Origin of the sequence: Streptomyces sp. APSN-46.1, from assembly GCF_022815725.1 — a bacterium.
In the GTDB taxonomy this organism is placed as follows: Bacteria; Actinomycetota; Actinomycetes; order Streptomycetales; family Streptomycetaceae; genus Streptomyces.
The window spans coordinates 284,466-342,136 of sequence record NZ_JALGRF010000002.1 but is presented as its reverse complement, the minus strand read 5'-3'; the positions used below and the strand labels follow the sequence as shown (position 1 = coordinate 342,136).

Below are 57,671 nucleotides of genomic sequence, written 5' to 3'. Positions count from 1 at the left end.
CGGGTGAGGTCGGTGACGTTGAGTCCCACGTGCCCGGTGCGCAGCTTGCTGATGGCAGCCGACATGGCTGACCCCTTTCGACGTGCCCGCCGGCTGTCACCCGGCGAGGCGTTCTAACCTTCTAAATCAAAGTTAGCGGTTAGTGCGCCGGGCGTCAACCAGTCACATACCCTTGACGGGTTAGACGGATCAGACGCACCGCGAGAGGCACGGACATGACGGCACGAACGGCGGATCCGCGCCCGCTGACCGGGGAGCCGGTCTCCCTCGACCTGCTGAACACCCGCTGGGTCATGGACGGCGAGCCCCGGGACCTGTTCGCCGGAGCGGCCGGGCTGACCCGGGTCGAAGGGCTCGCCGTCTGGCTGGAGAGCACGGGGCTGGCCGGCCGGTTCCGCGCCGACCCCGCGACCCTCGTCCACCTGCTGACCGCCCGCGAGGCGCTGGCCCGCGCGGTCGCCGACCCGGGCGATGCCGGCGCGCGCGAACTGGTCGACGCCGTCCTCGAACACGGGCGGATCCGGCCCACCCTGACCGCCGACGGCCCGGGCGAGCGCGCCGAGTTCGCCGATCCCACCTGGGGGCCGGCCTGGATCGCGGCTCGCGACTACCTCGGCCTGCTGGAGTCCGCGCCCGACCGGATCCGCAAGTGCGCCTCGGACACCTGCGTCCTGCACTTCCACGACACCTCGCGCAACGGCACCCGGCGCTGGTGCTCGATGTCCGCCTGCGGAAACCGGGCGAAGGCCTCGCGCCACTACGCGCGCACGCGCGAGCGCTGAAGCACCCGAAGTTGTCACACCCGACCCCCGGCGGAACCCCGCCGGGGGTCTGACGTGTGGCCACCAAGTCGATAAACCGACTACGCAGACCCTGCGTTCCGTACCGTCCTGCCCCGATATGGGGCCACTGGCGTATTCCCCGCATTGGCGAATGTCCGCCATGGCAGGTCTCGGTCAATGACAACCCTCCCCAAAGAGCTGTCACTTGCGCAAAGCTGACCGGTCATCCGGCACCGAAATCCGGACCGTATCTTTCACTTAGCCAGGGATGCTGATGACCCTCGAATCCCCCAGCTCCATACCCGGGGCCAGACGTGTGGCCCGTGTCGCGGCAGCCGCGGGCCTCGTGGCCGCGCTGTGCACGGCCGGAGCCATGCCGGCCTTCGCCGCCGGCGCCGACGACCGATGGGGCGCCCCGCCGGTCAAGTCCGCCGATGAGAAGCTCGGTTCCGCCGATGCCGAGCTGCTGCAGGAGGCCAAGGCCAAGGGTGACAAGACCGTCACCGTCATGGTCGCGACCGCCCCGGGGCAGACCAAGCAGGTCGCGGAGCAGCTCGACGCCGTCCAGGGCGGCTCGGTGGGCCAGACGTACGACAAGCTCGGTTACGTACGCGCCACCCTGCCGACCGACAAGGCCGAGTCCGCGCTGAAGGCGGCCGCCAAGCTGTCCTCCGTGCACGGCATCGACCTGCGCCACGAGATCCAGCTGCCGGACCCGCGCCCGGACGCGAACCGCGAGGGCACGGTCAAGAGGACCGCTTCCGAGAGCTACGCGGCTCCGGACAAGAACACCCCGGCGAAGAACCCGTACAACCCGTCCTTCGAGACCGGCGCGGTGGACTTCGTCCAGCAGAACCCGCAGGCCGACGGCCGCGGCGTGACCATCGGCATCATGGACTCGGGCGTCGACCTCGGCCACCCGGCCCTGCAGAAGACCACGACCGGCGAGCGCAAGATCGTCGACTGGGTCACGGCGACCGACCCGATCACGGACGGCGACGCCACCTGGCGCGCCCAGATCACCCCGGTCACGGCCGCCGGCGGCACCTTCACGGCGGGCGGCCAGAGCTGGAAGGCCCCCGAGGGCAGCTTCCAGTGGAGCCGCTTCAGCGAGTCGATCACCGCCAACGGTGACATGAAGGGCGACGTCAACCGCGACGGTGACACCACCGACCGGTTCGGCATGCTCTACGACGCCGCCGCCGGCACCGTCCGCGTCGACACCGACCAGGACGGCGACTTCACGGACAACGAGCCGATGAAGCCGTACAAGGACGGCTACCAGATCGGCTACTTCGGCACGGACAACCCGGCGACCGACGTCGCCGAGCGCATCCCGTTCGTGATCGAGATCCGCAAGGACGTCCCGATGGACCCGCTCGGCGGGGACTGGGTCGGCAAGAAGGCCGACTTCGTCAACGTCGGCATCATCGAGTCCGAGCACGGTACGCACGTCGCCGGCATCACCGCCGCCAACAGCCTCTTCGGCGGCAAGATGAACGGTGAGGCGCCCGGCGCGAAGCTCGTCTCCTCCCGCGCCTGCTCCTGGTCCGGCGGCTGCACCAACATCGCGCTGACCGAGGGCATGATCGACCTCGTCGTCAACCGCGGCGTGGACATCGTCAACATGTCCATCGGCGGCCTGCCGGCGCTGAACGACGGCAACAACGCCCGCTCCGAGCTCTACAAGAACCTCATCGACACCTACGGTGTCCAGCTCGTCATCTCGGCGGGCAACGAGGGCCCCGGCATCAACACCATCGGCGACCCCGGCCTCGCCGACAAGGTCATCTCGGTGGGCGCCGCGGTCTCCAAGGAGACCTGGGCCGCCAACTACGGCTCCGGCGTGGCCAAGAAGTACAACATGTTCCCCTTCTCCTCGCGCGGTCCGCGTGAGGACGGTGGCTTCACGCCCACCATCACCGCCCCCGGCGCGTCCATCAACACCATCCAGACCTGGCTGCCCGGCGCGCCCGTGAAGGAGGCCGGCTACACCCTGCCGGCCGGTTACGGCATGCTCCAGGGCACCTCGATGTCCTCCCCGCAGGCGGCGGGCGCCAGCGCCCTGCTGCTCTCGGCCGCGAAGCAGCACAACATCGCGCTGAAGCCGGCCAACCTGCGCGTGGCGCTCACCAGCACCGCGAAGAAGATCGCCGACGTCCCGGCGCACGCCCAGGGCGCGGGCCTGATCAACATCGTCGACGCGTGGGAGTCCATCCAGCGCGACGCGAAGGCCAACGAGTTCACCGTCAAGGCGCCGGTCGACACCGCGATCGACCAGTTCCTGAAGACCCCGGGCTTCGGCACCGGCGTCTACGACCGCGAGGGCGGCCTCAAGGTCGGCCAGAAGAAGGTCTACGACGTCGTCGTCACCCGCACCACCGGCGTCAAGTACGGCACCCGGCACAACCTGAGCTGGCGCAACAACGACGGCACGTTCAAGATCCTCGGCGGCTACGACTACGTCACGCTGCCGCTGAACAAGCCCGTCACCATCAAGGTCGAGGCCAACGCCAAGTCGGGCGGCGTCCACAGCGGCATCCTGCAGCTGGACGACGAGACCACCGAGGGCATCGACAAGCAGATCCTGACCACGGTCGTCGCCGCCACCCCGCTGGCGAAGCCGTCGTTCACGCTGTCGGACACCTCCACGGTGCAGCGCAACAGCCACAAGTCGTACTTCGTCACCGTCCCGCAGGGCGCCAAGACCCTTGAGGTCGCCCTCGGCGGCCTGGCGGCCGGCAGCCAGACGCGCTTCATCTCGATCCACCCGTACGGTGTGGGCGTCGAGGACAGCGCGACGACCCAGTGCTACCCGAACTACGACAACCCGGCGAACAAGTGCCGCCCCGACCTGCGGTCGTACGCCGACCCGGCCCCGGGCGTCTGGGAGATCGAGGTCGAGTCGCGCCGTACGTCGCCGCTGCTCGACAACCCGTTCAAGCTGGACGTCAGCGTCCTGGGCGCGGCCTTCGACCCGGCGGTCAAGGTGCTGCCCGAGGTGAAGCAGGGCACCCCGGCCCCGGTCCAGTGGACCATCAAGAACGAGGCCGCGGCCATCTCCGGCGGCAAGCTCCAGGGCGGCGCGCTCGGTTCCGCGAAGGTCGCCAAGCCGACCATCGCCAACGGTGAGACGCAGACCAGCACCGTCACCATCGGCGAGGGCGTCTCCCGCCTCGACGTGGCCATCGGCGGTGTCTCCGACACCGGTGCCGACCTCGACCTCACCGTCCTGAAGGACGGCGTGCCGGTCGGCTCCTCCGCCGACGGCGACTCCGAGGAGGCCGTCAGCCTGGTCAACCCGGCCGCCGGCACCTACACCATCGAGGTGGTGGGCTACGCGGTTCCGGCCGGTACCACCACGTACAACTACCGCGACGTGTACTTCTCGGCTGCCCTGGGCTCCGTCCAGGTCGACGAGGCCGCCGCGGTGAACCTCGCCAACGGCGCCACCGCGTCCGTCTCGGCGAACGTCCTGGCCACCGCCCCGGCCCCCGAGGGCCGGCAGTTCTTCGGCGAGGTCAAGCTGCTCAACGGCCGCGGCACCGCCGCGGGCACCGGCAGTGTCCAGATCGAGAAGGTCCTGCCGTAGTACGAAACCCGTAGTACGAAACCGGAGGGCCGGTGCTCCAAGGAGCACCGGCCCTTCGGCCTTTCCCGGCGCTGACCTGGCAAAACGGTGGTTCGTGTCCGTTCCTCGGACAATGGATTGGACAAGGCTCGTGGGGTCGAACGCATGATGGCTTCACGCGCGCCCGCGTCGTACGTACCAAAAGGAGTCACCGTGAGGGTCGGAATCGTCGGAGCCACCGGACAGGTCGGCGGAGTCATGCGCGGCATCCTCGCCGAGCGGAAGTTCCCGGTGGACGAGCTGCGGCTGTTCGCCTCGGCCCGTTCGGCCGGCTCGACGCTGGAGTGGGAGGGCCGCGAGATCACCATCGAGGACGCCTCCACGGCCGACTACTCCGGCCTGGACATCGTGCTGTTCTCGGCGGGCGGCGCCACCTCCAGGGCCCTCGCGGAGAAGGTCGCCTCGCAGGGCGCGGTCGTGATCGACAACTCCTCGGCCTGGCGCGGCGACCCCGAGGTCCCGCTGGTCGTCTCCGAGGTCAACCCGCACGCGATCAAGAACCGCCCCAAGGGCATCATCGCGAACCCGAACTGCACGACGATGGCCGCGATGCCGGTGCTGCGCCCGCTGCACGACGAGGCCGGCATGACCGCGCTGATCGCCACCACCTACCAGGCCGTGTCCGGCTCCGGCCTGGCGGGCGTCGCCGAACTCAAGACGCAGGCGTGCGCTGTGGCCGAGGCCGCCGACCAGCTCACCTTCGACGGCGAGGCCGTCGCCTTCCCCGAGCCCGGCGTCTACCGTCGCCCCATCGCCTTCAACGTGGTCCCCCTGGCGGGCAACCTCGTCGACGACGGGTCGCACGAGACCGACGAGGAGCAGAAGCTCCGCAACGAGTCCCGCAAGATCCTGGAGATCCCGGAGCTCAAGGTCTCCGGCACCTGCGTGCGCGTGCCGGTCTTCGCCGGGCACTCCCTCCAGATCAACGCCCGCTTCGACCGCCCGATCAGCGTCGAGCGCGCGTACGAGCTGCTGAAGGACGCCCCGGGCGTGGAGCTGTCGGAGATCCCGACCCCGCTCCAGGCCGCCGGCAAGGACGCCTCGTACGTGGGCCGCATCCGCGCCGACGAGACGGTGGAGAACGGCCTCGCGCTGTTCCTCTCGAACGACAACCTCCGCAAGGGCGCGGCCCTGAACGCGATCCAGATCGCGGAGCTCGTCGCCGAGGAGCTCCGCCAGGCCTGACCCGGCCGCGCAACGAAGGGGAGGCAGCCAGGGGGCTGCCTCCCCTCCTCCGTGTCACGGCCCGCCGACCGAAGCGCCGCCTTCTCGATGGGCCTCGCCCAGTACCTGGTGGTCACGCCCACCAGCGTCGCCGCGTTCGGCGGCCAAGTCCGGCGACCTTCCGACGTCGCGTTCACGCAGCAGGCCGATGGCGATCCGGAGAACAGCGGAGCGCGACGGGATGCCTTCCCGCTCCGCGTACCGGTCCAGGAACTCGATGTCCTCAACGGGCAGGCTCAGACCGATCCTCATGGCTCATGGTAAGGCGCCGGTAGCTCACGGTATCCCCCAGCATGGTCCGGGTCCGCCATGGAAGGATGGGCCGGAACGTCACCATCAAAGGAGATGACCGCGTGCCTGGCACGAATCTCACCCGTGAAGAGGCTCAGCAGCGGGCGAAGCTGCTCACCGTCGACTCGTACGAGGTCGAACTCGATCTCAGCGCGGCGCAGGAGGGCGGCACCTTCCCGTCCGTGACCACCGTGCGCTTCCAGTCGGCCGAGGCGGGTGCCGCGACCTTCATCGACCTGGTCGCGCAGGCCGTGCACGAGGTCGTCCTGAACGGCGAGGCCCTCGACGCGGCCGCCGTCTTCCAGGACTCCCGGATCTCGCTCGGCCACCTCGCGGCCGGCGCCAACGAGCTCCGCGTCGTCGCGGACTGCGCGTACACCAACACCGGCGAGGGCCTGCACCGCTTCGTCGACCCGGTCGACCAGCAGGCGTACCTGTACACCCAGTTCGAGGTGCCGGACGCGCGGCGGGTCTTCGCCAGCTTCGAGCAGCCCGACCTGAAGGCGACGTTCCAGTTCACCGTGACGGCCCCCGAGGGCTGGAAGGTGATCTCGAACTCCCCGACCCCGCGCGCCGAGGACGTCAAGGACAACGTCTGGCGCTTCGAGCCGACCCCGCGCATCTCCACGTACATCACCGCGCTGATCGTCGGCCCGTACCACGAGGTGCACAGCTCGTACGAGGGCCCGGACGGGCAGTCCGTGCCGCTCGGCATCTACTGCCGGCCCTCGCTCGCCGAGTTCCTCGACGCGGACGCGATCTTCGACGTGACCCGGCAGGGCTTCGACTGGTTCCAGGAGAAGTTCGCGTACGCGTACCCGTTCGCGAAGTACGACCAGCTCTTCGTGCCGGAGTTCAACGCGGGCGCGATGGAGAACGCGGGCGCGGTCACCTTCCGGGACCAGTACGTCTTCCGCTCGAAGGTGACGGACGCCGCGTACGAGACGCGCGCCGAGACGATCCTGCACGAGCTCGCGCACATGTGGTTCGGCGACCTGGTCACCATGGAGTGGTGGAACGACCTGTGGCTGAACGAGTCGTTCGCGACCTACACCTCGATCGCCTGCCAGGCCTACGCCGAGGGCTCGAAGTGGCCGCACGCCTGGACCACGTTCGCCAACTCCATGAAGACCTGGGCGTACCGGCAGGACCAGCTGCCGTCCACGCACCCGATCATGGCGGACATCCGTGACCTCGAAGACGTCATGGTCAACTTCGACGGGATCACGTACGCCAAGGGCGCCTCGGTGCTCAAGCAGCTCGTCGCCTATGTCGGCATGGAAGCGTTCTTCAAGGGCGTGCAGGCGTACTTCAAGGCGCACGCGTACGGGAACACGCGCCTGTCCGACCTGCTGGGCGCCCTGGAGGAGACCTCGGGCCGCGACCTGGGCATCTGGTCGAAGGCGTGGCTGGAGACCGCCGGCATCAACGTCCTGCGCCCGCGCATCGAGACCGACGAGAACGGGGTCATCACCTCCTTCGCGGTCCGCCAGGAGGCCCCGGCGCTCCCGGCCGGCGCCAAGGGCGAGGCCGTCCTGCGCCCGCACCGCATCGCGGTGGGCTTCTACTCGCTGGACGCGGCGAGCGGGAAGCTGCTGCGCGAGCGGCGGGTGGAGCTGGACGTCGAAGCGGCCGAGCTGACGGACGTGCCCGAGCTGGCCGGCCTGCGCCGCCCGGACGTGGTGCTGCTGAACGACGACGACCTGTCGTACGCGAAGGTCCGCCTCGACGAGGAGTCCCTGGCGTTCGTCACCGGGCACCTGGGCGACTTCGCGGAATCCCTGCCGCGGGCGCTGTGCTGGGCCTCGGCCTGGGACATGACGCGCGACGGTGAGCTCGCGACCCGCGACTACCTCGCGCTGGTGCTGTCCGGCATCGGCAAGGAGTCCGACATCGGCGTGGTGCAGTCGCTGCACCGGCAGGTGAAGCTGGCCGTCGACCTGTACGCGGACCCGGCGTGGCGCGAGCAGGGGCTGGCGACCTGGACCGAGGCCACGCTGGAGCACCTGCGTGCGGCGGAGCCGGGCAGCGACCACCAGCTGGCGTGGGCCCGCGCCTTCGCGGCCACGGCCCGTACGGAGGGGCAGCTGACGTACCTGTCGGCGCTGCTGGACGGCTCGGCGGAGGTCGAGGGCCTGGTCGTGGACACCGAGCTGCGGTGGGCGTTCCTGGAGCGCCTGGCGGCGACCGGGGTCGCGGACGAGCCGGTCGTCGCGGCCGAGCTGGAGCGGGACAAGACGGCGGCGGGCGAGCGCCACGCGGCCACCGCCCGGGCGGCGTTCCCGACGGCGCAGGCGAAGGCCGCGGCGTGGGCCTCGGTGGTGGAGGCCGGCGATCTGCCCAACGCGGTTCAGGAGGCGGTCATCGGCGGCTTCGTCCAGACCGACCAGCGTGAGCTGCTGGCCCCCTACACCGCGAAGTACTTCGCGGTGGTCAAGGAGATCTGGGAGACCCGGAGCCACGAGATCGCCCAGCAGATCGCGGTGGGCCTGTACCCGTCCCTGCAGATCTCGCGGGAGACCCTGGAGACGACGGACGCCTGGCTGGCCTCGGCCGAGCCGAACGCGGCGCTGCGCCGGCTCGTCTCGGAGTGCCGGGCGGGCGTCGAACGCGCGCTGAAGGCCCAAGCCGCCGATTCCGCTGCCGCTCGGGTCTGACCGGCTCCGCCGGCTCACTGGGGGCTCCGCCCCAGACCCCGCGCCTCAAACGCCGGCGAGGCTGAAATCAGCCCGTCCGGCGTTTGAGGACCGGGTCCGGGCAGAGCCCGAAATCCAGCCCCGCCGGCGCTTGAGGCGCGGGGGCAGGGGCGGAGCCCCACATCCAGCCCCGCCGGCGTTTGAGGCGCGGGGCTGGGGCGGAGCCCCGGCGGCGGCGCCGCGCATGGTTACGGCTGCCCCCGGTCGGCGGCCACGGTCCGCAGGGCCGTCAAGGCGTGGGACACCGCCGGGGCGGACTCCGCGCCCCGGCGGACGGCGGCGACGACGTGCCGCGTCGGCCGGTCGTGGGCGAGGACCCGGACCGCGACCCCCGCGGCACGGCTCGACACCATCCGGGGCACCAGGGCCACGCCCATCCCGGCCTCGACCATGGCCAGGATCGCGGTCCACCCGGACGCCGCGTGCGCCTGTTCCGGCACAAAGCCCGCCGCCTCGCACGCGGTCCGGGCGATCTCCTGCCAGGGGCCGCTGCCCCCGTAGATCCACGCGTCGCCGGACAGGTCCGCCAGCCGCAGGGCCGGCGCGGCCACCAGCGGGTGATCCGGCGGCAGGGCCACGTCGAGCGGGTCCTCCAGCAGGGTCATCCGGGTGAACCGCGGATCCCGGGCGGTCGGGGCGTGGGCCGCCAGCGACAGCGCCAGATCGACCGCCCCGCCGGAGAGCAGCTCGTACGACTCCGCGGCCTCGGTCTCCCGTACCCGGACCCGCACCCCGGGGTGGGTCCGCCGCAGCGCCGCCACCGCCGGGACGACCAGCACGGGAACGGCGGTGGAGAAGGCCCCGATCCGGACCTCCCCCGCGTCCCCGGCGAGGTACCCGGCCAGTTCCGCGTCCGCCCGCTCCAGCTGCGCGAACACCGCCTCCGCGTGGCGGAGTACGAGATGGGCGGCATCGGTGAGCCGGACCCGGCGGCCCTGCGCCTCCAGCAGCGGGACCCCCAACTGCCGGGCCAGGTTGGTCAGCTGCTGCGAAACGGCCGAGGGCGTCATGTGCAGCGCCTCGGCCGTCGCGGTCACGGTCCCCCGTTCGGCCAGGGTCCGCAGGATCCGCAGCTTCTTGATGTCCCACTCGGTCATGGGGCGAACCTACCGGCGGGCGCCCAACGCCACGCCGCCGAGGATGAGCGCCATGCAGAGCAGCTCGGCCGGGCCGGTGCGCTCGCCCAGCAGCAGGAGTCCGAGCCCGGCGACGCAGACCGGCTGGAGGTAGTAGACGACTCCGGCGCGGGCCGCGCCGATGACCGAGACGGCCTTGTTCCAGGCGAAGAAGGCGACGGCGGAGGACATGACCCCGACGTAGAGCAGCATGCCGCCGGTGCCGGGGGTGAGGGCGAAGCCGCCCTGGACGGTGACCGACACGGCGTAGGCGGGGGCCAGCATCAGGGCCCCCAGCACGAAGGTGGTGATCAGGAAGGCCAGTCCGCCGAGTTCGGCGGGCTTGCGCTTGAGCAGTGCGCTGTACGTGGCGAACGACAGGGCCGCGCCGAACATCCAGAGGTCTCCGGCGGCGAAGTCGAAGCCGAGCGAACCGTCCCCGACGAGCAGCAGCACGCCGAAGGCGGCGAGCAGCATCCCGAAGGTGCGCCGGACGCCGAGCCGTTCGCCGCCGATGCGGGCGTACAGGGCCATGATGACCGGGGAGGCGGCCATGATCATGCCCATGTTGGAGGCGGAGGTGGTCAGTCCGGCCTGGTGCACCAGCGTGTTGTAGAGGGTGACGCCGAACAGGGTGGCGAGGGCGATGTAGCGGAGGTGCTCGCGGATCAGGGCCCGCTGCCGCCAGGCCTGTCGGGCGGCGAAGGGGGCGATGGCGGCGGTGGCGATGACCCAGCGCCAGAACACGGCCTGGACGGGCGGAACGGTCTCGGCCATCCCCCGGGTGGCGACGAAGCTGCCGGACCAGACGACCGTCGCGACCAGGGCGAGGAGTACGCCGAGCCCGGCGGCTGCCTTCTTCCCGGCCTGCTGAGTGTGCGGAACGACGGTACGGGCGCGGTCCGTGACGGCCACTGGGTGTCTCCCCCTCGGGTCTGGTGTGTTGGTTGCGCGTCTACCGTCGCACCGGCTCACTCGTCAGGTCCATCGAAATGTTCCGATGATTCCAGTTAGCAAAACTGAACATTCCTGAGGCCTTCGACGGCCGGGTGGCGAACAGCTGGCCCGCGGCGGTGGCCCCGAAGGCGATCGCCATCCCCGCCAGCTGTACGGGTGAGAGGGCCTGGCCGAGCAGCGCCCAGCCGATGATCGCGGCGGTCAGCGGGGACAGCGGGCCGAGCAGGGTGACCGACGTGGCGGTGAGCCGCCCGATGCCGCGGAACCAGAGCCAGTACGCGATCCCGGTGTTGATCAGCATCATGTAGCCGTAGCCGAGGAAGGCCTTGCCGTCGAGGGCGGGCGGCGCCCCCTCGACGAGCGCGGCGACCGGGATGATGATCAGCCCGCCCGCGGTGAGCTGCCACCCTGTCATCGCCAGCGGACCGACGCCGTCCGGGCGGCCCCAGCGCTTGGTCATCACGGTGCCCGCGGCCATCGAGGCGGAGGAGACCACCCCGGCGGCGAGCCCGACCAGGTCGAGCCGCGCGTCGGCGGTGAGGACCACCATGCTGACGCCGAACGCCCCGGTGACGGCGGCGAGTACGGTCTTCAGGCTCGCCCGTTCTCCCAGGACGAGGGCGGCCAGCCCCACGACGAACAGCGGGCCGGCGCTGCCCAGTACGGCCGCGACACCGCCCGGCAGCCGGTACGCGGAGAGGAACAGCAGCGGGAAGAAGGCCCCGATGTTCAGCCCGCCCAGGACGGCGGACTTCCACCACCAGGCGCCCTTGGGCAGCGTGCGGGACAGGGCGATCAGCAGCAGCCCGGCGGGCAGGGCGCGCATCACCCCGGTGAACAGCGGCCGGTCGGGCGGCAACAGCTCGCTCGCGACGGCATAGGTCGAACCCCAGGAGACGGGGGCGAGCGCGGTCAGGGCGACGGTGGCGGAGCGGTTCACGGTACTCCTCGGGCAGGTGAGGGCGAGACCGGGACGGGAGGACGGAACCGCTTCCCCCGAAGTAGGTCACTTGAAAGTAGCTTAGCGCTAAGTCACTTTTCGTCAAGCAACTTTCTTGCGAACGACCCATCGGGGCCGGATACTTCGGGTATGACCGAGGCCAACAAGGACGCAGTCGACGCGATCACCGCGCAGTGGTACGCCGTACGACCGGACCTGAACACCGCCCCCATGGCCCTCTTCGGCCGGATCTTCCGGATCGAGAAGGCCATGACCGACGCGATGGAGCGCACCTACGGGCGGTACGGAATCTCCCGCGGCGAGTTCGACGTCGTCGCCACCCTGCGCCGCTCCGGCGCGCCCTACACCCTCTCGCCGCGCCAGCTGTCGGCCACGCTCATGCTCACCACGGGTGGTATGACGGGGCGCCTGGACAAGCTGGAGAAGGCCGGGCTGCTCGCCCGCACGCCCGATCCGCACGACCGGCGCGGGCTCCAGGTGACGATCACCGAGCGCGGCCTGGCCCTCGTCGACGAAGCCGTCACCGCCGGCCTGGAGACGCAGCGGGAGGCGCTCGCCGGACTGACCGACGAGGAGGTCGGCGCGCTCACCGGCCTGCTGCGCAAGCTGCTGGCCGGACTGCCGTAGCCGCCGCGCCGCGCGGACACCCCGCACGTGGACACCCCGCACGTGGACACAGCAAGGCGCCGGGGGTCCGCGACAGAGCCGATACGCATCGGCTCGCGGACCCCCGGCGCCCCGGAAGTCTTATGAGATGACCAACTCGGATCAGTCGGTGGGCTGCTGCTTGCGCGACTTGTCGCCGAGCATCACGAGCCCCGCGATCGCCAGGAACAGCACGATCGGCAGGACCACGTACAGGCCGACCGTCTCGCCGATGGTCAGGCTCGCGCCCGGGTCGTCGCCGTCGTCGCGGGTCAGCGCCAGGGCGGGAGACGTCATCAGCAGCATCATCAGCGTCGTTCCGGCCGTGACGGCGCCGGCGCGCAGAGCGTTCTTCTTGTCCACGGTGCAAAAGTAGCGAACACCTAAACGGGGCGCGCGCCCGGGGGTGCCGTACGGGTTCGCGCGCCCTCCCGTACGGCGCTCAGCAGGGCATTCGCGCGGGGTGAGGACGCCAGCGCCTCCAGCGACAGCGGCCGCGCGGCGCCATCGGCGACCGGCAGCCGCCAATTGGGGTACTGGTCCCAGGTGCCCGGCAGGTTCTGCGGCCGACGGTCCCCCACGGCGTCCGGCAGCCACACGCCGACCAGCCGCGCGGGCGTGCGCAGCAGGAACCCGTACAGCGCCTGTACGGCGGCCTCCTCGCCCTTCGCGTCCAGGCCGAGCCGGTCCAGCACCTCCAGCCACTCGGCCGTGTCGGCGGCGTCCTCGGCCCGTTCCAGCCCGCCGGAACGGGTCAGCAGGCCCAGCCGGTCGCGCAGTTCCACATGGGACCCGGCCAGTTTGGCCGCCGTGGGCGGCAGATCGTGCGTGGTGACGGTGGCCAGGCAGTCCGCCCGCCAGGCACCGGGCGCGAGGGGCTGCCCGTCGCCCGCCCAGTCCCGCTCGAACCACAGCACCGAGGTGCCGAGCACCCCGCGCCGCGCCAGCGCCCGGCGGACCTGCGGCTCCACCGTCCCGAGGTCCTCGCCGATGACCAGGGCCCCCGCCCGGTGCGCCTCCAGGACCAGGATCGCGAGCATCGCCTCCCCGTCGTACGAGACGTACGTCCCCTCGGCGGGCAGGGCGCCGTCCGGGATCCACCAGAGCCTGAACAGGCCCATGACGTGGTCGATCCGCAGCGCGCCCGCGTACCGGAACACCCCGCGCAACAGGGCCCGGAAGGGGGCGTACGCCGAATCCTCCAGCACGTCCGGCCGCCAGGGCGGCAGCCCCCAGTCCTGGCCGCGCGCGTTGAAGGCGTCCGGCGGGGCCCCGACGCAGACGCGCTCGGCGTAGTAGGGGGGCGGGCCGGAGACGTCCGAGCCCTTGGGGTGCACCCCGACCGCGAGGTCGTGCACGATGCCGACGCTCATGCCCGCCTCCAGGGCGGCCCGCTGGGCGGCGGCGAGCTGGGATTCCGTCAGCCAGACCAGCCAGCGGTGGAAGTCGCCCCGCTCCTTCGGGTCCTCCCCGGCGTGCGCGGCGCACCAGGCGGCGTGCCGCTCCAGGGCCCCGCCCTGTTCCGCGGCGAACGCCCGGTAGGCCGCGTCGCGTTCGGGTGTGCGCGGGACGGCGTACAGCAGCTCCAGGGCCTGCCGCTTGAGCTCCCAGACGGCGTCCCGGTCGATCAGCGCGCCCTTCTCCAGGACCTCGCGGCGCAGTTCGCCGCCCCGGGCGGCGAGGCCGGCGAGGGCCCGCCGGTCGGGGCAGTCCGCGTACTCGGGGATGTCCTCGATCCGCAGATGGACCGGGTCCGGGAAGCGCCGCGAGGAGGGCCGGTACGGGGAGGGGTCGGTCGGGGTCCCGGGGACGGCCGCGTGCAGCGGGTTGACCTGGATGAACCCGGCGCCGTGGGCGCGGCCGGCCCAGCGGGCGAGTTCCGCGAGGTCGCCGAGGTCGCCCATGCCCCAGGAGCGCTCGGACAGCAGCGAGTACAGCTGGACGAGCAGCCCGTGGGCCCGGTCGGGCGCGGCCGGGGCCCGTTGCGGGGCCACGATCAGGACGGCCCGGCCGGTGCGGCCGTCGGGGGCCTCGGCGGTCAGCCGGTGGACGCCCAGGGGCAGTCCGGGTCCCCACGCGAGTTCCTCGCCGGCTGTCTCTCCCATCTCTCCCGTCTCTCCCGTCTCCTCCGTCTCTCCGGTCTCCTCCGTCGCCACCCGCACCCGGGTGCCCGGCGGCAGCCCGGCGGGCAGCGGCGGCACGGGTTCCCCCCGCCAGAGCACCACCGTCCGCGGCAGCAGGCGCCCGGCCGCCTCCCGTACGGCGTCCTCGGCGGACACCCGCAGGCTCTCCGCGTCGCCGGTGACGACCCCCAGCCGCCCGAGGACCGCCTTGACGGTGGCCTCCGGGACCGGGACGGTGACGTTCGCGGCGGGCTGGTACGAGGTGGCGACGCCGTGCAGGGCTGCGAGCCGGTCCAGGTCGTCCATCTGCATCCCCATCCGTATCTGCTTCTCGGGCTGGTCGGTTGGTCGGTCTGGTCGGGCCGGACGTCGGACGTGCCCATGCAACACCCCGGATGAATACACCAGCCATACCCCGTCAGGGGCTTCGCATTCCTGGCGTATACCGGTCAGATCACCCGCCCGCATTGACACTCCAGCCGCACGGGTGGTGGGCTCGGGCTCATTCGTACGAGCGGGGAACGACTCGCGACGAGGAGGCTCGGTGCAGCTCAGGGGCAGGAAGCGGACCACGGCCGCGGCCGTCGCCGTCATCGGCACACTGCTCGGCGGCTCGGTGATCGCGGGACCGCCGGGCGCCTTCGCGACGCCGACGGCGCCGGTGGTGCCCGTGCCGGACCCCGCCGCCGACCCGGCGTCGGGGCCCTCGCCGGCTCCCGTGTCCGGGCCCGCGCCCGAGGCCGGTTCGGAGGGTGCGGGGGCGCCGCGGTCCGTCGGCGAGGCCCCGGCCGTGTGGCCGAGGCCGCAGTCGATGACCGCCGATCCGGCGCGCGCGGTGCCGCTGGGCGCCGAGGCCGTCCTGGTGCTGCCGGCGGACGCCGATCCGGACGCCGTCCAGGTCGTACGGACCGCCCTGCGCGGGGCGGGCGTACGCACCCTGCACGAACAGCGGCCCGGGGCGGCGCTGCCCGAACGGGGCACCGTCGTACGACTCCAGGGCCCCGACGCGGAGCAGGCGCTGCGGGAGCTGGGCGCGGCCGAGGCCTCGGACCTGCCCGCCGGCGGCTACCGGCTGGCCGTGGGCCGGGCCGGCGGCCGGGACACCGTCGCGCTGGCCGGGGTCGGCGGCGACGGGCTGTTCCACGCGGCGCAGACGCTGCGCCAACTGCTGGCCGGCGGCGGGGCGAAGGTCCCCGGAGTCCGGGTGCGGGACTGGCCGATCGCACCCGTGCGCGGGATCACCGAGGGGTTCTACGGGCAGCCGTGGACGCGGGAACAGCGCCTCGCGCAGCTGGAGTTCATGGGCCGCACCAAGCAGAACCGGCTCCTGCTCGCGCCGGGCGACGACCCGTACCGGACGACGGGCTGGCGGGACGAGTACCCGCAGGAGCGGCAGGACGAGTTCCGGGCGCTGGCCGAACAGGCCCGCGCCAACAAGGTGGTGCTCGGCTGGGCGGTGGCCCCCGGGCAGTCGATGTGCCTGGCCTCGGCGGCCGACCGGGCGGCGCTCGCCCGCAAGCTGGACGCGATGTGGGAGCTGGGCTTCCGGGCGTTCCAGGTGCAGTTCCAGGACGTCAGCTACACGGAGTGGGGCTGCCGGGCGGACCGGGTGCGGTACGGGACCGGCCCGGCGGCGGCCGCGAAGGCGCACGCGGAGGTCGCGGGCGAGCTGGCGGCTCATCTGGCGGACCGGCATCCGGGCGCGGCCCCGCTGTCGCTGCTGCCCACCGAGTACTACCAGGAGGGCGCCACCACCTACCGGACGGCTCTGGCCGGCAGGCTGGACCGGCGGGTGGAGGTGGCCTGGACGGGTGTGGGCGTGGTGCCGCGCACCATCACCGGCAAGGAACTGGGCGGGGCGCGGTCCGCGTTCGGGCAGCATCCCCTGGTCACCATGGACAACTATCCGGTCAACGACTGGGAGCCGGGCCGGATCTTCCTCGGCCCGTACATCGGTCGGGAGCCGGCGGTGGCGGGAGGCTCGGCGGCGCTGCTGGCCAACGCCATGCAGCAGGGCACGCTGTCGCGGATCCCGCTGTTCACGGCGGCGGACTACGCGTGGAACCCGCGCGGTTACCGGCCCTCGGAGTCCTGGGCGGCCGCGGTCGCCGAGCTGGCGGGGCCGGACGCGCGGGCCCGGGAGGCGCTGGGCGCGCTGGCCGGGAACACGGCGTCGTCGGGTTTGAAGCAGGAGGAGTCGGCGTACCTGAAGCCGCTGGTGGCGGAGTTCTGGCGGGCCCGCGGCTCCGGTGACGCGGCGGCGGCCGGGGAGCGGCTCCGCGCGGCGTTCACCGTCCTGCGGGAGGCCCCGCAGCGGCTGGCGTATCTGGCGGGCGAGGGCGAGGCGGGGCCGTGGCTCGACCGGCTGGCCCGCTACGGGGCGGCCGGTGAACTGGCCGTGGACGTCCTCCAGGCCCAGGCGCGCGGGGACGGGGCGGCGGCCTGGAAGGCCTCGCAGGCGCTGGCGGCGGCCCGCAAGGGGATCGCGGAGCCGGGCGACGCCCGGGTGGACACGGCGGTGCTGGATCCGTTCCTGGAGAAGGCGGCGGCGGAGTCGGACGCCTGGACGGGCGTGGCCAGCCCGGCCGGAACGGTGGTCAAGGAGTCCGGCTCCTGGACCGTCGAGCTGGACGCGGCCCGGCCCCTGTCGGCGGTGACCGTCATGACGGACCCGCTGCCGACGGGAGCCCCGGGCCCGATCGTGGAGGCGCGGGTCCCGGGCGAGGGCTGGCGCAAGCTCGGCGAGGCCTCGGCCTCCGGCTGGACGCAGGCGGACGCGGCGGGCGTACGGGCGGACGCGGTCCGGCTGGCCTGGGCGGGCGCGGCCCCGGCGGTACGGGGTGTCGTGCCGTGGTTCGCGGACGGGCCGCAGGCGCGGTTCGAGCTGTCGAACGGGGCACGGACGGAGGTGGAGATCGGCGGGAGCCCGCAGCGGGTGACCGCGGAGCTGTCGGGGCTGCGGCCCGGCGAGGTCCGCGGCCCGCTGACGGCGGCGCCGCCGCCGGGGGTCGAGGTGCGGCTGCCGTCCGAGGCGACGGTGCCGCGCGGGACGCGGGTCTCCGTACCCGTGGAGGTCGCGATCCCGGCGGCGACCCCGCCGGGGGTGTACTCGGTCCCGGTGACCTTCGCCGGGGAGTCCCGGGTGCTCACGGTGCGGGCGGTGCCGCGCACGGGCGGCCCGGACCTGCTGCGGACGGCGCGGGCCACGTCCTCGGGGGACGAGACCCCGCAGTTCCCCGCCTCGGCGGTGGTGGACGGCTCGGCGACCACCCGGTGGTCGTCCCCGGCGGTGGACGGCGCGTGGTGGCAGGCGGAATGGGCGGCGCCGGCGCGGGTGGGGCTGGTCACGCTGCACTGGCAGGAGGCGTACCCGTCCTCGTACCGCGTGGAGACCTCCCCGGACGGGGTCACCTGGCAGGTGGCGGCCACCGTGCCCGCCTCACGCGGCGGTACGGAGTCGGTCCGCGTGGACGCGCCCGGCACCCGCTTCCTCCGCGTCACCTGCGCCACGCGCGCCACCCGCTTCGGGTGCAGCCTCTGGTCGGCGTCGGCCTTCGCGGTGGCCCCCTAGTCCGGACAACGGGGGCCGGAGACGGGCGCTACGACGCGGCGACCCCGATGCGTTCGAGGGCGTCCTCGGCCCCGTACGGCTGGAGGTACGGCATCCAGCGCGGATCCCGGTGCCCCGTGCCGATGATCCGCCAGGCGAGTCCCGACGGCGGAGCCGGCTGGTGCCGCAGGCGCCACCCCAGCTCCAGCAGGTGGCGGTCGGCCTTGACGTGGTTGCACCGCCGACACGCGGCGACGACGTTGTCCCACGCGTGCTGGCCACCCCGGCTGCGCGGGATGACGTGATCGACACTCGTGGCGACCGCGCCGCAGTACATGCAGCGGCCGCCGTCCCGCGCGAACAGCGCGCGCCGGGTGAGTGGAACGGGCCCCCGGTAGGGGACCCGCACGAAGCGCTTGAGCCGGACCACGCTGGGAGCGGGGACGGCTCTCGTCGCGCTGTGCAGAAAGGCGCCCGATTCCTCCAGGGAGACCGCTTTGTTCTCCAGGACGAGGACGAGCGCGCGGCGGAGCGGTACGACGCCGAGGGGCTCGTACGACGCGTTGAGGACCAGGACGTGCGGCACGGACTGCCTCCTTGTACGCCGGCGGCGCGTGGCTCGCGCCGGGACGATCTGCTCTCCAGTCTCTCCTTACGGCTGGTCGAAGCGCCACCACGTGCCCGTAACGGGTCGGAGGTGTTTTCAACCACACCGGCTTGAGGGATAAGAGCATCCCCAGGTGAATCCGGTCTCTCCCTCGAACACGGCGAACGTCTGGCAACGGAGTCATGGGAATGCCCCGTTAGTGTGGATGTTCTGCCCGCACCCCCCTTCCGTGGGCAGACCGCTATACCTGGAGGTACCCGTCGTGCCCTGGCCCGCCGCCACTCTGCTCCCGCTGGCAGCCGACATCCCGGACACCGCCGAGGCCCAGCAGAGCGTGACCAACGCCGCGAGCTTCATAGAGGAGAACTGGGCCACGTGGCTGAGCATCAGCCTGCGGATCCTGCTGATCGTCGTGATCGCGGCCGCGCTGCGCTCCGTGGTCCGCAAGGCACTGACCAAGCTGATCAACCGCATGAACACCAGCGCCGAGGCCGTCGAGGGCACCGCGCTCGGCGGGCTGCTGGTCAACGCCGAGCGGCGCCGCCAGCGCTCGGAGGCGATCGGCTCGGTGCTGCGGTCGGTGGCGTCCTTCCTCATCCTCGGCACGGCCGCGCTGATGGTCCTGGCCGCTCTCAAGATCGACCTGGCCCCGCTGCTCGCGAGTGCGGGTGTGGCCGGTGTCGCGATCGGTTTCGGCGCCCGGAACCTGGTCACGGACTTCCTGTCCGGCGTCTTCATGATCATGGAGGACCAGTACGGCGTCGGCGACAAGATCGACGCGGGCGTGGCCTCCGGTGAGGTCGTCGAGGTGGGCCTGCGGGTGACCAAGCTGCGCGGGGACAACGGCGAGATCTGGTACGTCCGCAACGGCGAGATCAAGCGGATCGGCAACCTCAGCCAGGGCTGGGCGACCGCGACCGTGGACGTGCAGGTCAAGCCGACGGAGAACCTGACCCACATCCGCGAGGTGGTCCAGAAGGTCGCCGACGGCATGGTGAAGGAGACCCCGTGGGACGAGCGCCTGTGGGGCCCGGTGGAGGTGCTGGGCCTGGACGAGGTGCTGCTGGCTTCGATGACGGTGAAGGTGTCGGCGAAGACGATGCCGGGCCAGCAGTTCTGTGTGGAGCGCGAGCTGCGCTGGCGGATCAAGGAGGCCTTCGACGCCGCCGGCATCCGGATCATCGGCGGCGTGGCTCCCGCCGACGAGGACGAGGCCCCGGCGGACCCGGCCGCCGCCGTCGCCGCGCCGTCCGCACTGGCGAACCCGGCCTCCCCGCAGTCCCTGGCGGCGACCCCGATCCCGGCCCCGGCCTCCCCCCGCATCACCAAGTAGCCCGTCCCTCCCCGCGCGGCGTCCCGAGGGCGTCCGGCCGCCACACCCGACGCCGGCCTCCACGACTCCTCCCGGTCGCGGAGGCCGGCGTTCGTCACGTGGCGCTGTGGCATGGTGGTCGGGTGACGTTGGAGGACCTCGTCCGGCTGCGCCGGGCCCGAGACAGGATGGACCGCGAGTACGCGGAGCCGCTCGACGTGCCCGCGCTGGCGCGCACCGCCCTCATGTCGCCGGGCCATTTCTCCCGCAGCTTCCGCGCCGCCTTCGGCGAGACGCCGTACAGCTACCTGATGACGCGCCGGATCGAGCGGGCCAAGGCCCTGCTGCGGCGGGGCGACCTCCCGGTGACGGAGGTCTGCTTCGCGGTCGGCTGTACCTCGCTGGGGTCGTTCAGCTCGCGGTTCACCGAGCTGGTCGGCGAGACCCCGAGCGCGTACCGGGCCCGCGGCCATGACGAGGGCGCCGCCATCCCGGCCTGCGTCGCGAAGATCCACACCCGACCGGTCAGGAACGGAGAAGCGAAACCCGGCCCCCGCCCGTAGCGTCGTACGCATGGACATCAAGCTTTCCCAGTGCTTCATCGCCGTCGACGACCACGACAAGGCGCTCGCCTTCTACCGGGACGTCCTGGGCCTGGAAGTCCGCAACGACGTCGGGTTCGAGGGGATGCGCTGGGTGACCGTCGGGTCGCCCTCGCAGCCGGACGTGGAGATCGTCCTCGAACCGCCGCTCGCGGACCCGAACGCCTCGCCCGCCGACCGGAAGACCATGGCGGAACTGCTCGCCAAGGGCCTGCTGCGCGGTGTCATCTTCCGCACCGACGACTGCGACGCCACCTTCGAGCGCATCCGCGCCGCGGGTGGCGAGGTACTGCAGGAGCCGATCGACCAGCCGTACGGCGTCCGCGACTGCGCCTTCCGCGACCCCTCCGGCAACATGCTCCGCTTCAACCAGCCCCGCAAGCCGTGACCCCTGCGCCCACGAACTGAAGCCCCCTCCGAAGAGCCCCCGCGCGAAGAGCCCCCGCGACCTGTGAGAGACAGGACGCGGGGGCTCTTCGGGATGCGGGCGCCCCGGGCCGGCCAGGCCATTGACACCGCCGAACGCTGATAGGAAACTTACCTAACAGTTCACCTCGGTGAGGGAGAGACGTGTCATGCCCGCCGCCACGCCCGGAACGCCAAGCCTGCTGCGCGCCATGAACGACCGGGCCGCGCTGGAGCTCCTGCTCACGCACGGCCCCCTGTCCCGGACCCGGATCGGGCACCTGACCGGACTGTCGAAGCCCACCGCCTCCCAGCTGCTGGCCCGCCTGGAGGACGCCGGGCTGGTCGTGGCCACCGGCACCGACGCGGGCCGCCCCGGGCCGAGCGCCCAGCTGTACGCGCTCAACCCCCGCGCCGCCTACGCCGGCGGCCTCGACGTCACCCCGGGACGGATCCTCGCGGCCGTCGCCGACCTCACCGGCGAGGTGGTGGGCAGCTTCGAGCTCCCGTGCGCCGAGGGCGCCGGGGCCGTGGACCAGGTCACCGAGGCCCTCGGCGAGGCCCTCAAGGCCGCCGGGCTCCAGCGCTCCGACCTGCACCGCCTGGTGATCGCCACCCCGGGCGCCTTCGACCCGCAGACCGGCCAGCTGCGCTACGCCGGCCACCTCCCCGGCTGGCACTCCCCCACCCTGCTCGACGACCTGGCGGCGGCCCTGCCGATGCCGGTCGAGTACGAGAACGACGTGAACCTCGCCGCCATCGCCGAGCAGCGGCTCGGCGCGGCCCGCGGCCACGAGGACTTCGTCCTGCTGTGGAACGAGGAGGGCCTCGGCGCGGCCCTGGTGCTCGGCGGCCGGCTGCACCGCGGCTGGACCGGCGGCGCGGGCGAGGTGGGCTACCTGCCCGTGCCGGGACACCCGCTGGTCCGGCAGGTCGCCCGGGCCAACACGGGCGGCTACCAGGAGCTGGCCGGCGTACAGGTGCTGCCGCGGCTCGCCGCCGAGCTGGGGATCGAGGCCGCGCGCGAGCCGGCGCCCGACGCCCCGCACAACGGGCCGCTGGTCGCCGAGGCCGTCGCGCTGCTCCAGCGCGCCGCCGCCGAGCCCGAGGGACTGCACCTGCGCTTCCTCCAGTCGTACGCCACCGGCCTCGCGACCGGTCTGGCCTCGCTGGTCGCCGTACTGGACCCGGAGATCGTCGTCCTGTCCGGGGCCGTCATCACCGCGGGCGGCGACCCGCTGCGCGCGCTGCTGGAGGCGGAGCTCGCCGAACTGGCCCCGTCCCGGCCCCGCCTGGTCACGGGCGAGGTGCGGGAGCGGCCCGTCCTGCGCGGCGCGCTGGAGAGCGCCCTCGCCGCCACCCGCGAGGAAGTGTTCGACACCTCCCGCTGATAGACCTTCCTCTGACGCACCGGCCGCTGACGCACCGGTCGCTGAACCTGTCCCGCGCTTCCCCACGGCACCCCCTCACCGGAAGTTCCTCCCGCAGAGAGCGAGCACCGCCATGCCCAGAATCGGACGCCTGACCCCCGCAGCCACCCTCCTGGCCGCGATATCCGTCCTCGCCACCGCCTGTACGGGCCAGAGCGGCACCGCGTCCGCCGACGACCCCAAGGCGGACGTGACCCTCAACTTCTGGCACGGCTGGTCCGCGCCCAGCGAGGTCAAGGCGATCGAGGACAACATCGCCCGGTTCGAGAAGGCGCACCCGAACATCAAGGTCAAGCTCACCGGCAACATGACCGACGACAAGATCAACCAGGCGCTCCGGGCGGGCGGGGACAAGGCCCCCGACGTGGTCTCCTCCTTCACCACCGACAGCGTCGGCAAGTTCTGCAACTCCGGTGCCTTCGCCGACCTGAACCCCTTCCTCCAGAAGTCCGGGGTGGACAAGGCCAAGGTCTTCCCCAAGACCCTACTGGAGTACACCCAGTTCAACGGCAACCAGTGCACGCTTCCGCTGCTCAACGACGCGTACGGCCTCGTCTACAACAAGGACGCCTTCAAGGCCGCGGGCATCACCGAACCGCCCAAGACCTGGAGCCAGTTCACCGAGGCCGCGCAGAAGCTGACCAAGGCCAACGGGGACTCGTACGACCAGGTCGGCCTGATGCCCACGTTCCACGGCTACGAGACCAAGCCGACGCGGCTGGCGGCGCAGTGGGGCGCACGGTACTTCGACGCCCAGGGCAAGTCGAACCTGGCCAAGGACCCGGCCTTCGCACAGATGCTGAGCGCCCAGAAGGACCTGGTGGCCAAGCTCGGCGGCTACGAGAAGCTGGAGAAGTTCCGCAACACCTTCGGCGACGAGTGGAACGCCGAACACCCCTTCCACAAGGGGCTGGTCGCCATGCAGATCGACGGCGAGTGGCGGCCCGCCATGGCCAAGGAGGCCGGGGTCACCTTCGAGATCGGCACCGCGCCGCTGCCCGTACCCGACGACCAGATCGCCGACTACGGCAAGGGCTACGTCTCCGGCACGATCATGGGCATCGCCTCCGCGAGCAAGAAGCAGAACGCGGCCTGGGAACTGGTCAAGTACATGACCACCGACACCGAGGCGGTCGTGGCCTTCGCCAACGGCATCCACAACGTGCCCTCCACGCTGGCGGCCCTGGAGTCCCCGAACCTCCAGGTCTCCCCGGAGTTCAAGACCTTCATCGACATCGCCCGGCACCCGAAGTCCAGCACCACCCCCGCGCAGGCGGACGGCGGCACCTACCAGCTGACCTTCGAGGACTTCGCGTACGCGGTCGAGAAGGGCGATGTCGCCGACATCCCGGCCGGGCTCGCCAAGACCGACCGGCAGATCGACACGGACATCGCGAAGGCGAAGTAGCCCCGATGACCAGCACGCACCCCCTGAGGGCGAAGCGCCGGCGGGCCGCGCTGCGGACCGCCGCCTTCATGTCGCCCTGGCTCATCGGGTTCGCGGTCTTCTTCGCCTACCCGCTGCTCTCCACCGTGTACTTCTCCTTCACCCGGTACGACGGCTTCCGGCCGCCCGCCTTCAACGGCCTGGACAACTGGACGTACGTCTTCACCGACTATCCGCTGTTCTGGCCGGCCATGTGGAACACCCTGTGGCTGGTGGTGGTGATGGTCAGCTGCCGCGTCGTGTTCGGTCTCGGCGTCGGCCTCCTCATCACGAAGATCAAGACGGCCACCGGGCTCTTCCGGACCCTGTTCTACCTGCCCTATCTGGCCCCGCCCGTGGCCGCGACCCTGGCCTTCGTGTTCCTGCTCAACCCCGGCACCGGCCCGGTGAACGTCCTGCTCGACGCGGTCGGACTGCCCACGCCCGGCTGGTTCACGGACGCCGACTGGTCCAAGCCCGCCCTCACCGCGCTCGCGCTGTGGGGGGTCGGCGACCTGATGGTCATCTTCATGGCCGCGCTGCTCGACGTACCGAAGGAGCAGTACGAGGCCGCCGAGCTGGACGGGGCCGGGGCCTGGGCGCGGCTGCGGCACATCACCCTGCCGAACATCTCCCCGATCATCCTGTTCGCGGTGGTCACCGGCGTCATCCAGGCGATGCAGTACTACACGCAGCCGCTGGTCGCGGGGAAGGTGTCGGCCGGCGTCATCGGCGGCTCGGGCCAGCAGTTCGAGCCGGGCTACCCGGACAAGTCCACGCTGACGCTGCCCCAGATCGTCTACAACGCCGGATTCCAGCGCTTCGACTACGGCGCCGCGTGCGTGGTCGCGCTGGTTCTCTTCGCCCTCTCCATGGCCTTCACCGCGCTCCTGATGCGCCGCCGTGGCGGACTGATCGGAGCAGTTGAATCCTCCCCTCCCTAGCGGGAGGGGATTCCTGGCTCACGTTGGCTACGGACCGGCGGTCCGGCAGCTCTTACACGATCAGCACCAGCCGGGTTGAGACCAGCCCGGACGAGCATCACGCGGGCGGAGTTCTTGTCCCTGGGGGAGACGGCTCCGCACGCGGTGCAGGCGTAGGTTCTCTCTGAGAGAGGTAGTGCGTGCTTGGTTCTCGCTCCGCACTGTGCGCAGTCCATGGTGGTGTGCGCGGGGTGTACGAGGTGCAGTTCACGGCCGTGTTTGCGAGCCATGTGGATCAGTGCCTGCTTGGTAGCGCCGATCGCTGCGTCGGCGGCTTTGCGGGCCATGGTGGACTTGGCGAGGAACTTCGGGCGGAAGTCCTCGACCGCGAGTCGGTCGTGGTCGCGTACGACCTTCTTCGCCCACTTGCGGCCGGTGTCCTCACGCTGCCGGGCGACCTTCTTGTGGAGTTTCGCCGTCTGCCGCTTCGCTTCCCGGTAGCCGTTCGATCCGCGCTGGCCGCGCTGGGGCTTGCGACGGGCCATCAACCGCTGGTAGCGGGCCAGGCGCTCGGCGGCGTTCTTGCCGTGCTGCGCGTGGGGCAGGTCGTGGGCGTCGCTGGTGGTGGTTGCCGTCTCACGCACGCCCCAGTCGATGCCGATGTCCTGCCCGGTGGCGGGCAGGGCCTCGGTAGCAGTGGGGATGACGAAGCTGGCGTACCAATGTCCGAGGCTGTCCAGGTAGACCCGCACGCTGGACGGGGGCTTGGGCAGATCCCGCGACCACACCACCGTAAGGACGATCCCGCCCGCCAGGTACAGACGGCCGTCCTTCAATCGGAAACCGCGCTGCGTGTAGTTCAGGCTCGGGTCGGCCTGGTGCTTCTTCTTGTACTTCGGCATCCCGGCCCGCTGCCGCATCGGCAGCCGGGCCTTGATGTCCTTGAGCGCCTTGGCACGGGACTTCCCGAAGTCCCGGATGAGCTGCTGCTGCGGAACGCTACTGCCCTCACGCAGCCACACGTTCGCGGTGCGGGCCTCGGTCAGCATCTTGTCCAGCCTTGCCGGACCGCACTTCTCATCCTCGGCGTGGGCCTTCTTCGACCGGGCCGCGCACTCGTTCCAGATCCACCGGCACCGCGCCCACTCCGCTTCCAGAACAGCGCGGGCGGTCGACGACACACGAAGCCGGTAGGTGTACCGGGCATGCCCGGCGTCCTCCGCTATCTGCGATGTCGTCACGACCGGCAACCTACACACCCCCACTGACAATCAACGAAGGCACAGGTCAACACAGTGCGTAGAGAACTCCGCCGCTACGCGGCTCCGCCCCAAGGGCGCATTCCTCCCCGGCCTAAAGGCCGGGGCATCCTGGGAGAAATCCGGTGACTGAGGTGGTCCGCAAGCGCAAGGCCGTACTCCAGTGGATCGGCGTGCACTCCCTCGGGGTCGCCGCCGCCCTGTTCTTCGTCCTCCCCTTCGTCTTCCTCTTCCTCACCTCCCTGATGAGCGACCAGCAGGCGCTGACCCGCGACCTGACGCCGGACACCTGGGAATGGGGCAACTACGCGACGGTGTGGAACACCCCCGGCTTCCTGACCTGGTGGCGCAACACCCTGCTGTACGCCGGCCTCGGGACCCTGCTGACCGTGGTGTCCTCGGTGCCCGTCGCGTACGCGCTCGCCAAGTTCCGCTTCCGCGGCCGGCGGCTGTCGCTGCTGCTGGTGATCGCCATGATGATGCTGCCGCCGCAGGTGGTCGTCATCCCGATGTACCTGTTCTGGGCCAAACAGCTGGACCTGTCCGGCACGCTGTGGCCACTGATCATCCCGATGGCCTTCGGCGACGCCTTCTCCATCTTCCTGCTCCGGCAGTTCCTGCTGACGATCCCCGACGAGTACCTCGACGCGGCCAGGGTGGACGGCTGCGGCGAACTGCGCACCCTGCTGCGGATCGTCCTGCCGATGGCCAAACCCGGGATCGCGGCCGTCGCGCTGTTCCAGTTCTTCAGCGCCTGGAACGACTACTTCGGCCCGCAGATCTACGCCTCGGACAACCCGGCCGCCTGGACCCTCAGCTACGGGCTGGAGTCCTTCAAGGGGGCTCACCACACGAACTGGAATCTGACCATGGCCGCGACCGTGCTGGTCATGGCACCTGTGATCGTCCTTTTCTTCTTCGCCCAGAAGGCGTTCGTGGAAGGCGTCACCCTGACCGGAGTGAAAGGCTGATGCGCATGAAACTCGCAGTGGTGGGTGGCGGTTCCACCTATACCCCCGAGCTGATCGACGGCTTCGCGCGGCTGCGCGACACCCTGCCGGTCAGCGAGCTGGTGCTGATCGACCCCGCCGCCGAGCGGCTGGAGCTGATCGGCCCCCTCGCCCGGCGGATCTTCGCCAAGCAGGACCATCCGGGCCTGGTCACCACCACCTCCGACCTCGACGCGGGGGTGGCCGGCGCGGACGCGGTACTCCTTCAGCTGCGCGTCGGCGGGCAGGCCGCCCGGCTCCAGGACGAGACCTGGCCGCTGGAGTGCGGCTGCGTGGGGCAGGAGACCACGGGCGCGGGCGGGCTCGCCAAGGCGCTGCGCACGGTGCCGGTGGTACTGGACATCGCCGAGCGGGTCCGGCGGGCCAACCCGGACGCCTGGATCATCGACTTCACCAATCCGGTCGGGATCGTCACCCGGGCCCTGCTGCGGGCCGGGCACAAGGCGGTCGGGCTGTGCAACGTCGCCATCGGCTTCCAGCGGAACTTCGCGGCGCTGCTGGGGGTGGCGCCCGCCGAGGTCCACCTCGACCACGTCGGGCTCAACCACCTGACCTGGGAGCTGGGCGTACGGCTGGGCGGCCCGGAGGGTACGGACGTACTGCCCCGGCTGCTGGCCGAACACGCGGAGGCCGTGGCCGCGGACCTGCGCCTGCCCCGGACCGTGCTGGACCGGCTCGGGGTGGTGCCCTCGTACTACCTGCGCTATTTCTACGCCCACGACGAGGTGGTGCGCGTGCTCGGCGAGAAGCCCGCCCGGGCTGCCGAGGTCGCCGCGATGGAGCGGGAGCTGCTCGCCCTGTACGGGGATCCCGCGCTCGACGAGAAGCCGGCGCTCCTGGCCAAGCGGGGCGGGGCCTTCTACTCGGAGGCGGCCGTGGACCTCGCGGCGGCGCTGCTGGGCGACGGCGGCTCCCCGGTGCAGGTGGTGAACACGTACAACAACGGGACCCTGCCGTTCCTGCCGGACGACGCGGTCATCGAGGTGCAGGCGCGGGTGCGCGGCACCGACGGCTCCGGCCCGGTGCCGCTGGCCGTGCCGAGGCTCGACCCGCTGTACGCCGGGCTGATCTCGCACGTGACCGCGTACGAGGACCTCGCGCTGGACGCGGCCCTGCGCGGTGGGCGCGAGCGGGTCTTCAAGGCGCTGCTGGCCCACCCGCTGGTCGGGCAGCTCGACCTCGCCGAAGGGCTGACGGACCGGCTGCTGGCGCACAACAAGGAGCATCTGGCATGGGCGTGAACCGGCCCGCCACACCGGCCGTACTCGCCGTCGACGCGGGCAACAGCAAGACGGACGTGGCGCTGATCGCGGCGGACGGCACCGTGCTGGGCACCGGGCGCTCCGGGGGCTTCCAGCCGCCGCGCGACGGGGTCGCGGCGGCGGTGGACGTGCTGGAGCAGGCCGTCGCGGAGGCCGCCGAGGCCGCCGCGCTGCCGCCGCTGCGGCCCGGGTCCCCGTACGCCGACCAGGTCGCGGCGTGTCTGTCCAACGCGGACTTCCCGGTGGAGGAGCGCCGGCTCGCGGACGCGATCCGGGCGCGCGGCTGGGGCGCGGCCACGGAGGTGCGCAACGACACCTTCGCGATCCTGCGGGCGGGTCTGTCCGGTTCGGCGGCCCCGCGCGGGGTCGCGGTGGTGTGCGGGGCGGGGATCAACTGCGTGGGGATGCTGCCCGACGGGCGCACCGCGCGGTTCCCGGCGGTCGGCATGATCTCCGGCGACTGGGGCGGTGGGGGCGGCCTCTCGGCGGAGGCCATGTGGTGGGCGGCGCGGGCCGAGGACGGGCGCGGTGGGCCGACGGAGCTCGCGGCGGCGCTGCCGGGGCATTTCGGGCTCGGCTCCATGCGGGAGCTGATCGAGGCGCTGCACCTGGGCGCGCTCGCCCGGCGGCGCCGGCACGAGCTGGTGCCGGTGCTGTTCGCGGTAGCCGCGGCGGGCGATCCGGTGGCCTCCGCGATCGTGGAGCGGCAGGCGGACGAGGTGGTGGCCCTGGCCTCGGTGGCGCTGGCGCGCCTGGACCTGCTGGGCGAGGAGGCGCCCGTCCTGCTCGGCGGGAGCGTGCTCACGGCCCGGCATCCGCAGCTGAACGACCGGATCGCGGCGGGTCTGGCGGAGCGGGCCCCGTGCGCCCGGGTGTCGGTGGTCTCGGCACCTCCCGTGCTGGGCGCCGGGCTGCTGGGCCTGGACGCGCTCGGGTCCCCGCCCGAGGCCTACGGAAAACTCCGTGCCCATTTCGGGTGAACCCGCCCGGGGGACCGGCCGGTCTGGAACCGTGGCGGTCGTGTGGACGTATTGACGGTGAAGGGGTGAGGAAGGCGCCCCCGGAACCGGATCATCAAGATCCGGCACCAGGTGCTGTGGTTGACCGTCACTACGGCCATACTGCTGCGATGCGGGTACCTCCCGGACGTGGTGGGGGGTATCAGGACCGAGGGGGAGGTCACGGTGGTCGTCACATCACGCGCACCCGCGCCCGAGGGCGGCCTCGCCGCGCCTCCCGCCCCGCCGCCGGGGCGGCGTTCCGCCTGGGCCGAGGGCGTGGAACAGCTGCGCCGGGCGGCGACGACCGAGCCGGGCAAGCTGCGGATCATCGGCGCCGGCCTGGCCGCGCTGGTGGTCCTGTTCGGTCTGGTGACGGTGTGGGAGATCTCCGGCCGGGTCGCCGCCGCGGACGACGTGGTGGGCCGCAGCCAGCCGCTGAGCGCTGACGCGGCGAGCATCTACCGCTCCCTCGCCGATGCCGACACGGCCTCCTCCAGCGGTTTCCTCGCGGGCGCGCACGAGCCGCGCGAGGTCCGCCAGCGGTACGAGAAGGACATCGCCAACGCTTCGCGGCTGCTGGTGAGCGCGGCCGCCAACGCCGGGGCCAGTGAGGGCTCCCGCAAGGAGATAGCCCTCCTCGGCGAGCAGTTGCCCCGGTACACCGGACTGATCGAGCAGGCCCGGGCCAACAACCGGCAGGGGCTGCCGCTCGGCGGCGCGTATCTGCGGTACGCCAATGAGCAGATGAGCACCGTGCTGCTGCCGGCGGCCCAGCGGCTCTACGAGGCGGAGACCGGCCGGCTCTACACGGACTACGACGACGCCCGGTCCTGGCCGCTGGGTTCGCTCGCCGCGGCGGCGCTCGCGCTCGGCGCCCTGGCATGGGCGCAGCGGCGCAACTACCTCCGGACGAACCGGGTCTTCAACCACGGTCTCGTCGCCGCGTCGACCGCCTCGCTGGTGGCGCTGCTGTGGCTGGCCGCGGGGCACACCGTCGCGCGGGCGGAGCTGAGCGAGGCCCGGGCGGACGGGCAGGAGTCGCTGAAGGTGCTCAACGACGCGCGGATCGCCTCGCTCCAGGCACGGGCCAACGAGAACCTGACGCTGATCTCGCGGGGCGCCGTCCTGGCCGAGGACAAGAAGTCCGACAAGTACGACGTGGACTTCACCGCGAACATGAAGGCGCTGGACGCCGGTCTGGCGACGGCGCTGAAGCTGGCCGACGACAACAGCGGCCGGGCGCCGGTCGTCCGCGCTGTGGACGGTGTGAAGCAGTGGAAGCAGCGGCACACGGCGGCCCGGGAGACCGACTTGAAAGGCGACTACGAGGGCGCCTGGCCCCTGGTCATCGGGGACAAGGACCACAAGGACAGCAGCGGCGCCTCGTTCGACACGGTGGACGCCTCGCTGGAGCAGGCGGTGGCCCATGAGCAGAAGGAGTTCACCCGGGCGGCCCAGGACGGGCTCGGCGCGCTGGGCGGTTTGGTGACGGGCGCGGCGGCCCTGGCGGTCGTCGGCGCGGCGGCGGCGCTGCTCGGTATCGGGCGCAGGCTTTCGGAGTACAGGTGAGAGCGATGCGGACGATACGAGTGCGGCGCGGCGAGGGCGGGGGCGACGGACCCCGGGTGTCCGGGCCGCGCCGGCTGGCGGGCCGGCTGCGCGGCTGGGGCGGGGTGAGCGCGATGGCCGCGGCCTGCGCGGTGACCGCAGCGGCCGTGCTGCTGCCGCTGGCCCAGGCGGCGCCCGAGGCCGGTGGAAGCACGTCGGTCCGCGAGCGCGCGTCGGTGGCGGTGGCCCCCGACGCGCTCTGGGGACCGGGCGACACCTGTCAGAACCCGGAGGCCAGCCTGCGCCCCTCCGGGGTGGACGGGCCGACCATCGAGCGGATCCGCAGCGCGGGCAAGCTCGTCGCGGGCGTGGACCAGAACAGCTTCAAGTGGGGCTACCGCAATCCGGACGGCCACCTCGACGGCTTCGACATCGCCCTGGTCAAGGCCATAGCCAAGGACATCCTGGGTGACGAATCCAAGGTGATCTACCGGGCCATCCCCACCAATCAGCGCATCGCGGCCCTCCAGGAGGGCCGGGTGGACATCGTGGTGCGGACCATGACCATCAACTGCAAGCGGCTGGAGGAAGTCGCCTTCTCGACGGCGTACTTCGAGGCCGGACAGCAGGTGCTGGCCCCCAAGGACTCGACGATCACCGGGTACGACACCTCCCTGAAGGACCGGAAGATCTGCGTCGCGGCGGGTTCCACCGCCGAAGCGGCGCTCGCGTCCCAGTCCTACGGGGCGGTGCCGGTCACCGTGGCCAACCAGCTGGACTGCCTGGTGCGACTCCAGTTGGGTGAAGTGGACGGCATCATCACCGACAACGCGCTCGCGGCCGGCCAGGCCGCGCAGGACCCGTCGGTGCGACTCGTCGGATCCCCCTTCACCAGGGAGTTCTACGGGGTGGCGATGAACAAGGACGCGACGGATCTGGTGCGCCGGGTCAACAAGGTGCTGGAGAACTACCGCGCGGGTGGGAACGACAGCCCGTGGATGATGGCCTACCGTGCCCACTTCGAGGGCGTGCTGCCCCAGGCGGTCGCGCCGCCCGAGCCCAAGTACCGGGACGGCTGAGGCCCGTGGTGGCAATACCTCCCGCTCGCGGGAGAGAATCGGAGCCCTATGTGAGGCGACCGGAAGCGGGACCGGCCCTGATGGACCGGGACGGGGTCGACCGCGCGCTGTCCCGGCTGGGCGCGGAGCACGAGGCGGTCGAGACCTCGCTGCTCGCGCTCCAGGACCACGCCGGACGGCGGCTGCTGGAGGGTGCCGGGCTGACCGGGGTCACCAAGGAGCGCTGGGCCGCCGCCGACGCGGCGATCACCAGGCTCTGGACGTACTTCGACGCGTACACCGGGGCGCTGGCCGCCGCCCGGCGGATCAGGGAGCGGCGCCGCTGGCCCACCCGTGAGGAGCTCGCCGAGCTGACCGACCGGCTGCGCGGCCCCGGCGTGACGATCGCCGGAGCCGGGGTCGGGGGCGCCGCGCTGGCGGAGCGGTTCTCGCTCGCCGAGCTGCTGACCCGCATGAACGAGCTGTACGCGAGCTCGCTGGACGTGGTCGTGGCCGCCGACGCGGTGTGGTCGGCGCTGCCCGCCCGCATCGACCTGCTCGCCGCCGAACTGCACCGCACGCGCTCGCTGGCCCACTCGGTGGGGGTGCGCCCGGGCGAACACCCGTCGGGTGACGACCTGGAGGCCATCACGGCCGAGCTGGCGCGGCTGCGGGAGCAGGTGATCGCCGACCCGCTGGCGTTCTGGGTGCCGGTGACGGGGAGTTCCGCGCCCGGGGGCGGCCGTCCGGACACCGGCCGCTACGACCGGGCGGCGCTCGCGCTGCAGGACGTACGCCGTGAGGTCGAGGCGGTGCTGGACGTACGACAGGACGCCGAGGCGCGGCTGATCAGCGTGCGGGACGTGCTCTCGCGGGCCGACCGGACCCTGGCGGAGGCGCGGACGGCGCGCGGCGAGGTGCTGGCGAAGATCGCGGCGTCGGAGGTGCCGGCGGTGAGCGGTCCCCCGACGGCGTTGCAGGAGCAGCTGGCGGCGGCCGCGGAGTACCGCCGGCAGGCCCAGTGGCACCGGCTGTCCCCGCTGCTGGAGTCCTTGGAGGAGCGCGCCGAGGACGAACTGCGCAGGGCCCGCGAATCGTTGACCGCTGTGACGGCGCCGCTGGCCGTACGGGCCGAACTGCGCGGGCGGCTCGATGCCTACAAGGCGAAGGTGGCCCGGCACGGCCTGGCGGAGGATCCGCTGCTGATCGAGCGGTACGACACGGCCCGGCGGATGCTGTGGAGCGCGCCCTGCGATCTGCGGGTCGCCGAGCAGGCCGTCCTGCGCTACCAGCAGGCGGCGGCCGAGTCCCTGGTGCCACAGCGATCCCTGCCGGAACACGACCGGCCCGACGGGCCCGGGAAGGACAACGCATGAGCCTGGCCGGAACCGCCTGCGGTCGCCCCGGCTGCCCGGGGACGTACGAGGACATGGGCGGCGGCGAGCTGTACTGCGACACCTGCGGGCTGGCGCCGATCGGCTCCGTCGCGGCGGGCGCGGAGGAACTCGTATCCCCGCCCACGGGGATGACGAGCGCGGCGCGCCGCGGTGACTCGCAGGGGTCACAGAGGTCACAGGGGTCGCACGGTTCCGGACGGTCCTCCTCGGCTTCCTCGGCCTCGGCGCGCTCCTCACGGTCCTCGCGCTCGTCGCACTCGTCGCGTTCGTCCCGCTCGTCCCGCTCGTCTTCGTCTCGGCGCTCCGTTTCGGGGCGGCTGTCGCGTTCGCTGTCGGGGGCGGCGTCCGCCCCGTCGGTGTCGGTGCGCAGTTCGTCTTCCGGGGCCTCGGTCTCGGGCCGCGGCAGGCTCGGGGCCGGGCTGGTCAACGTGCCGGAGGTGCCCCGTCCGGACCCCGCGGCGGCGGTGCTGGCGAACCCGGAGGTGCCGGAGCGCAAGCGGTTCTGCTCGCGCTCGGACTGCGGGGCTCCGGTCGGCCGGGCGCGGGGTGACCGGCCGGGCCGGACGGAGGGGTTCTGCACCAAGTGCGGGCACCCGTACTCCTTCGTGCCCAAACTGCGCGCGGGTGATGTGGTGCACGGCCAGTACGAGGTGGCGGGCTGCCTCGCGCACGGCGGCCTCGGCTGGGTGTACCTGGCGGTGGACAGGGCGGTCTCGGACCGGTGGGTGGTCCTCAAGGGCCTCCTGGACACCGGCGACCAGGACGCGATGGAGGCGGCGATCTCCGAGCGGCGCTTCCTCGCGGAGATCGAGCACTCCAACATCGTGCGGATCTATAACTTCGTGGAGCACCTGGACAAGCGGACCGGTTCGCTCGACGGGTACATCGTCATGGAGTACGTGGGCGGCAAGTCGCTGAAGGAGATCGCCAACGAGCGGCGGCGGCCGGACGGCCGGCGTGACCCACTGCCGGTGGAACAGGCGTGCGCGTACGGCATCGAGGCGCTGGAGGCGCTCGGCCACCTGCACAGCAGAAACCTTCTGTACTGCGACTTCAAGGTCGACAACGCGATCCAGCAGCAGGACCAGCTGAAGCTGATCGACATGGGCGCGGTGCGCCGGATGGACGACGAGGAGTCGGCCATTTACGGCACGGTGGGCTACCAGGCGCCGGAGGTCGCGGAGCTGGGGCCGTCGGTGGCCTCCGACCTGTACACGGTGGCGCGCACCTTGGCGGTGCTGACCTTCGACTTCCAGGGCTACACGAACGTGTTCGTGGACTCGCTGCCGGATCCGGAGCACATCGAGGTCTTCGGACGGTACGAGTCCTTCTACCGGCTGCTGGTACGGGCGACCGACCCGGACCCGGGGCGGCGGTTCGCGTCCGCGCAGGAGATGGCGGACCAGCTGACGGGTGTGCTGCGGGAGGTGGTCGCGCTCCAGACGGGCCGGCCGCGGCCGCAGGTCTCCACGCTGTTCGGGCCGGAGCTACGGGTTCCGGACACCCGGTTGTTCGTCGACACGGCCGGGGCGGAGGTATCCCGGCTGGGGGAGCGGGCCGTGCCCCTCCGGGGGTTCGGACGGGGGCGACGGGGGCCTTGGGGTCAGCCGGCCCCGGATCCCGTCGGCGCCGGCGCGCCCGCCGGACCGGGGCCGGGCCTTCCCGGGGCCGGCGCTTCCGCGGGCGCGGCCGCCGGGGTCCCGGCTCACCGGCCCGGCTCCGGCTCCGGCTCCGGCTCCGGCTCCGGCTCCGGCTCCGGCTCCGGCTCCGGCTCCGGCTCCGGCTCCGGGCAGGCTCCCCCGGCGTCGCCGCCGGGCGGCGTCGTACCCGCGCTCGGAACCACCGCCACGCGTGTGTCGGGGGCTCCGGTGCCCGGGCCCCGTCAGGCGCCGGCGGCTCCTGCCGCAGCCCCGGTGTCCGCGCTCGTCCCCGTCACGGCGGCAGCGGTGACGCCGGAGCCGGCGCGGCTCGACGCCCGGGCCGCCGCGCTGGCCCTGCCGGTGCCGCTGGTGGACCCGGGCGACCCCAACGCCGGTTTCCTGGCCGGTCTGCTGGCCTCCGCGCCGGCCGACCTGCTGGCCGCGCTGGGCTCGGCGGCCGCCGACTCGGCGGAGCTGCGGCTGCGGGAGCTGCGGGCGCGCCTGGAACTGGGCGAGCTGGACGTGGCCGGGTCCGGGGGCCCGCTGGCGGAACTGGAATCCCGGTACCCGGATGACTGGCGGGTGGTGTGGGCGCGCGGCATCGCCTCGTTGGCCGTCGGGGACGACGCGATAGCCGCCCTGTCCTTCGACGCGATCTACGACGCGTTCCCGGGCGAGCCCGCGCCGAAGCTGGCCCTGGGTCTGTGCGCCGAGATCCTGGGGCAGCTGGACAACGCCGCCGAGTACTACCGGCTCGTGTGGATCACGGACCCCGGCTTCGTCAGCGCGGCCTTCGGGCTGTCCCGCGTACAGCTGGCCGCGGGCGACCGGGCCGGGGCGGTGGCGACGCTCGAATCCATACCGGAGGCGTCGATCCACTACACCGCCGCACGGGTGGCGGCCGTACGGGCACGCCTGCGCGACCGGTCTCCCGACGAGCCCCTGTTGGCCGACCTGGCGGCCGCCGCGGACCAGGTGGAGGCGCTGCGGCGGTTCGGCCTGGACCCGGAGCGGCAGGAACGGCTCACCACGGAAGTTCTGGGCTCGGCCCTGGACTGGGTACTGTCGGGTAGTCGGGGTTCCGACCCCGGCCGGACCCTGCTGCTCGGCAGTCAACTGGACGAGCGGGGGCTGCGCTTCGGCCTGGAGCGCTCGTACCGCGTCCTCGCTCGGCTGGCGCAGCGGGGCGAGGAGAGGATCGAACTGGTGGAGCGGGCAAACCGTTTCCGTCCCCGGACGTGGGTGTGATTGATGTCGATGCATCGGCTGTCGGGATGCCCCAGCTGCGCGGAACCCCTGGAGGAGGGTGACCGCTTCTGCGGCGTGTGCGGCTACGCGGTCGCCTCCCCTCCGCCACCCCCCTCCGGCGAGCACCCCGCCCCCCACAACCCGCGCGAAGCCCGCGCCTCCACCCCCAACACCCCAGCGGGCGGGTACACCGCTTCCGGCCCCGACACCCAGGCAGGCACGGCCCGGGCGGCCGAGTACGCCGGTCCCGGCCCCGACGACGCCCCGGCGGCCACGGCCCCGGCCGGCGGGCACGCCGCCGCCCACTCCGACACCCCGGCGGCCACAGTCCCGACGGCCGGCTACGCCGATCCCGGCACCCCGGCGAGCACAGCCCCGGCCGGCGGGCACGCCACCGCCCACTCCGACACCCCGGCGGCCACAGTCCCGACGGCCGGTTACCCCGCTTCCGGCCCCGACGCCCCCGCTGGCTCGGCCCCGGCCGGCGGGCACGCCGCCGCCCGCTCCGATGCCCCGGCGGCTGCAGTCCCAACGGGCGGCTACGCCGGTCCCAACACCCCGGCGACCGCAAACCCGGTGGCTGGGTACGCCGGTCCCGGTCCTGACACCCCGACAGGCGGCTACGCCGGTCCCAACACCCCGGGGGCCGCAAACCCGGTGGCTGGGTACGCCGGTCCAGGTCCTGGCGCCCCGACGGGCGGGTACGCCGGCTCCGATGCCCCGGCTGGCGGGTATGCCGCTTCCGGATCTGACGCCCCGGCGGGCGCGGCGCCTGCGGGCGGGTATGCCGCCGTGGGGTACGGGGGTGCGGCCGCGCCCGGGTGGGGGAGCGTGGCCGGCGCCGCGCCGACCCTGGTCGGGGATCCGGCCGGCTGGTCCGGCACCGGCACCGGCCCCGCGCCGTACGGCGACACCGGCACGCCGTGGCACGCCGACACGGATCCGGGACACGGCCGCACCGGTGACGAGCGCGAACCCGGGACGGACCCGGGGCGTGAAACCCGGTACGACCTGCCCGGCGGCACCGGCGGCACCGGCGCGCCCCCCGCGCACGAGCCCCCGTACAGCACGCCGCAGGGCGACGGCGGGAAGACCTGTGTCGCCTGCCGCGCCGGCCGGGTGGACACCGACGGCTACTGCGAGCACTGCGGCCACGCCCAGCCCCGCGAGCGGGACCACCTCGAAGAGGAGCTCGGCAGCGTCGCCGCCGTCAGCGACCGCGGCCTGCGCCACCACCGCAACGAGGACTCCTTCGCCGTCGCGGCCACCGCTCTCCCCGACGGCTCCGCCGCCACCGTCGCCATCGTCTGCGACGGGGTCTCCTCCGCCAGCCGCCCCGACGAGGCCTCGGCCGCCGCCGCCGGCGCCGCCAACGAGGCACTGCTCGACGCCCTCCCCCGCGGCGCCCACCCCCAGGAGGCCATGCACGAGGCGATCCTCGCCGCGGCCGCCGCCGTCAACGCCCTGGCCCCGGAAGTCCCCGGCGCCCAGAACGCCCCCGCCTGCACCCTGGTCGGCGCCGTCGTCAGCGGCGGCGTGCTGACCATCGGCTGGGTCGGCGACAGCCGCGCGTACTGGGTCCCCGACGACCGCACCGCGCTCTCCCGCCGTCTCACCGAGGACGACTCCTGGGCGGCCCAGATGGTCGCGGCCGGCCTGATGGGCGAGGCCGAGGCCTACGCCGACGTCCGCGCCCACGCCATCACCGGCTGGCTCGGGGCCGACGCGTACGACCTCGAACCGCACACCGCCAGCTTCAAACCGGACCACCCCGGCGTGGTCGTGGTCTGCACCGACGGCCTGTGGAACTACGCCGAGTCCGCGCAGGAGATGGCCCAGGTGCTGCCCACCGACGCCGCCGTCCGCCCGCTGCACAGCGCGCAGGTCCTCGTCGGACATGCCCTCGACGGGGGAGGCCACGACAACGTCACCGTGGCCGTCGTCCCGTTCGCCGCGCCCCCGGCCGCCGAAGCGGAACCGCAACGGGAACCGCAACCGGAACGTCAAACGGAACGTCAACCGGAGCCGGACGCCGACCCGCGCACCCAGGCCTGATCCTCAGCCCCTAGGAGTCCGAACCGATGGCGAATTTCGCCAAGCCGAGCGCCCCGCGCTTCAGCGTGGACGTCTACCAGAACGAGTTCCTCCCCGAGGGAGGCCGCGACGTCCACGCCATCGTCACGGTCACCTCCACCGGCGGAGCGGCCGCCACCCGCACCGCCGTCCCCGCGCGGGGCGGCGCGGCCGTCGTGATCATGGTCGACTGCTCGGGTTCCATGGAGTACCCGCCGGACAAGATGCGCGGCGCCCGCGAGGCCACGGCCGCGGCCATCGACACCCTGCGCGACGGCACCTCGTTCGCCGTCATAGCCGGTACGCACGTGGCCAAGGAGGTCTACCCCGGTCAGGGCCGCCTCGCCACCGCCGACCCGGCGACCCGCGCCCAGGCGAAGGAGGCCCTGCGCGGCCTCGGCACGGGCGGCGGCACCGCCATCGGGACCTGGCTGCGCCTCGCCGACGGCCTGCTGCGCCAGTCCGCCGCCGCCATCCGGCACGGCATCCTGCTCACCGACGGCCGCAACGAGCACGAGGAGCCGGCCGTGCTGCGCGCCACCCTCGACGCCTGCGCGGGCCGCTTCACCTGCGACGCCCGCGGGGTGGGCACCGACTGGGAGGTGAAGGAGGTCACCGGCATCGCGAGTGCGCTGCTGGGCACCGCCGACATCGTCGCCGACCCGGCCCACCTCGCCGAGGACTTCACCCGCATGATGGAGAAGGCCATGGGCAAGGAGGTCGCGGATGTCGCGCTGCGCCTGTGGACCCCCGTCGGCGCGGAGATCCAGTACGTCAAGCAGGTCGCGCCCGCCGTCCAGGACCTGACCGCCCGTCGCGTCGAGGCGGGTCCGCGGGCCGGCGACTACCCGACCGGCTCGTGGGGCGACGAGTCCCGCGAGTACCACGTGTGCGTACGGGTGCCGGGCGCGGCCGTCGGCCAGGAGATGCTGGCCGCCCGCGCGATGCTCGTGCTCCCCGGCGCGCCGGGCGAACCGCCGGCCACCCTCGCCCAGGGGCTGGTCCGGGCGGTGTGGACGACCGACCTCGCCGCCTCCACCGCCATCAACCCGCAGGTGGCGCACTACACCGGGCAGGCGGAGCTCGCGCAGGCTATCCAACAGGGCCTGGAAGCCCGCAAACTGGGTGATGTCGACGGCGCCACGGCCAAACTCGGCCGCGCGGTGCAGCTCGCGTCCGCTTCGGGGAACGCGGACACGGCCAAGCTGCTGGCGAAGGTAGTGGACGTCGTGGACGCGGCGGCGGGTACTGTGCGGCTGAAAGCCAAGGTCGCAGATGCCGACGAGATGACTCTTGAAACGCGTTCGACACAGACCGTCCGAGTGAAGAAGACCTGAGAAGAAGACCTGACGCGATGACGCAGGGTGAAGGGGGAAGGGCCGACATGCCGACCTGCCCGAACGGGCACCACTCGGGTTCCGACGACTGGTGCGAGGTCTGCGGCCACCGCATGGCTGCCCCTGCCCCCGCCCCCGCTCCCGCCGGGGCTTCCGCGGCTCCCTCCTACGGCTACGGCTTCCCTCCCACCGCCGGTGAGCCGACCGCCCAGGCCGAGCTCTGCCCGCAGTGCCGGACCCCGCGCGAGGCCATGGCCCCGTTCTGCGAGGAGTGCCGGTACAACTTCCTGACGCGTTCGGCGACCTCGTACACGCCGCTCGCCCCGGATCCCGGTCCCGGCGCGGGCGCCATCCCGCCGCCCTCGCCGCCCCCGCCGCCGGTCGCGCCGCCCGCCCCGGCCGCGTACTCGCAGGACCACTTCGACTACCAGGGCTCCCGCCCCTCCCGGGTCAACCGGGCGGCCGAGCCGCTGCAGCGCGAGGACGACTGGCTGCTCCCGCCCCCGGCGCACGAGCAGCACCAGCAGCCGCACTACCAGCAGCAGCCCCCGCCGCCGCCCCAGCAGCAGGAGTACCTGCGGCAGCCGCAGCACCAGGAGTACGCGCCGCCTCCGCAGCCGCAGGAATACCAGCAGCCGCAGCCCCAGCAGCAGCCGCAGCCGCAGGGCTTCCCGCCCCAGGGCGGCGGCGCCTGGAGCGCGACGATCGGCCCCGACCGCTCGTACTTCATGGCGATGATGCAGCGCAGCGGCCCCGACGCGGCCGGGCTCAACCTGCCCGCGTACGCCCCGGAGCAGCATCTTCCGCTCGATGGCGGCCAGATCACCATCGGCCGCCGCCGCGCGTCCACGGGCGAGTCCCCGGACATCGACCTCTCGGTGCCGCCGGAGGACCCGGGCGTCTCCCACCAGCACGCGGTCCTGGTCCAGCAGCCCGACGGCGGCTGGGCGGTGGTGGACCAGAACTCCACCAACGGCACCACCATCAACGGTGGCGAGGAGCCGATCCAGCCCTACGTGCCGGTCCCCCTCACCGACGGCGACCGCGTCCACGTCGGCGCCTGGACCACCATCACCATCCGACGCGGCTAGGCCGTGTCCGGGGACTGGGCCGCCCCCAAGGGCCATACGTAGGGTCCCTGGGGATCGTCGAGCCAGGACCACTGGCCCTCCGGGGTGACCGTCACGCCGAAGCGTTCGCGCGCCGGGCGGCCCTCGCCGCGCCAGAGGTCCAGGGCCTCGCGGGGGTGCAGGGCCCCGGCGGTCAGCAACAGCATGAACTGGAACCGTTCGTTCTCCACCAGCTCGTACGGGAGCCCGTGCGGCACCCCGGGCTCGGCGGGCGGCGTCGCCGTGGCCCCGCGCAGGGGAACGAAGTAGGCCGCGGTGTGCAGGAAGCGGCCCTCGGCGAACTCCGCGTCCCGCACCGTCAGCGCGATCAGCCCGGTCGACAGCGGAGCCAGGATCCGCGCCCCCGGCCGGCACTGGCCGAGCCAGGCGAGCGGGACCCGCGGCAGCGTGCAGGTCACCAGGATCCGGTCGAAGGGGGCGCGGGAGGGACAGCCGCGCGCCCCGTCGCCGGTGACCACGGTCGGCCGGTAGCCGAGGGCGGCCAGATGCGTCCGCGCGGACTCGGTGATCTCCTCGTCCAGGTCCACCGTGGTGACGTGCTCGTCGCCGAGCCGGTGGCACAGCAGCGCCGCGTTGTAGCCGGAGCCGGTGCCGATCTCCAGCACGTCGTGGCCGTCGCGTACGTCCAGGGCGTTCAGCATCTTGGCCATCAGGGAGGGCTGGCTGCTGGAGGAGACCAGCTCGCCGTCGCGCAGCCGGGTCGCGAGCGGGGCGTCCGTGTAGACGCCGCGCAGCCAGCGGGCCCGCCGCTCGGGGTCCGGGTCCTCGCCCCACAGCCGCTCGTGGCCGGCGCCGCGGCCGGTCCAGAAGTACGGGACGAAGACGTGCCGGGGCACGGCCTCGAAAGCCGCCCGCCAGGCCGGATCGACCAGGACCCCGGCGGCGGTCAGCTCCCGTACCTGGGCAGCGTGCGCGGTCTCCCGCAGGTCGCGTGCCTCGGCGTGTGCGCCCATGCCTCCACTGTCCTGCGCCCGGCCCGCCCGTGCGAACGCGCGTACCCGCCGAACGGGGGGCCGCCGAACGCGGGGCCGCCGAACGGGGGCCGCCGGGGCCCTGAACGGGAGTCCTAGGACCGGGGTCCTCCGTCCGGGTGTCTGAGACGATGGTCAGGTGAATGACATTCCGCGGAGCACGGTTCAGGAGCAGACCTTCTACGAGCTGGTGGGCGGCGAGGACACCTTCCGCCGTCTGGTCCACCGCTTCTACCAAGGGGTCGCGGGGGACCCCCTGCTGCGCCCCATGTACCCGGAGGAGGACCTCGGCCCCGCCGAGGAGCGGTTCACGCTGTTCCTGATGCAGTACTGGGGCGGCCCGACCACCTACAGCGAGAACCGCGGCCACCCGCGCCTGCGGATGCGGCACGCGCCGTTCCAGGTGGACGCGGCCGCGCACGACGCGTGGCTGAAGCACATGCGGGTCGCGGTGGACGAGCTGGGCCTGGCGCCGGAGCACGAGGCACAGCTGTGGCGTTACCTCACGTACGCCGCGGCGTCGATGATCAACACCGCGGACTGACCCCGCCCGGACCCTCGCGCCGGGGCCCCTACCAGGCCGGCACCCCCTCCGCGCACGGGATCGGCAAGCGGCCGCAGAAGAGCACACGTACGAGCGCCCGCCCGGGCCCGTACGGGGCACGGGCCCGCCGCCCCCGGTACACGGCGCCCCCTCCCGGGAACCTCTACGCCGGACCAGACCGACGAGATTGGAGGTCCCATGTCCCAGGAGACGACCGACGCGGTGGATCCGAAGACCGAAGCGGACGAGGAGGCCCTGGACCGTGCCCTTGCAGCGGGCCGGTCCGGCGCTCCCCGCGGCCGGACGGACAACGGCAGCCCGCCGAAAGATCTGACCCGGTCCGACGGAAGCCCGGCTGCCCGCAGGCAGCCGAGCGGGGAGTAGGAGGCAGGCCATGGCGCTGAGGTTCAAGAACAACTACGAGCGGGAAATCTGGGCGATGGTCGAGCGGTACCAGCCCAACTGTTCCGCCAGCAGCAACTGGTTCAAGGAAGGCTGGTGGAAGATCGCCCCCGGGCAGAGCGTCGTCGTCTACAGCGGTGACGCCCGTGCCGTGAACCCGATCTGGTACGGCTACGCGTACGCGGGGGACGGCATGGAGTGGCGGGACAAATACCAGGAGGTGGTCCCGAACCATATCTTCGAGTGGTGTTCGAACGTCTCGGACTCGAACTCGCGGACGATCCACATGGTGGAGTTCACCGTGACCGCCCCCAACTACACGCTCAACTTCAACCCGTAGCCCGCCGACCCGGCCCGTCCGCTCCCGCACCCGGCGGGGCGGGCGGCCCGTCGTACGAGACCGGCCGCACCTGGAGCGCGCCCAGCCCGTTGACGCCGCCCGGGCGGCGGGTGGCGACGGAGCCGAACGGGGTGCGCAGCCGCAGCCAGCTCCCCGCGGCGAACAGTGCCACCGGGGCGGGCGCGCCGGGCGCCGCTGCCGGGGCGGGCACGGTGGCCCGTACCGGCCGCAGGAAGCCCAGGGACTGCGCCGCGTGCACGGCGCGCAGCGGAAGCTCGGTCTCCCCCAGCGTGCGGGACCAGATCTCGCGGCCGATGCGGTCACGCTCGGAACGGGTCCGGTGCTGCGGGGGCAGGGCCTCGTCACGGGCCCGGAATTCTGCGACGGCGGCGGCCACGGCGGCCAGGATCGCCTCGGCACCGGGCAGCCCGGGAAGCGGCTGCCAGCCACCGCGGGGCGGGAGCACCCCGGCCCAGGGCGGGCCGGTGACCGGCCCGGGCACGACGGCGCTCGCGGCGCCCTCGTCCACGGACTCCAGCAGCTCACCGGCGGACACCGTCAGGTCCAGCGGCACGCCCACGGGCGCGGCGAGCCGCACCGCGCGGATGGCCAGCACGTCGAAGGACGGCGGCCGCCCGAAGACGGCGAGCGCGCCGCCGCCGGCCTGAAGGCGGACGGCGGCGGCGCGGTCGTAGTGCACCAGCCGGCCCAGGAAGGCGGCGAGGTCCGCCGCCTCCCCGGAGTCGGCGAAGTGCAGCTGTTCACTCATGCCGCGAGGCGCCCTTCGGAGCCGACCGGCTCGTCGAGGTACTTCTCGAGGAAGTGCTTCTCCTCGGCCGTGATGCGGCGGGGCCGCCCCTCGGCGAGGTTGTAGGGCACGACCACGGTCTCGGCCCGCACGTAGACCGTCTCCGGCCGGTCCTCGGTCGCCTCGTCCTTGACCTCGTAGCGGATGGTCAGGGACGCGGCGCCTATCCGGGTCACCCAGGACTCGATGAGGACCGGCTCGTGGCGGTGCACGAGGGGCAGCTTGTAGTCGATCTCGTGGCGGGCCACGACGGAACCGCCCGTGAAGGACTCACTGCCCTCCCCCGGCGCCAGGCGGAACATGAAGTCGATCCGCGCCTCCTCCAGATAACGGAGGAAGACGACGTTGTTGACATGCCCGAAGGCATCCATGTCCGCCCAGCGGAGGGGGCACCGGTAGTGGTGTCTGGCCATGGTTTCGGCCTCAGCCCCGGGTGAGCTTCTTGTAGGTGGCACGGTGCGGACGAGCCGCGTCCGGGCCGAGCCGCTCGATCTTGTTCTTCTCGTACGACTCGAAGTTGCCCTCGAACCAGTACCACTTGGAGTCGCCCTCGTACGCCAGGATGTGCGTGGCGACCCGGTCGAGGAACCAGCGGTCGTGGGAGATGACCACGGCCGCACCGGGGAATTCGAGGAGCGCGTTCTCGAGCGAGGACAGGGTCTCGACGTCGAGGTCGTTGGTGGGCTCGTCGAGGAGCAGCAGGTTGCCGCCCTCCTTGAGCGTCAGCGCCAGGTTCAGTCGGTTGCGCTCACCACCGGACAGCACACCGGCCGGCTTCTGCTGGTCCGGGCCCTTGAAGCCGAAGGCGCTGACGTACGCGCGGGACGGCATCTCGACCTGGCCGACGTTGATGTAGTCCAGCTCGTCCGACACGACCGCCCAGAGGGTCTTCTTGGGGTCGATGTTGGCGCGGGACTGGTCGACGTACGAGATCTTGACGGTCTCGCCGACCTTGATTTCGCCGGAGTCCGGCGTCTCCAGGCCCTGGATCATCTTGAACAGCGTGGTCTTGCCGGCGCCGTTCGGACCGATGATGCCCACGATGCCGTTGCGCGGCAGGGTGAAGGACAGGTCGTCGATCAGGACCTTGTCGCCGAAGGCCTTGGAGAGGTTGTTGACCTCGACGACGATGGAACCGAGGCGCGGGCCCGGCGGGATCTGGATCTCCTCGAAGTCCAGCTTCCGCATCTTGTCCGCCTCGGCCGCCATTTCCTCGTAGCGGGCCAGACGGGCCTTGGACTTGGTCTGACGCCCCTTGGCGTTCGACCGCACCCACTCCAGCTCTTCCTTGAGGCGCTTCTGGCGCTTCTCGTCCTTGCGGCCCTCGACCTTGAGGCGGGTGGCCTTCTTCTCCAGGTAGGTGGAGTAGTTGCCCTCGTAGGGGTGCGCGCGGCCGCGGTCGAGTTCGAGGATCCACTCGGCGACGTTGTTCAGGAAGTACCGGTCGTGGGTGACGGCCACGACGGCGCCCTTGTACTGCGAGAGGTGCTGCTCCAGCCAGTTCACCGACTCGGCGTCGAGGTGGTTGGTGGGCTCGTCGAGGAGGAGCAGGTCCGGGGCCTCGATCAGCAGCTTGCAGAGTGCGACGCGGCGCTTCTCACCACCCGAGAGGTTGGTGACGGGCCAGTCGCCGGGGGGGCAGCCCAGGGCGTCCATGGCCTGCTCCAGCTGGGCGTCGAGGTCCCAGCCGTTGGAGTGGTCCAGGTCCTCCTGGAGCTTGCCCATCTCATCGAGGAGCGCGTCCGAGTAGTCGGTCGCCATCAGCTCGGCGACCTCGTTGAAGCGGTTGAGCTTCTCGACGGTCGCGGCCGCGCCGTCCTGCACGTTCTCCAGGACGGTCTTGGACTCGTCGAGCTTGGGCTCCTGCATGAGGATGCCCACGGTGTAGCCGGGCGACAGGAAGGCGTCACCGTTGGACGGCTGCTCCAGGCCCGCCATGATCTTCAGAACGGTGGACTTACCGGCGCCGTTGGGGCCGACCACACCGATCTTCGCGCCGGGCAGGAAGTTCAAGAAGACGTCATCGAGAATCACCTTGTCGCCGTGCGCCTTGCGCGTCTTGCGCATGGTGTAGATGAACTCAGCCAAGAGAAACCGTCCGGCAGATCGATGGTGGGCAGATACACCCCATAGTGCCGTACGTCCATCCCCCGGGGGAAACCCGAATGGACCCGGGGGACCCCGGCGGGGAGGGGGCCCGGGGGACCGGAGGGCTTGGGGGGACTGGGCTGCGGGTTGTCCACCCGCGCCGGCCGGTGCCCCCGGAACCGGTCCGGGAGAGGGCATCAGACCCAGCTCACGGCCGGCTCGGGCCCCGACTCAGGTACGCCGACTCAGGCGACGACGAGGTTCCAGCCGCTGTCGGCGCCGGTGCCGGTTCCGGTGCCGGTGGCGTTCCACCCGCTGTCGCGGCCGGCGCCGTACGTGCCGGTCAGGGTAGGCGCGGCCGTCGCAGCCCTCGGCGCGGTAGCGGTAACGGAGGTGGTGACCGCGACGGCGGTCCGGGACGACTTCACAGACAGCAGCAGCACAGCACCCAGCTCTTCCCAAACTTCATGATCATCAACTCTGACGCCACTCTAGGGAGACGTGTGGGCCCGGGTCGACCGGAGAACGAGACTTCGTCACGTTCTGTCTGAATCAGGCCGGTACACGGTGAGCGCGTCGGGGAGCTTGTCGAGGACGAGGGCGGTGGGCGCCAGGGCGTACTCGCCGTCGTAGGCGAGGGCGGTACCCGGCGGGATGTCGCCGATGCGCAGGCTGCGGAGGTGGGTGGCGGTGTGGACCGGGGAGCGGGAGAGCGGGCCCGTGAAGGCGGCGGCGAGCAGGCGCGGGGCGGGGCTGCCGCCGCCGTAGACGACACGGACGTCGAGCAGGCCCTCGCCGGGGCTGTCGCGGCGGCGGGGCGCGGGGCCGGTGCCGTGGTACGTGCCGTTGCCCGCGAACAGCAGCCAGACGCTACGGGGCCGCCCGGCCAGGGTCAGCCGTACCGGCCGCTCGGCGCGCAGCACCCGCCACGCCGCGAGCAACGCGGCCGGCCCGCCCCCGATCCACGGCCCCCACCGCAGCCGGTACCCGAGCAGCTCGGGATACGCCCCGATGCTGAGGGTATTCAGAAAATACCCGCACTCCCCGCCCCCCGGGGCCGAGCCGAGCCCGAAAGCCGCGCCCCCCGAACCCGGAGCAAGGTCCGGCCCGGAGCCCGCCGAAGCGGAAGCCGCGACCGCGGCCCCCGAGCGTGAAGCCGGGGCACCACCCGAAGCAAGGTCCGGGTCGGAAGCCGCTGGAGTGGGAGGTGGGGCTGCGGCGTCGCCTGGGGCTGGGGCACCGCCCGGAGCAGGGGCCGGGGCGGAGGCCGCTGGAGTGGGAAGTGGGGCTGCTGCGGCGGATGGGGACGGAGTGGTGCCTGCGGGAGCTGGTTCGCCGGAGGCCGGGACTGCGGCGGCGGTCGGCGGTTCATGGCCGGGCGCTGGGGCGGCATCGCCTGGGGCCGGGGCCGTGGCGGGGCCCGGGGTGAAGCGGCCCACGCCGACGCGGACGGCCTGGCCGGTGGTGAGGGCGCCGCAGGTGTCCTCGGGGCCCGCGAGGCCGAGGTCGACGGCGAAGTGGTTGAGCGTGCCGCCGGGGAACACCGCGAGCGGCACCCCGGCCCGCAGGGCGGCGGTGGCGGCCGCGTTGACGGTCCCGTCGCCGCCGCAGACCCCGAGGACGGTGGCTCGGGCGGCCGCCGAGGCCAGTGTCTCCGCCAGCTCGGAACCCTCGCATTCGATCAGCTCGGCCTTGGGGAGCCGGGCCCCCAGAACATCGAGCCCCGCGGAGGCGACCGTGCCCGCCCCGGTGTTCACCACCAGCACCAGCCCGGCCCCGTCCGGCAGCGCCGGCGCCTCGGCCGCCTTCCGCTCGTCACCGGGCACGACCCGCGCCTCCGCCGCGTCCCGCGCGAGCCGGTGGACGACGAACCCCGCCGCCATCCCGAGCCCCGCCCCCACCAGTACGTCGGAGGGGTAGTGCACCCCGGTGTACACGCGGGAGAACGCCACCGACACGGCCACCGGAGCCACCGCCGCCCCCCAGCCCGGGGCCCGCAGCGCCAGCCCGGTGGCGAAGGCGAAGGCGGAGGCCGAGTGCCCGGACGGAAAGGAGGTGGTCTGCGGCTGCGTGGCCAGCTGCCGTACCGCCGGCACCCCGTCCAGCAGCGGCCGCGGCCTGCGTACGGACCACTTCCCGACCGTGTTGATCGTCGCCGAGGCCAGCGCCAGCGAGGCCGCCCCGCCCAGGGCGGCCTTGCGGGCCCGGGCCGAACCGAAGGCGGCGATCGCCGCGGCGGCCCCGCCCCACAGCACCCCGTGGTTCGCGGCGCGCCCGAGCCTCGGCAGCACCCGGTCGGCGCCGGGCCAGTGCCGCCGGGCGACCACGTCGAAGAGCTGCCGGTCCCACCGCACGACCGCGCCTCGCCAGGTCAGTTCCTGGTCACCCATTCCCAGCGCCTACCCGGAGGAGACGCTTGGAACCAGCCCTTCCGGAACCAGGCCCCTCAGTTTTCCTCGTCCTCCAGCGGCCGCTTGCGCAGCAGGAGGACCACCATTCCGCCCAGCACGACCAGCCCCACCGCCAGCGAGGCGATCACCGGGGTGGCGGCGGAGCTGCCGCTGGAGGCAAGCCGCTCCTCCTGCGGGGACACCTCCGAGGTCACCCCCGCGGCCGAGCCCGCCGACGTACCCGAGGCGGACCCGGGCACCGAGCCCTGGCCGGGCGCGGACAGCTCGCCCACGGTCATCGCCTCCACGCCGGACTCCGCACCCGACGGAACCGCCCGGGCCTTCGGCCAGAGCGCCCTCGCGGTGGCGGCCGCCGCCGACTCGCTGGAGCCGGCCACGATCTGCGCCTGAGTGGGGACCCCGCTGGTGAAGACCCGCCCGACCGGCACCTTCGTGGAGCCCTGGACGGTGACCGAGGCCACCCCGTCGGGCGTCCCCACCGGAACCTCGAAGTACAGCCGGCTGCCGTTGGCGGCGGTGGCCACCGGCCGCCCCTCGGCGTCCACCACCCGCACCCCCATGGCCGCGGCCGCCGCGTCCGGGGTCACGGTGACACTCTGCGCGCCGGTCCGTACCGTGACCGGGCCGAGCCGACCGCCGACCGGCCCCGATACCGAGCCCGACACCTCGCCCGGGTCCAGCCCCAGCGAGGCCGGCGGTTCCGGCAGCCGCCCGGCCGCCCGCTGGAGGTAGTCGGCCAGCTTCTCCGCCGCCGGGTCCGCGGCCTCCACCTGTGCCCCGTCCGCCAGCCGCCAGATGGCCACCTGCGTTCCGGCGGCCGCGCTCTCCGCGGTGAGCGACCCGGCTCCGGCCGCCTTCGCGAGGCCCGCCAGATCGTTCAGCTGGGGGTAGGAGTGCTCCAGCACCCAGCGGATCCGGCCTGCCTCTCCGTTCCCCGCGAGCGGGCTCGTACCCCACCCGCTCTCCGTGTAGCGGGCCTCGGGCTGCGCGTAGCCCGCCGCGCCGACCCCGTAGGTCTGCAGCATGCCGCCGCCGTCGACCCGCATTTCGTACAGCCCGGCCGGGATCTGCCGGACCGAACCGTCTCTGGTGCGCAGGACCGCCTGGCCGTACGTCTTCAGCCCGTCCAGCACGGCGCTCGCACCATCCGGTGCGCGGACCGCCGGGTCGGCGTCGGCGGCGGCCCGCGCCGCGGGCGCGGCGGCGAGGGCGGCAGTGAGCAGCGCCACCGCCAGCGGTCGCCGCGCGGAGCCGCGTACCGCCCCAGGAGCCGAACCGGAAGCGGCGGCAGCGGCCACAGCCACGGAGGCAGCCGCCACGACAGGAGAATCCGGAGCAGCGGAGGAAGGCACGCAGGGAGGCGCGGCGGAAGTGAGGTACGCGCCGGATGAGGACGCGGAGGATGTGGAGTATGCGGAGGGTACGGAGGATGCGGGAACGGCAATCGACACAGTCTTCCCCTTCGGGCCAAAGACCCAGGTGCCCGTGAGTACCGGGGAATCCTAACCGCCTCGAACACTCAGACCACCGCCGCCTTCTGAGTGGCCATCAGCGGAGTATCCGTCTGGACCACCCGGCGGAAGGCCGCCGTACCGCGGCTCAGGTCGTGCCCGATGGCGATCGCGTCGATATCCGCCGAGAACCACCGGTTGCCCTCCGTGTCGGGCGGACCCTCCCGGACCCGCAGCCGCCCATGCACCACCAGCGGTTCGCCGACCGAAACGGAGCCGGCGAGATTCACCGCCAGCACGCGATGCGCCCACACCGTGTAGAAGCTGGTGGCCGCGTCCGTCCAGGCCTCCCTCTTCCGGTCGAAGTACCGCGGTGTCACCGCGAAACGGAACCTCGCCGAAGGACCGCTCGGCGTCTCCTTGAAGTCGATCCGCGTCGCCACATGGCCCACCAGAGTCACTCGGGTGTCGTGCATCCCGGCCACCCCTCCCCCGCGTCCCCACCCGTACGGACCATCCGCACGAGGTACGACCATGCTGGACCGGCCGCCCGATCCCCGCTCCGGCCTGTGGACTACTGGCGGGTTGTGGACAACTTCGTCCCCCCTGCGGCGACGGTGCCGTACTGCTCGCGCACTTCCCGGTAGCGCAGCAGCTCCGCCGCGACCGGCTCCAGCACCCGGGCCCGCCCGCAGCCGGCCGCCGCCTGCCGCAGCTTCCGCTCCGCGTCCTGCCCGTAGCGCCGCGCCGGCCCCCGGGCCGCGATGGAGCAGGCCCACTCCACGAGCGGGCCGCCGACGATGCCCGCCACCATCAGCAGCACCGGCGCCAACAGGCGCGGCCCCAGCACCCCGACGATCTGGCCGAGCAGCCACAGTCCCCCGTAGACCTGGAGCAAGGTCATAGCCGCCTGTGCGAGCACCGCCGCCGGCCACCATGTGGGCCTCGGCGGCTTGGCGCCGGGCACCGCGACCGCCGCGCCCAGCGTGACCGCGATCTCGTCCAGCGCCTCCGGCAGCCGCTCGGCACCCCGCACCGCGGTCTCCCGTACCGCCTGCGCCCAGGGATCGGGCAGCCCGATGGCCGCCTCCTCGGCAACGGTCCGTACGGCCTGCTCGACGCGCTGCCGCGCCGTGACCTCCTCCTCGACCGGAGCCTCGAAGGCGCCGGGGTTGCGCCCGATCGCCGCGAGCGACGCGAGCCCGGCCAGCGAGCGGGGGGCGCGCCGGCTCTCGTACCACCGCCACAGCCGCAGCCACGGCGTCCCGCACGCCTTGCCGGCATTGCGCCGCCAGGCGCGCTCGGCGGCGAGCCCGGCCGCATACGCGCCGACCGCCTCCGCGAGCCGGTCCTCGAAATCGGCGCGCGCCTGCTCCCCGATCTCCGGCCCCGCGTGCCCGTCGGCCACGTACAGCGGGCGCAGGCGCACGGCGGCCCGGTCCACGTCCGCCGAGATCCGCCGGGTCGCCGCGCCCTTCTCCTGGGTGAACTGGCCGATGAGCTCGCGAAGTTCCCCGACCCCTTCACCCGTCAGAGCGGAAAGCCCGAGCACGGTGGCCCCCGGCTCGCCGTGCTCGCCGAGCGCGATGCCGTCGTCGTCCAGCAGCCGCCGCAGGTCGTCCAGTACGAGGTCCGCCGATTCCCCGGGCAGCCGGTCCACCTGGTTGAGCACGACGAACGTCACCTCGGCGTGCCCGGCCAGCGGCCGCAGGTACCGCTCGTGCAGCACCGCGTCCGCGTACTTCTCCGGGTCCACCACCCACACCACCGCGTCGACCAGCGCCAGCACCCGGTCCACGTGGTCCCGGTGCGCGCCGACCGCCGAGTCCAGGTCCGGCAGGTCCACGAGGACCAGACCGCGCAGCGCCCCGCCCTCCGAGGTCTCGCGGGGCCGCCGCCGCAGCCGTCCCGGGATCTCCAGCCGGTCCAGCAGCCCGGCGGCCCCGTCCGACCAGCTGCACGCGATGGGCGCGGCGGTGGTCGGCCTGCGTAGCCCGGTCTCGGAAATCTGCACTCCGGCGAGTGAATTGAAGAGCGTGGACTTGCCGCTTCCGGTGGCTCCGGCGATCGCGACGACCGTGTGCTGAGGCGACAGCCCGCGGCGCGCGGCCGCTTCGTCGAGTACCCGGCCGGCCTCGGCGAGGGTTTTGCCGTCGAGCCGGGTCCGGGACAGCCCGACGAGCTGTCGCAGCGCGTCGAGGCGCAGCCTCAGCGCCTGCCCTTCGGGGCTCAGCGGGAACGTGGGCGCCTTGCCGCCGTCGCTGCCCGCGCCGGAGACGGTGCCGGAGACGGCCCGTACGAGCGCGTCGTCGCCGTCCTCGCCGTCGTGCTCGTCGCCCTGGTCCACGGGCTGTTGGCGCGAGCGTGCGATGAATCCGTCGTCCCAGCGGTCGTCGGTGCGGTCGGTCAAGGCGGTCACCGCGTCACCTCTCCTTCTGCAGTACGGACAGCGCGGCGATCAGCTCGGCCTGTGGTTCCGGGGTCACTTCGAGCGCTTCCAGCGGGGCGAGGCGGCGGTCCCGCTCGGCACGCAGCACCTGGTCCAGGTGGTCGTCGACGAGTTCCCCGCCCCGGTCGCGCAGCCGTACCGCGGCCTGTACGCCGATGCGCTCGGCGAGTTTCTCCCCCGCCGGGCGGGCGCGCTTGCCGCCGAGGAGAGCGGCGACGAGCAGGGCGGCGACCGCGTCGGGGTCGGGCGCGGGCTGCTTGTCGAGCTTGGCGACCTCCTCCTCGGCGAGTTCCTCCAGTACGCGCCGCCAGCGCCGTACGGCCATGCTGATACGTTCCGCCGCTTCACGGTCGGGTGCGGTCTGCGGCACCGCGCCGGCGGCCGGTTCGTGCCGCCAGGCCTCGGCGATCCGCTCGTCGGCGGCGGCCACGGCGCACTGGAGCAGCGCGGAGAGGGACTCCGCGAGCGAGTCGAGCAGTTCGTCGGCGGTGGTGTCGAGCGGGTAGCCGCGCCACCGGGTCAGCGCGTCCCCGGCGAGGACGGCGCCGCTGTCGAGGCGGCTGCGGACCCGCTTTCCCTCCCTCTTGTACGCGTCCTCGACGGACGAGGTCAGCCGTACCGCGGCGGCGTGCTGGGCGGCGACGGCGGAGGCCAGCTCGGGCATCCGGCGCCCGAGGGAGTCGAGCGCGCCCAGCGCGGTGCGGCCGACGGCGTACTGACGGGCGGCCGGGTCCTGGGCGTGGTGGGCGAGCCACGCGAACAGCGGCGCGACGGCGCTGGCCGGCAGCAGCCCGCCGCCGCCGGCCGACTCGGGCAGCTCGGGCACCGTGAACCGCGGTACGTCCCCCAGCCCGGCCCGGGTGAGCAGGGCCCCGTACTGGCGCGAGACCTCGGCGAGCACCTGGTGCGGGACCCGGTCGAGGACGATGACGAGGCTGGCCTTGTACTGCTTGGCGGTGCGCAGCAGGTGCCAGGGGATGGCATCGGCGTAGCGGGAGGCGGTGGTGACCATGACCCAGACATCGGCGGCGCAGATGAGTTCGGCGGCGAGGGTCCGGTTATCGACGACGAGGGAGTCGATGTCCGGGGCGTCGAGGACGGCGAGGCCGCGCGGCAGGGTGGCGACGGTCTCGATCCGCAACTCGCGGGTGGCGTGCGTGTGCCCGTGGGGCCTGTGGCGCTGCGGGGGCGGAAGGGCGTCCTCCTCCCCCTGCGGCGCCCAGATCCGCATCAGGTCGGGCAGGACCCGCATCCCGGCGAACCAGTGATGATCATCCGGATGGCAGACAAGCACCGGCGTGCGCGTGGTCGGGCGCAGCACCCCGGCCTCGCTGACCTGCCGTCCGACGAGGGAGTTGACGAGCGTTGATTTGCCGGCCCCGGTCGACCCGCCGACTACGGCGAGCAACGGCGCCTCGGGCGCCTTGAGCCGGGGTACGAGGTAGTCGTCGAGCTGCGCGAGCAGCTCGGCTCTGGTCTGGCGGGCGCGCGGAGCGCCGGGCAGGGGCAGCGGCAGACGCACGGACGCGACCCGGTCGCGCAGGGCGGACAGGGCATCGAGCAGCTGAGGCCGTACATCCAAGGTCACCACATGCGAAGAATGCCCAATTTAGGACCATTTTTGAAGCTTATACGCCCTCTGCGCGCCGACCGCCACTCCAGCGGGACATGATGGACAGAGAGGACGAGTGGGGCGCAGGCATAACGAGTGCACAACACCCAAGGCGCCACGACGCAAAAGCGGTGCGAGAATCGCACCTGCCTGCGATTATCGGGACCGCTTCACCGAACCTCCACATCGTGGCACGCGAGTGAAGCAACCGGGACAAGGCGGCCGGAGCCCTATCCTTGACCCGGCGTGGACCACAGCCCCACCCCCAACCGGGGCTCCAGGCCACCACGGCCACCTTCCGGCCCCCGTAGCTCAGTGGATAGAGCAGGTGCCTTCTAAGCACTTGGCCGCAGGTTCGAGTCCTGCCGGGGGCACTCTCCACGTCCCACCCTCAAGCCCTCCCTCGCGGAGGGCTTTCTTGCAGGTCAGCGGCACTTTAACGCGGGCACCGTAGCGTCGGCGTAAGCCCCTGCACCGCCCCTGACGGCAGGGGTGGCAGTCCGACTGAACCCGGCTTCGGAGGGCTCTTAACGGCTGTTCTTCCCGAAAACTTCCCGAAGTTGTGCCGCGACTGGTCCGCCGGCGATACCACGGCGGGCAGCTCCTGCGGAGCCTCGGTGCGCTTCCGAAGATCGGCGGCACGTCAGGGCATGTGTGGTTCGGGCGTCCGTGAGGTGTGCGTACGCGTGCTTGGCCTGGGGTGTCTGGCCGTGGACCAGATGGAACGAGGCTTCGCCCATCAGCCGGGCCGCCGTAGTGTCCGACCCCATGGCCCGGGCACCAGATGCCGCGAGGCACGCGGCGGCGCTGCGCAGTGCCAGGTCGACGACGGCCGCGCGGGTCGCGAGCCGTTCCTCGGTCGCTTCGTGAGCCGGTCGGCAAGGAGTGTCGCGCTGTCGGCCCAGCCCTTGAACGCCTCGTACCGGCCGAGATACCGGGTGGTCCCCTGCACATGGCCGAACACGGCGGGGTGGGTGTTGGCGTTGCGGTGGAGGTAGGTGCGCAGCCAGTCCTCGTGCCGGGACAAGCTCACGACCTGGTCGCGTGTGACGGACACGTCGAGATCGCGTGGCCGCTGAGGGGCCGGCCGGTGAGCAGGGGGGTGAGCCAGCGGTCCCGCAGAATCTGGTTGTCGCTGGCGGCGACCGCTCTGACGGGCTGGTGGTGTTGAGCGTAGACGAACCAGGTGGCGCCGTCGGCTGCCGAGACGATCTCCGTGGCGCGCCGGAGCAGGGCCGGGTTCCGGGTCGCCAGGCCGAGGGCGCCAGACGCACCGAGGGCGTCCAAGTGGGCGCGGGGCACACCGTCGTGTGCGGTCCGGTCGGCGCTGGGGCTCAGCAGCTCGTCGGCGACACGAGACGTCTCGGACAGCATCTCGGCGTCGGGACGCCGAGATGCGGGGGATCCGACCATCAAGCGTCTGCCGAGCCGGCCAACGCGGTGAATTTCTCCCCAAGAGGCCTGATGATGTTGCGTTCGACCTCGTAGTAACTGGTCAGCTCTGCCATGGGAGCGCGGCGCAGGTGCCAGCGGCCGGTGAGGTTGCAGCCGATGTCGCGGCCGGCGAACGTGCCGGTGGCCCAGCCGTCCTTCTCGTCGTCCAGGGTGCGTTCGAGGCGGAAGTAGTTGAACAAGCTGCTGGCTGTGGTGCGGACAGTCTCGTGCGGGTCCTCCGGGCGGGCATCCGCAACGCCGAACCAGCACTCAGGTCCGTCGGCGTCCTTGACGTATGCGTCGTTGAAGCCCAGCCACGGCCAGACGAAGGCAATGAGGCCGGCTTTGTCGGTGGGACAGTCGTCGGCCGGACAGTCCGCCGGGATGCGCTCGGGGTCGATGTAGAAGCGGCCGAGCCAGGTGGGCAGCCAGAGGTAGAAGGGGTAGGAGCTGTTGTCGGAGAGCAAGTAACTGTTGGCGTTGGAATGCAGTTCATTTCCGGCCACGGGGGTGAGGCGAACGCCGTACTCCGGGATCGCGAAGCGAACGCTGATGACCTCGTAGAAGGCGCGAACGTCCCGGAAGTATTCAGACAGTGCGTCATAGGCGGAGGGTGCTTGGGCGAGTACGTCGGTCCTGAAGATCACTTAGTCTCCCGTTGCCGCGACGGTCGCTTGATTTGTTCAATTGATGTTCCATGTCCGGCATGGAGCGGTAAAGAGAAAGACGTCTGATTGGCTCGAACCGGCGGGGTGACGCGTGGGCGGAGTGGCCGTGATCGGTGCGGGTGTGGGAGGCTGTTACACCGCCTTCCGGCTGGCCGTGGGCTCGCGGGAGGTGACGCTGTACGAGAGCGGACACCGAGTGGGCGGCCGGATCTGGTCCGTCCCGGTGCACGGCGGGGGGTGGGCGGAACTGGGTGCCATGCGCTTGAACACGGAAGCCGCTCCGGTGATGGCCCTGCTGAAACATCTGGGGCTGACCGACGCCCTGGTCCCCTTCCCTTTCGGGCGGCCGGAAAATGTGGTGCAGGCGCGCGGCATGCTGGTGCACCAGCGGGATTTCGCCCATTGCGCTCGCATTCCGTACCGATTGGGGAAACGGGAACAGGGATCGGATGCGGACGAGTTGACGCTCCTGGCCGTCGAATCGGCGGTGCCGGGATTCGGACGCCTGCGGGAGAAATACCACCGGGCGGTCCGGGAGGGCCGGGACGCTGATGCGGCGTCGGCACGAGCCCTCTACCGGGCGGCACACGGGGCGGCGCTGGTACAGGGCGAGCCCCTGGTGGAGGTCTCCTGGCCGCGGGTCCTCGCGGCGGCGCTGAGCCACGAGGCGTTACGGCTCGTCGCCGACACCGATGGGTACGACATGCACCCGGGTGGCTCGGCGGCCTGGATCGACGTGTTGTTCGGGACACCGCCGCAGGCCGAGTACGTCACGCTCTCCTGCGGCATGGAGGATCTGCCCAGGGCTTTGCACACCGGGTTCGAGGAGGCCGGGGGCCGCACGCGTCGGGGCCGCCGACTGTGCCGGATCGACCGTGCCCGCAGGACCGGCGGGACCTACGAACTGACGTTCGCCGTCGAAGACCACACCGGCCGGGACACCGGCCGGCGTGAGCGCGTCCAGGCCGAGACGGTGGTGCTGGCCCTGCCGCAAGGCGCCCTGCGGCGCCTTGCGGCAGGGCCCGGGGTGTTCGGGTCCTCGTGGGCCGAGGACCTGGAAGCCGTCGAGCCGGTGCGCGCCTCGAAGCTGTTCCTGGCCTACGACGAGCCGTGGTGGCGCGCGTGTGGCGTGCGGGCCGGGCGCAGCACCACCGATCTCCCGCTGCGGCAGGTGTGGTACGAACCGGGAGGGGCGTCGAGGCTGCTGCTGGCCGCGTACCCCAGCGGTCCGTCCGCATCGCTCTGGGACCGCTTCGGAACGGGGCCCGCACATGGCGAGCCGGCGAGCGGAGCCACGTTCGACGGCGGCCCGCCCGCCACCGCCGCGGCCGTCGCCCACGCCCACCGGCTGCTGTGCCGCATGCACGGAGTACAGGCCCCCCCGCCGGTGGCGGCCTGTTGGCAGGACTGGGGGCGCCGCCCCCACTCGGGAGCCTGGCACCTGTGGCGGACCGGGCGGGACCCGGAGCAGGTCGCGGTCCGTATGCGCGCCCCCGCACCCGGAGCGTCCTTGCACGTCGTCAGCGACTGCTGGACCGAGGACCCGGGTTCTATACCTGGCGCTCTCAGCTGCGCCGAGCAGGTCCTGCAGGCGCACCTCGGCCTGCCCCGGCCGCCCTGGCTCTCATGACATCCGCGCCTTCATCACTGCTCACGGCCCCGATCGAGTCCTCACCACAGGAGTAGACATGCCCGCTCCCCCCTCCATCGTCGAACCCGAGATCGCGAAGCTCCTCGACCACTTGGCCCGACAACCCGGACTCGCGTGCAGACTGGGCGGCGTCCGGGAAGAGTGGTCCGCCCGGGAGATCGGCGACGGCAACGTCAACCTGGTGTTCGCCGTCCGTGGC

At 72.5% G+C, this 57,671-nt stretch carries 48 protein-coding genes and 1 tRNA gene (2 of these 49 cut by a window edge); 28 read left to right on the top strand and 21 right to left on the bottom strand.

Annotated features, from left to right (window positions below; genetic code table 11):
* A protein-coding gene (locus MTF65_RS08155) for a VOC family protein (RefSeq protein WP_243627667.1) crosses the window boundary here: on the bottom strand, nt 1–65 show its 5' end (the start). It extends 394 nt beyond the left edge of the window; only the first 65 of its 459 coding nucleotides appear in the window; it begins with the start codon at nt 63–65; its stop codon lies beyond the left edge, outside the window.
* Nucleotides 66–215: 150 nt separating this feature from the next.
* Between MTF65_RS08155 and MTF65_RS08150 the strand changes: the two genes are divergently transcribed.
* From MTF65_RS08150 to MTF65_RS08140, 3 genes are all read left to right on the top strand, one after another.
* Nucleotides 216–782 carry a CGNR zinc finger domain-containing protein gene (locus MTF65_RS08150; protein WP_243627666.1) on the top strand — a complete coding sequence of 189 codons (567 nt, stop codon included), beginning with the start codon at nt 216–218 and terminating at the stop codon, nt 780–782.
* 274 nt (nt 783–1,056) lie between these two features.
* Nucleotides 1,057–4,374 (top strand): S8 family serine peptidase, encoded by a 3,318-nt coding sequence (locus tag MTF65_RS08145; RefSeq protein WP_243627665.1) that lies wholly within the window; start codon nt 1,057–1,059, stop codon nt 4,372–4,374.
* Between the two features lie 192 nt (nt 4,375–4,566).
* On the top strand, nt 4,567–5,598 hold the full coding sequence (locus MTF65_RS08140; protein WP_243627663.1) for an aspartate-semialdehyde dehydrogenase: 1,032 nt from the start codon (nt 4,567–4,569) through the stop codon (nt 5,596–5,598).
* Between the two features lie 54 nt (nt 5,599–5,652).
* Here MTF65_RS08140 and MTF65_RS08135 read toward each other — a convergent pair whose 3' ends face one another.
* On the bottom strand, nt 5,653–5,889 hold the full coding sequence (locus tag MTF65_RS08135; protein ID WP_243627661.1) for a ribbon-helix-helix domain-containing protein: 237 nt from the start codon (nt 5,887–5,889) through the stop codon (nt 5,653–5,655).
* 101 nt (nt 5,890–5,990) lie between these two features.
* Here MTF65_RS08135 and pepN point away from each other — a divergent pair, with 101 nt between their 5' ends.
* Nucleotides 5,991–8,585: an aminopeptidase N gene (pepN, locus tag MTF65_RS08130; RefSeq protein WP_243627660.1), complete on the top strand. Its 2,595-nt coding sequence runs from the start codon at nt 5,991–5,993 to the stop codon at nt 8,583–8,585.
* A 227-nt stretch (nt 8,586–8,812) separates the two neighbouring features.
* Here pepN and MTF65_RS08125 read toward each other — a convergent pair whose 3' ends face one another.
* Genes MTF65_RS08125 through MTF65_RS08115 form a run of 3 tightly spaced genes read right to left on the bottom strand, consistent with a single transcriptional unit; the run spans nt 8,813 to nt 11,636 of the window.
* On the bottom strand, nt 8,813–9,721 hold the full coding sequence (locus tag MTF65_RS08125) for a LysR family transcriptional regulator (protein WP_243627658.1): 909 nt from the start codon (nt 9,719–9,721) through the stop codon (nt 8,813–8,815).
* Nucleotides 9,722–9,730: 9 nt separating this feature from the next.
* The gene (locus MTF65_RS08120; protein WP_243627656.1) at nt 9,731–10,654 is read right to left on the bottom strand and encodes a DMT family transporter; all 924 of its coding nucleotides are present in this window, start codon (nt 10,652–10,654) and stop codon (nt 9,731–9,733) included.
* A gap of 40 nt (nt 10,655–10,694) precedes the next feature.
* Entirely contained in the window at nt 10,695–11,636 is a 942-nt protein-coding gene (locus MTF65_RS08115) for an EamA family transporter (RefSeq protein WP_243627653.1), read from the bottom strand.
* A 150-nt stretch (nt 11,637–11,786) separates the two neighbouring features.
* Here MTF65_RS08115 and MTF65_RS08110 point away from each other — a divergent pair, with 150 nt between their 5' ends.
* On the top strand, nt 11,787–12,284 hold the full coding sequence (locus tag MTF65_RS08110; protein WP_243627652.1) for a MarR family winged helix-turn-helix transcriptional regulator: 498 nt from the start codon (nt 11,787–11,789) through the stop codon (nt 12,282–12,284).
* Between the two features lie 141 nt (nt 12,285–12,425).
* Here MTF65_RS08110 and MTF65_RS08105 read toward each other — a convergent pair whose 3' ends face one another.
* Complete coding sequence (locus MTF65_RS08105; protein WP_243627651.1) at nt 12,426–12,665, bottom strand: hypothetical protein; 240 nt, start codon at nt 12,663–12,665, stop codon at nt 12,426–12,428.
* 20 nt (nt 12,666–12,685) lie between these two features.
* Entirely contained in the window at nt 12,686–14,737 is a 2,052-nt protein-coding gene (locus MTF65_RS08100) for a 4-alpha-glucanotransferase (RefSeq protein WP_243628616.1), read from the bottom strand.
* Between the two features lie 232 nt (nt 14,738–14,969).
* Between MTF65_RS08100 and MTF65_RS08095 the strand changes: the two genes are divergently transcribed.
* Nucleotides 14,970–17,996 carry a beta-N-acetylglucosaminidase domain-containing protein gene (locus MTF65_RS08095; protein ID WP_243627650.1) on the top strand — a complete coding sequence of 1,009 codons (3,027 nt, stop codon included), beginning with the start codon at nt 14,970–14,972 and terminating at the stop codon, nt 17,994–17,996.
* Between the two features lie 28 nt (nt 17,997–18,024).
* On the opposite strand, the gene MTF65_RS08090 is transcribed toward MTF65_RS08095, so the two are convergent.
* The gene (locus MTF65_RS08090; protein WP_243627649.1) at nt 18,025–18,561 is read right to left on the bottom strand and encodes an HNH endonuclease; all 537 of its coding nucleotides are present in this window, start codon (nt 18,559–18,561) and stop codon (nt 18,025–18,027) included.
* A 226-nt stretch (nt 18,562–18,787) separates the two neighbouring features.
* Here MTF65_RS08090 and MTF65_RS08085 point away from each other — a divergent pair, with 226 nt between their 5' ends.
* From MTF65_RS08085 to MTF65_RS08060, 6 genes are all read left to right on the top strand, one after another.
* Nucleotides 18,788–19,915 (top strand): mechanosensitive ion channel family protein, encoded by a 1,128-nt coding sequence (locus MTF65_RS08085; protein WP_243627647.1) that lies wholly within the window; start codon nt 18,788–18,790, stop codon nt 19,913–19,915.
* A 122-nt stretch (nt 19,916–20,037) separates the two neighbouring features.
* Complete coding sequence (locus tag MTF65_RS08080; RefSeq protein ID WP_243627645.1) at nt 20,038–20,457, top strand: helix-turn-helix transcriptional regulator; 420 nt, start codon at nt 20,038–20,040, stop codon at nt 20,455–20,457.
* A 10-nt stretch (nt 20,458–20,467) separates the two neighbouring features.
* Nucleotides 20,468–20,884, top strand: coding sequence for a VOC family protein (locus MTF65_RS08075; RefSeq protein ID WP_243627644.1), 417 nt, complete (start codon nt 20,468–20,470; stop codon nt 20,882–20,884).
* Nucleotides 20,885–21,071: 187 nt separating this feature from the next.
* The gene (locus MTF65_RS08070) at nt 21,072–22,292 is read left to right on the top strand and encodes an ROK family transcriptional regulator (protein WP_243627643.1); all 1,221 of its coding nucleotides are present in this window, start codon (nt 21,072–21,074) and stop codon (nt 22,290–22,292) included.
* A 112-nt stretch (nt 22,293–22,404) separates the two neighbouring features.
* Nucleotides 22,405–23,739, top strand: a complete 1,335-nt coding sequence (locus MTF65_RS08065) for an ABC transporter substrate-binding protein (RefSeq protein ID WP_243627642.1) — start codon at nt 22,405–22,407, stop codon at nt 23,737–23,739.
* A gap of 5 nt (nt 23,740–23,744) precedes the next feature.
* A complete protein-coding gene (locus MTF65_RS08060) occupies nt 23,745–24,701 on the top strand; it encodes a carbohydrate ABC transporter permease (RefSeq protein ID WP_243627639.1) in 957 nt (318 codons plus the stop codon).
* Here MTF65_RS08060 and MTF65_RS08055 read toward each other — a convergent pair.
* Complete coding sequence (locus MTF65_RS08055; RefSeq protein ID WP_243627638.1) at nt 24,698–25,921, bottom strand: transposase; 1,224 nt, start codon at nt 25,919–25,921, stop codon at nt 24,698–24,700. The two genes, MTF65_RS08060 and MTF65_RS08055, sit on opposite strands and share 4 nt — an antisense overlap.
* 143 nt (nt 25,922–26,064) lie before the next feature.
* Between MTF65_RS08055 and MTF65_RS08050 the strand changes: the two genes are divergently transcribed.
* From MTF65_RS08050 to MTF65_RS08005, 10 genes are all read left to right on the top strand, one after another.
* Nucleotides 26,065–26,910 (top strand): carbohydrate ABC transporter permease, encoded by an 846-nt coding sequence (locus MTF65_RS08050; RefSeq protein WP_243627636.1) that lies wholly within the window; start codon nt 26,065–26,067, stop codon nt 26,908–26,910.
* A gap of 5 nt (nt 26,911–26,915) precedes the next feature.
* Nucleotides 26,916–28,190 carry a 6-phospho-beta-glucosidase gene (locus tag MTF65_RS08045; protein ID WP_243627633.1) on the top strand — a complete coding sequence of 425 codons (1,275 nt, stop codon included), beginning with the start codon at nt 26,916–26,918 and terminating at the stop codon, nt 28,188–28,190.
* Complete coding sequence (locus MTF65_RS08040; protein ID WP_243627632.1) at nt 28,181–29,191, top strand: N-acetylglucosamine kinase; 1,011 nt, start codon at nt 28,181–28,183, stop codon at nt 29,189–29,191. The genes MTF65_RS08045 and MTF65_RS08040 overlap by 10 nt, the downstream gene beginning before the upstream one ends.
* A 204-nt stretch (nt 29,192–29,395) precedes the next feature.
* On the top strand, nt 29,396–30,781 hold the full coding sequence (locus MTF65_RS08035; protein WP_243627630.1) for a hypothetical protein: 1,386 nt from the start codon (nt 29,396–29,398) through the stop codon (nt 30,779–30,781).
* Between the two features lie 5 nt (nt 30,782–30,786).
* A complete protein-coding gene (locus MTF65_RS08030; protein WP_374207182.1) occupies nt 30,787–31,839 on the top strand; it encodes a glutamate ABC transporter substrate-binding protein in 1,053 nt (350 codons plus the stop codon).
* Between the two features lie 80 nt (nt 31,840–31,919).
* On the top strand, nt 31,920–33,194 hold the full coding sequence (locus MTF65_RS08025) for a hypothetical protein (protein ID WP_243628614.1): 1,275 nt from the start codon (nt 31,920–31,922) through the stop codon (nt 33,192–33,194).
* On the top strand, nt 33,191–36,103 hold the full coding sequence (locus MTF65_RS08020; RefSeq protein ID WP_243627629.1) for a serine/threonine-protein kinase: 2,913 nt from the start codon (nt 33,191–33,193) through the stop codon (nt 36,101–36,103). The genes MTF65_RS08025 and MTF65_RS08020 overlap by 4 nt, the downstream gene beginning before the upstream one ends.
* A 657-nt stretch (nt 36,104–36,760) precedes the next feature.
* Entirely contained in the window at nt 36,761–38,158 is a 1,398-nt protein-coding gene (locus tag MTF65_RS08015) for a PP2C family serine/threonine-protein phosphatase (RefSeq protein WP_243628613.1), read from the top strand.
* Between the two features lie 26 nt (nt 38,159–38,184).
* Nucleotides 38,185–39,513, top strand: coding sequence for a VWA domain-containing protein (locus MTF65_RS08010; protein ID WP_243627628.1), 1,329 nt, complete (start codon nt 38,185–38,187; stop codon nt 39,511–39,513).
* A 47-nt stretch (nt 39,514–39,560) separates the two neighbouring features.
* Nucleotides 39,561–40,604 (top strand): FHA domain-containing protein, encoded by a 1,044-nt coding sequence (locus MTF65_RS08005; protein ID WP_243627625.1) that lies wholly within the window; start codon nt 39,561–39,563, stop codon nt 40,602–40,604.
* Here MTF65_RS08005 and MTF65_RS08000 read toward each other — a convergent pair.
* Nucleotides 40,601–41,596: a methyltransferase domain-containing protein gene (locus MTF65_RS08000; RefSeq protein ID WP_243627622.1), complete on the bottom strand. Its 996-nt coding sequence runs from the start codon at nt 41,594–41,596 to the stop codon at nt 40,601–40,603. The two genes, MTF65_RS08005 and MTF65_RS08000, sit on opposite strands and share 4 nt — an antisense overlap.
* Nucleotides 41,597–41,753: 157 nt before the next feature.
* Here MTF65_RS08000 and MTF65_RS07995 point away from each other — a divergent pair, with 157 nt between their 5' ends.
* The 3 genes from MTF65_RS07995 to MTF65_RS07985 all read left to right on the top strand — a co-directional run bounded on the left by MTF65_RS07995 (nt 41,754) and on the right by MTF65_RS07985 (nt 42,900).
* A complete protein-coding gene (locus tag MTF65_RS07995) occupies nt 41,754–42,158 on the top strand; it encodes a globin (protein ID WP_243627618.1) in 405 nt (134 codons plus the stop codon).
* A 198-nt stretch (nt 42,159–42,356) separates the two neighbouring features.
* Nucleotides 42,357–42,542: a hypothetical protein gene (locus tag MTF65_RS07990; RefSeq protein WP_243627615.1), complete on the top strand. Its 186-nt coding sequence runs from the start codon at nt 42,357–42,359 to the stop codon at nt 42,540–42,542.
* Nucleotides 42,543–42,552: 10 nt separating this feature from the next.
* On the top strand, nt 42,553–42,900 hold the full coding sequence (locus tag MTF65_RS07985; protein ID WP_243627612.1) for a DUF1036 domain-containing protein: 348 nt from the start codon (nt 42,553–42,555) through the stop codon (nt 42,898–42,900).
* Here MTF65_RS07985 and MTF65_RS07980 read toward each other — a convergent pair.
* From MTF65_RS07980 to MTF65_RS07940, 9 genes are all read right to left on the bottom strand, one after another.
* Complete coding sequence (locus MTF65_RS07980) at nt 42,890–43,669, bottom strand: hypothetical protein (protein ID WP_243627611.1); 780 nt, start codon at nt 43,667–43,669, stop codon at nt 42,890–42,892. The two genes, MTF65_RS07985 and MTF65_RS07980, sit on opposite strands and share 11 nt — an antisense overlap.
* On the bottom strand, nt 43,666–44,121 hold the full coding sequence (locus MTF65_RS07975; protein WP_243627609.1) for a thioesterase family protein: 456 nt from the start codon (nt 44,119–44,121) through the stop codon (nt 43,666–43,668). The genes MTF65_RS07980 and MTF65_RS07975 overlap by 4 nt, the downstream gene beginning before the upstream one ends.
* A 10-nt stretch (nt 44,122–44,131) precedes the next feature.
* Nucleotides 44,132–45,796, bottom strand: a complete 1,665-nt coding sequence (ettA, locus tag MTF65_RS07970; RefSeq protein ID WP_243627607.1) for an energy-dependent translational throttle protein EttA — start codon at nt 45,794–45,796, stop codon at nt 44,132–44,134.
* Between the two features lie 245 nt (nt 45,797–46,041).
* The gene (locus MTF65_RS07965) at nt 46,042–46,239 is read right to left on the bottom strand and encodes a hypothetical protein (RefSeq protein WP_243627605.1); all 198 of its coding nucleotides are present in this window, start codon (nt 46,237–46,239) and stop codon (nt 46,042–46,044) included.
* A gap of 93 nt (nt 46,240–46,332) precedes the next feature.
* Nucleotides 46,333–48,186, bottom strand: a complete 1,854-nt coding sequence (locus MTF65_RS07960; RefSeq protein ID WP_243627604.1) for a bifunctional phosphatase PAP2/diacylglycerol kinase family protein — start codon at nt 48,184–48,186, stop codon at nt 46,333–46,335.
* 56 nt (nt 48,187–48,242) lie between these two features.
* A complete protein-coding gene (locus MTF65_RS07955) occupies nt 48,243–49,526 on the bottom strand; it encodes a thioester domain-containing protein (protein WP_243627602.1) in 1,284 nt (427 codons plus the stop codon).
* A 200-nt stretch (nt 49,527–49,726) separates the two neighbouring features.
* On the bottom strand, nt 49,727–50,134 hold the full coding sequence (locus tag MTF65_RS07950) for a single-stranded DNA-binding protein (RefSeq protein WP_243627601.1): 408 nt from the start codon (nt 50,132–50,134) through the stop codon (nt 49,727–49,729).
* Nucleotides 50,135–50,232: 98 nt separating this feature from the next.
* On the bottom strand, nt 50,233–52,077 hold the full coding sequence (locus tag MTF65_RS07945) for a GTPase (protein ID WP_243627599.1): 1,845 nt from the start codon (nt 52,075–52,077) through the stop codon (nt 50,233–50,235).
* A 4-nt stretch (nt 52,078–52,081) separates the two neighbouring features.
* Complete coding sequence (locus MTF65_RS07940; protein ID WP_243627598.1) at nt 52,082–53,689, bottom strand: dynamin family protein; 1,608 nt, start codon at nt 53,687–53,689, stop codon at nt 52,082–52,084.
* 331 nt (nt 53,690–54,020) lie between these two features.
* Between MTF65_RS07940 and MTF65_RS07935 the strand changes: the two genes are divergently transcribed.
* Nucleotides 54,021–54,093 (top strand) — tRNA-Arg (locus tag MTF65_RS07935).
* Nucleotides 54,094–54,748: 655 nt separating this feature from the next.
* On the opposite strand, the gene MTF65_RS07930 is transcribed toward MTF65_RS07935, so the two are convergent.
* Both MTF65_RS07930 and MTF65_RS07925 read right to left on the bottom strand, forming a co-directional pair.
* A complete protein-coding gene (locus MTF65_RS07930; RefSeq protein WP_243627597.1) occupies nt 54,749–55,093 on the bottom strand; it encodes a hypothetical protein in 345 nt (114 codons plus the stop codon).
* 38 nt (nt 55,094–55,131) lie between these two features.
* Complete coding sequence (locus MTF65_RS07925; RefSeq protein WP_243627596.1) at nt 55,132–55,800, bottom strand: hypothetical protein; 669 nt, start codon at nt 55,798–55,800, stop codon at nt 55,132–55,134.
* 127 nt (nt 55,801–55,927) lie between these two features.
* Here MTF65_RS07925 and MTF65_RS07920 point away from each other — a divergent pair, with 127 nt between their 5' ends.
* Both MTF65_RS07920 and mtnK read left to right on the top strand, forming a co-directional pair.
* A complete protein-coding gene (locus tag MTF65_RS07920; protein ID WP_243627595.1) occupies nt 55,928–57,451 on the top strand; it encodes an FAD-dependent oxidoreductase in 1,524 nt (507 codons plus the stop codon).
* A 58-nt stretch (nt 57,452–57,509) separates the two neighbouring features.
* Nucleotides 57,510–57,671: the start of an S-methyl-5-thioribose kinase gene (gene mtnK, locus MTF65_RS07915; protein WP_243627594.1), read on the top strand. It continues 1,095 nt past the right edge of the window; only the first 162 of its 1,257 coding nucleotides appear in the window; it begins with the start codon at nt 57,510–57,512; its stop codon lies beyond the right edge, outside the window.

Excerpts from the sequence above, each read along its gene's own strand:
- MTF65_RS08045 (WP_243627633.1), top strand. The coding sequence starts at position 26,916 with ATGAAACTCGCAGTGGTGGGTGGCGGTTCCACCTATACCCCCGAGCTG.
- MTF65_RS08135 (WP_243627661.1), bottom strand. The coding sequence starts at position 5,889 with ATGAGGATCGGTCTGAGCCTGCCCGTTGAGGACATCGAGTTCCTGGAC.
- MTF65_RS07960 (WP_243627604.1), bottom strand. The coding sequence starts at position 48,186 with ATGGGTGACCAGGAACTGACCTGGCGAGGCGCGGTCGTGCGGTGGGAC.
- MTF65_RS08125 (WP_243627658.1), bottom strand. The coding sequence starts at position 9,721 with ATGACCGAGTGGGACATCAAGAAGCTGCGGATCCTGCGGACCCTGGCC.
- MTF65_RS08085 (WP_243627647.1), top strand. The coding sequence starts at position 18,788 with ATGTTCTGCCCGCACCCCCCTTCCGTGGGCAGACCGCTATACCTGGAG.
- MTF65_RS08040 (WP_243627632.1), top strand. The coding sequence starts at position 28,181 with ATGGGCGTGAACCGGCCCGCCACACCGGCCGTACTCGCCGTCGACGCG.
- MTF65_RS07950 (WP_243627601.1), bottom strand. The coding sequence starts at position 50,134 with ATGCACGACACCCGAGTGACTCTGGTGGGCCATGTGGCGACGCGGATC.
- MTF65_RS08065 (WP_243627642.1), top strand. The coding sequence starts at position 22,405 with ATGCCCAGAATCGGACGCCTGACCCCCGCAGCCACCCTCCTGGCCGCG.
- MTF65_RS08020 (WP_243627629.1), top strand. The coding sequence starts at position 33,191 with ATGAGCCTGGCCGGAACCGCCTGCGGTCGCCCCGGCTGCCCGGGGACG.
- MTF65_RS08010 (WP_243627628.1), top strand. The coding sequence starts at position 38,185 with ATGGCGAATTTCGCCAAGCCGAGCGCCCCGCGCTTCAGCGTGGACGTC.
- MTF65_RS07930 (WP_243627597.1), bottom strand. The coding sequence starts at position 55,093 with ATGCTGTCCGAGACGTCTCGTGTCGCCGACGAGCTGCTGAGCCCCAGC.
- MTF65_RS08060 (WP_243627639.1), top strand. The coding sequence starts at position 23,745 with ATGACCAGCACGCACCCCCTGAGGGCGAAGCGCCGGCGGGCCGCGCTG.
- MTF65_RS08030 (WP_374207182.1), top strand. The coding sequence starts at position 30,787 with ATGCGGACGATACGAGTGCGGCGCGGCGAGGGCGGGGGCGACGGACCC.
- MTF65_RS08100 (WP_243628616.1), bottom strand. The coding sequence starts at position 14,737 with ATGCAGATGGACGACCTGGACCGGCTCGCAGCCCTGCACGGCGTCGCC.
- MTF65_RS07990 (WP_243627615.1), top strand. The coding sequence starts at position 42,357 with ATGTCCCAGGAGACGACCGACGCGGTGGATCCGAAGACCGAAGCGGAC.
- MTF65_RS08110 (WP_243627652.1), top strand. The coding sequence starts at position 11,787 with ATGACCGAGGCCAACAAGGACGCAGTCGACGCGATCACCGCGCAGTGG.
- MTF65_RS08150 (WP_243627666.1), top strand. The coding sequence starts at position 216 with ATGACGGCACGAACGGCGGATCCGCGCCCGCTGACCGGGGAGCCGGTC.
- MTF65_RS07980 (WP_243627611.1), bottom strand. The coding sequence starts at position 43,669 with ATGAGTGAACAGCTGCACTTCGCCGACTCCGGGGAGGCGGCGGACCTC.
- MTF65_RS08070 (WP_243627643.1), top strand. The coding sequence starts at position 21,072 with ATGCCCGCCGCCACGCCCGGAACGCCAAGCCTGCTGCGCGCCATGAAC.
- MTF65_RS07975 (WP_243627609.1), bottom strand. The coding sequence starts at position 44,121 with ATGGCCAGACACCACTACCGGTGCCCCCTCCGCTGGGCGGACATGGAT.
- MTF65_RS08025 (WP_243628614.1), top strand. The coding sequence starts at position 31,920 with ATGGACCGGGACGGGGTCGACCGCGCGCTGTCCCGGCTGGGCGCGGAG.
- MTF65_RS08075 (WP_243627644.1), top strand. The coding sequence starts at position 20,468 with ATGGACATCAAGCTTTCCCAGTGCTTCATCGCCGTCGACGACCACGAC.
- MTF65_RS08000 (WP_243627622.1), bottom strand. The coding sequence starts at position 41,596 with ATGGGCGCACACGCCGAGGCACGCGACCTGCGGGAGACCGCGCACGCT.
- MTF65_RS08005 (WP_243627625.1), top strand. The coding sequence starts at position 39,561 with ATGCCGACCTGCCCGAACGGGCACCACTCGGGTTCCGACGACTGGTGC.
- MTF65_RS08145 (WP_243627665.1), top strand. The coding sequence starts at position 1,057 with ATGACCCTCGAATCCCCCAGCTCCATACCCGGGGCCAGACGTGTGGCC.
- MTF65_RS07985 (WP_243627612.1), top strand. The coding sequence starts at position 42,553 with ATGGCGCTGAGGTTCAAGAACAACTACGAGCGGGAAATCTGGGCGATG.